General features: G+C 45.3%; 55 protein-coding genes and 1 pseudogene (1 of these 56 cut by a window edge). 38 read left to right on the forward strand and 18 right to left on the reverse strand.

Annotated elements, in window-relative coordinates:
• Positions 1-240 precede the first annotated feature (240 nt).
• The 3 genes from AC0YN6_RS05665 to AC0YN6_RS05675 are packed head-to-tail and all read right to left on the reverse strand — an operon-like array spanning position 241 to position 1999.
• Positions 241-885, reverse strand: a complete 645-nt coding sequence (locus tag AC0YN6_RS05665) for a metal-dependent hydrolase (protein ID WP_475745679.1) — start codon at positions 883-885, stop codon at positions 241-243.
• Positions 886-933: 48 nt separating this feature from the next.
• On the reverse strand, positions 934-1095 hold the full coding sequence (locus AC0YN6_RS05670; RefSeq protein WP_475745680.1) for a hypothetical protein: 162 nt from the start codon (positions 1093-1095) through the stop codon (positions 934-936).
• A gap of 43 nt (positions 1096-1138) precedes the next feature.
• Positions 1139-1999, reverse strand: a complete 861-nt coding sequence (locus AC0YN6_RS05675; RefSeq protein ID WP_475745681.1) for a helix-turn-helix domain-containing protein — start codon at positions 1997-1999, stop codon at positions 1139-1141.
• A gap of 214 nt (positions 2000-2213) precedes the next feature.
• Between AC0YN6_RS05675 and AC0YN6_RS05680 the strand changes: the two genes are divergently transcribed.
• From AC0YN6_RS05680 to AC0YN6_RS05705, 6 genes are all read left to right on the forward strand, one after another.
• Entirely contained in the window at positions 2214-4907 is a 2694-nt protein-coding gene (locus AC0YN6_RS05680; RefSeq protein WP_475745682.1) for a family 78 glycoside hydrolase catalytic domain, read from the forward strand.
• 63 nt (positions 4908-4970) lie between these two features.
• A complete protein-coding gene (locus AC0YN6_RS05685) occupies positions 4971-5339 on the forward strand; it encodes an ArsR/SmtB family transcription factor (protein WP_475746264.1) in 369 nt (122 codons plus the stop codon).
• A gap of 146 nt (positions 5340-5485) precedes the next feature.
• Positions 5486-6040: a glycerol-3-phosphate responsive antiterminator gene (locus AC0YN6_RS05690; protein WP_475746265.1), complete on the forward strand. Its 555-nt coding sequence runs from the start codon at positions 5486-5488 to the stop codon at positions 6038-6040.
• Between the two features lie 32 nt (positions 6041-6072).
• On the forward strand, positions 6073-7563 hold the full coding sequence (gene glpK, locus AC0YN6_RS05695; RefSeq protein ID WP_475745683.1) for a glycerol kinase GlpK: 1491 nt from the start codon (positions 6073-6075) through the stop codon (positions 7561-7563).
• A 183-nt stretch (positions 7564-7746) separates the two neighbouring features.
• Positions 7747-9429, forward strand: coding sequence for a glycerol-3-phosphate dehydrogenase/oxidase (locus AC0YN6_RS05700; protein ID WP_475746267.1), 1683 nt, complete (start codon positions 7747-7749; stop codon positions 9427-9429).
• Between the two features lie 221 nt (positions 9430-9650).
• The gene (locus AC0YN6_RS05705) at positions 9651-10775 is read left to right on the forward strand and encodes a cation diffusion facilitator family transporter (RefSeq protein ID WP_475745684.1); all 1125 of its coding nucleotides are present in this window, start codon (positions 9651-9653) and stop codon (positions 10773-10775) included.
• Between the two features lie 237 nt (positions 10776-11012).
• On the opposite strand, the gene AC0YN6_RS05710 is transcribed toward AC0YN6_RS05705, so the two are convergent.
• Genes AC0YN6_RS05710 through AC0YN6_RS05720 form a run of 3 tightly spaced genes read right to left on the reverse strand, consistent with a single transcriptional unit; the run spans position 11013 to position 13264 of the window.
• Positions 11013-11180 carry a hypothetical protein gene (locus tag AC0YN6_RS05710; protein ID WP_475745685.1) on the reverse strand — a complete coding sequence of 56 codons (168 nt, stop codon included), beginning with the start codon at positions 11178-11180 and terminating at the stop codon, positions 11013-11015.
• Positions 11181-11215: 35 nt separating this feature from the next.
• Positions 11216-12334 carry an ABC transporter permease gene (locus AC0YN6_RS05715; protein WP_475745686.1) on the reverse strand — a complete coding sequence of 373 codons (1119 nt, stop codon included), beginning with the start codon at positions 12332-12334 and terminating at the stop codon, positions 11216-11218.
• Positions 12335-13264, reverse strand: a complete 930-nt coding sequence (locus AC0YN6_RS05720) for an ABC transporter ATP-binding protein (protein WP_475745687.1) — start codon at positions 13262-13264, stop codon at positions 12335-12337. It abuts the gene before it with no gap.
• 410 nt (positions 13265-13674) lie between these two features.
• Here AC0YN6_RS05720 and AC0YN6_RS05725 point away from each other — a divergent pair, with 410 nt between their 5' ends.
• Positions 13675-14331, forward strand: coding sequence for an adenylate kinase (locus AC0YN6_RS05725; RefSeq protein ID WP_475745688.1), 657 nt, complete (start codon positions 13675-13677; stop codon positions 14329-14331).
• A 108-nt stretch (positions 14332-14439) separates the two neighbouring features.
• Here the strand turns inward: AC0YN6_RS05725 and AC0YN6_RS05730 are convergent, their stop codons facing one another.
• Entirely contained in the window at positions 14440-15360 is a 921-nt protein-coding gene (locus AC0YN6_RS05730; protein ID WP_475745689.1) for an AraC family transcriptional regulator, read from the reverse strand.
• Between the two features lie 268 nt (positions 15361-15628).
• On the opposite strand from AC0YN6_RS05730, the gene AC0YN6_RS05735 reads away from it, so the two are divergent.
• Both AC0YN6_RS05735 and AC0YN6_RS05740 read left to right on the forward strand, forming a co-directional pair.
• Positions 15629-16693 (forward strand): Gfo/Idh/MocA family protein, encoded by a 1065-nt coding sequence (locus AC0YN6_RS05735; protein ID WP_475745690.1) that lies wholly within the window; start codon positions 15629-15631, stop codon positions 16691-16693.
• A 322-nt stretch (positions 16694-17015) separates the two neighbouring features.
• On the forward strand, positions 17016-17783 hold the full coding sequence (locus AC0YN6_RS05740) for a DUF817 domain-containing protein (RefSeq protein WP_475746268.1): 768 nt from the start codon (positions 17016-17018) through the stop codon (positions 17781-17783).
• 95 nt (positions 17784-17878) lie between these two features.
• On the opposite strand, the gene AC0YN6_RS05745 is transcribed toward AC0YN6_RS05740, so the two are convergent.
• Both AC0YN6_RS05745 and AC0YN6_RS05750 read right to left on the reverse strand, forming a co-directional pair.
• A complete protein-coding gene (locus tag AC0YN6_RS05745) occupies positions 17879-18751 on the reverse strand; it encodes a VOC family protein (protein ID WP_475745691.1) in 873 nt (290 codons plus the stop codon).
• 265 nt (positions 18752-19016) lie between these two features.
• Entirely contained in the window at positions 19017-20201 is a 1185-nt protein-coding gene (locus tag AC0YN6_RS05750; protein WP_475745692.1) for an acyltransferase, read from the reverse strand.
• A gap of 155 nt (positions 20202-20356) precedes the next feature.
• Here AC0YN6_RS05750 and AC0YN6_RS05755 point away from each other — a divergent pair, with 155 nt between their 5' ends.
• Complete coding sequence (locus tag AC0YN6_RS05755; protein ID WP_475746269.1) at positions 20357-21388, forward strand: IS1595 family transposase; 1032 nt, start codon at positions 20357-20359, stop codon at positions 21386-21388.
• Between the two features lie 111 nt (positions 21389-21499).
• A complete protein-coding gene (locus AC0YN6_RS05760) occupies positions 21500-21913 on the forward strand; it encodes a hypothetical protein (RefSeq protein ID WP_475745693.1) in 414 nt (137 codons plus the stop codon).
• 196 nt (positions 21914-22109) lie between these two features.
• Here the strand turns inward: AC0YN6_RS05760 and AC0YN6_RS05765 are convergent, their stop codons facing one another.
• On the reverse strand, positions 22110-22727 hold the full coding sequence (locus tag AC0YN6_RS05765; RefSeq protein ID WP_475745694.1) for an acetate uptake transporter: 618 nt from the start codon (positions 22725-22727) through the stop codon (positions 22110-22112).
• 197 nt (positions 22728-22924) lie between these two features.
• Between AC0YN6_RS05765 and AC0YN6_RS05770 the strand changes: the two genes are divergently transcribed.
• Positions 22925-23071, forward strand: a complete 147-nt coding sequence (locus AC0YN6_RS05770; protein ID WP_475745695.1) for a hypothetical protein — start codon at positions 22925-22927, stop codon at positions 23069-23071.
• Between the two features lie 129 nt (positions 23072-23200).
• Positions 23201-24130: an EamA family transporter gene (locus tag AC0YN6_RS05775; protein WP_475745696.1), complete on the forward strand. Its 930-nt coding sequence runs from the start codon at positions 23201-23203 to the stop codon at positions 24128-24130.
• Between the two features lie 300 nt (positions 24131-24430).
• Here the strand turns inward: AC0YN6_RS05775 and AC0YN6_RS05780 are convergent, their stop codons facing one another.
• From AC0YN6_RS05780 to AC0YN6_RS05795, 4 genes are all read right to left on the reverse strand, one after another.
• A complete protein-coding gene (locus AC0YN6_RS05780; protein WP_475745697.1) occupies positions 24431-25153 on the reverse strand; it encodes a hypothetical protein in 723 nt (240 codons plus the stop codon).
• A gap of 456 nt (positions 25154-25609) precedes the next feature.
• The gene (locus AC0YN6_RS05785; protein ID WP_475746270.1) at positions 25610-25942 is read right to left on the reverse strand and encodes a DUF3221 domain-containing protein; all 333 of its coding nucleotides are present in this window, start codon (positions 25940-25942) and stop codon (positions 25610-25612) included.
• Positions 25943-26138: 196 nt separating this feature from the next.
• The gene (locus AC0YN6_RS05790; RefSeq protein ID WP_475745698.1) at positions 26139-26597 is read right to left on the reverse strand and encodes a RidA family protein; all 459 of its coding nucleotides are present in this window, start codon (positions 26595-26597) and stop codon (positions 26139-26141) included.
• A 111-nt stretch (positions 26598-26708) separates the two neighbouring features.
• Positions 26709-27578: a helix-turn-helix domain-containing protein gene (locus AC0YN6_RS05795; RefSeq protein WP_475745699.1), complete on the reverse strand. Its 870-nt coding sequence runs from the start codon at positions 27576-27578 to the stop codon at positions 26709-26711.
• 140 nt (positions 27579-27718) lie between these two features.
• On the opposite strand from AC0YN6_RS05795, the gene AC0YN6_RS05800 reads away from it, so the two are divergent.
• From AC0YN6_RS05800 to AC0YN6_RS05865, 14 genes are all read left to right on the forward strand, one after another.
• A complete protein-coding gene (locus tag AC0YN6_RS05800) occupies positions 27719-28549 on the forward strand; it encodes an amidohydrolase family protein (RefSeq protein WP_475745700.1) in 831 nt (276 codons plus the stop codon).
• Positions 28546-30042 carry a tagaturonate reductase gene (locus tag AC0YN6_RS05805; protein ID WP_475745701.1) on the forward strand — a complete coding sequence of 499 codons (1497 nt, stop codon included), beginning with the start codon at positions 28546-28548 and terminating at the stop codon, positions 30040-30042. Before AC0YN6_RS05800 ends, AC0YN6_RS05805 begins: the two co-directional genes overlap by 4 nt.
• The gene (locus AC0YN6_RS05810; RefSeq protein WP_475745702.1) at positions 30035-31534 is read left to right on the forward strand and encodes a UxaA family hydrolase; all 1500 of its coding nucleotides are present in this window, start codon (positions 30035-30037) and stop codon (positions 31532-31534) included. Before AC0YN6_RS05805 ends, AC0YN6_RS05810 begins: the two co-directional genes overlap by 8 nt.
• Before the next feature lie 72 nt (positions 31535-31606).
• Positions 31607-32551 carry an aldo/keto reductase gene (locus tag AC0YN6_RS05815; RefSeq protein WP_475745703.1) on the forward strand — a complete coding sequence of 315 codons (945 nt, stop codon included), beginning with the start codon at positions 31607-31609 and terminating at the stop codon, positions 32549-32551.
• 14 nt (positions 32552-32565) lie between these two features.
• Positions 32566-33579 carry a zinc-binding alcohol dehydrogenase family protein gene (locus AC0YN6_RS05820; RefSeq protein WP_475745704.1) on the forward strand — a complete coding sequence of 338 codons (1014 nt, stop codon included), beginning with the start codon at positions 32566-32568 and terminating at the stop codon, positions 33577-33579.
• Positions 33580-33880: 301 nt separating this feature from the next.
• On the forward strand, positions 33881-34834 hold the full coding sequence (locus tag AC0YN6_RS05825) for an ABC transporter permease (protein ID WP_475745705.1): 954 nt from the start codon (positions 33881-33883) through the stop codon (positions 34832-34834).
• A complete protein-coding gene (locus AC0YN6_RS05830; RefSeq protein ID WP_475745706.1) occupies positions 34824-35765 on the forward strand; it encodes an iron chelate uptake ABC transporter family permease subunit in 942 nt (313 codons plus the stop codon). The genes AC0YN6_RS05825 and AC0YN6_RS05830 overlap by 11 nt, the downstream gene beginning before the upstream one ends.
• Positions 35762-36520: an iron ABC transporter ATP-binding protein gene (locus AC0YN6_RS05835; RefSeq protein ID WP_475745707.1), complete on the forward strand. Its 759-nt coding sequence runs from the start codon at positions 35762-35764 to the stop codon at positions 36518-36520. The genes AC0YN6_RS05830 and AC0YN6_RS05835 overlap by 4 nt, the downstream gene beginning before the upstream one ends.
• Before the next feature lie 77 nt (positions 36521-36597).
• Positions 36598-37566, forward strand: coding sequence for a siderophore ABC transporter substrate-binding protein (locus tag AC0YN6_RS05840; protein ID WP_475746271.1), 969 nt, complete (start codon positions 36598-36600; stop codon positions 37564-37566).
• A gap of 153 nt (positions 37567-37719) precedes the next feature.
• Entirely contained in the window at positions 37720-38457 is a 738-nt protein-coding gene (locus AC0YN6_RS05845) for an ABC transporter ATP-binding protein (protein ID WP_475745708.1), read from the forward strand.
• Positions 38458-38459: 2 nt separating this feature from the next.
• Positions 38460-39221, forward strand: coding sequence for an ABC transporter permease (locus AC0YN6_RS05850; protein WP_475745709.1), 762 nt, complete (start codon positions 38460-38462; stop codon positions 39219-39221).
• Between the two features lie 7 nt (positions 39222-39228).
• Positions 39229-40071: an MBL fold metallo-hydrolase gene (locus AC0YN6_RS05855; RefSeq protein WP_475745710.1), complete on the forward strand. Its 843-nt coding sequence runs from the start codon at positions 39229-39231 to the stop codon at positions 40069-40071.
• Between the two features lie 129 nt (positions 40072-40200).
• Positions 40201-40674: a divergent PAP2 family protein gene (locus AC0YN6_RS05860; protein ID WP_475745711.1), complete on the forward strand. Its 474-nt coding sequence runs from the start codon at positions 40201-40203 to the stop codon at positions 40672-40674.
• A gap of 208 nt (positions 40675-40882) precedes the next feature.
• On the forward strand, positions 40883-41656 hold the full coding sequence (locus AC0YN6_RS05865) for an alpha/beta hydrolase (protein WP_475746272.1): 774 nt from the start codon (positions 40883-40885) through the stop codon (positions 41654-41656).
• A 15-nt stretch (positions 41657-41671) separates the two neighbouring features.
• Here AC0YN6_RS05865 and AC0YN6_RS05870 read toward each other — a convergent pair whose 3' ends face one another.
• The 4 genes from AC0YN6_RS05870 to nirB form a co-directional block, all read right to left on the reverse strand.
• Positions 41672-42625, reverse strand: a complete 954-nt coding sequence (locus AC0YN6_RS05870) for a TRM11 family SAM-dependent methyltransferase (protein WP_475746273.1) — start codon at positions 42623-42625, stop codon at positions 41672-41674.
• A 110-nt stretch (positions 42626-42735) separates the two neighbouring features.
• Positions 42736-43500, reverse strand: coding sequence for a uroporphyrinogen-III C-methyltransferase (gene cobA / locus AC0YN6_RS05875; RefSeq protein WP_475746274.1), 765 nt, complete (start codon positions 43498-43500; stop codon positions 42736-42738).
• An 87-nt stretch (positions 43501-43587) separates the two neighbouring features.
• Positions 43588-43902 (reverse strand): nitrite reductase small subunit NirD, encoded by a 315-nt coding sequence (nirD, locus tag AC0YN6_RS05880; protein WP_475745712.1) that lies wholly within the window; start codon positions 43900-43902, stop codon positions 43588-43590.
• Positions 43903-43960: 58 nt separating this feature from the next.
• A complete protein-coding gene (nirB, locus tag AC0YN6_RS05885; protein ID WP_475745713.1) occupies positions 43961-46402 on the reverse strand; it encodes a nitrite reductase large subunit NirB in 2442 nt (813 codons plus the stop codon).
• Positions 46403-46725: 323 nt separating this feature from the next.
• Between nirB and AC0YN6_RS05890 the strand changes: the two genes are divergently transcribed.
• The 11 genes and pseudogenes from AC0YN6_RS05890 to glgP form a co-directional block, all read left to right on the forward strand.
• Complete coding sequence (locus tag AC0YN6_RS05890) at positions 46726-47343, forward strand: ANTAR domain-containing response regulator (protein ID WP_475745714.1); 618 nt, start codon at positions 46726-46728, stop codon at positions 47341-47343.
• A gap of 181 nt (positions 47344-47524) precedes the next feature.
• Positions 47525-48343 carry a hypothetical protein gene (locus AC0YN6_RS05895; protein WP_475745715.1) on the forward strand — a complete coding sequence of 273 codons (819 nt, stop codon included), beginning with the start codon at positions 47525-47527 and terminating at the stop codon, positions 48341-48343.
• Positions 48340-48915, forward strand: coding sequence for a hypothetical protein (locus AC0YN6_RS05900; RefSeq protein WP_475745716.1), 576 nt, complete (start codon positions 48340-48342; stop codon positions 48913-48915). The genes AC0YN6_RS05895 and AC0YN6_RS05900 overlap by 4 nt, the downstream gene beginning before the upstream one ends.
• A gap of 17 nt (positions 48916-48932) precedes the next feature.
• Positions 48933-50675, forward strand: coding sequence for an ABC transporter ATP-binding protein (locus AC0YN6_RS05905; RefSeq protein ID WP_475745717.1), 1743 nt, complete (start codon positions 48933-48935; stop codon positions 50673-50675).
• A gap of 12 nt (positions 50676-50687) precedes the next feature.
• Positions 50688-52460: an ABC transporter ATP-binding protein gene (locus AC0YN6_RS05910; protein WP_475745718.1), complete on the forward strand. Its 1773-nt coding sequence runs from the start codon at positions 50688-50690 to the stop codon at positions 52458-52460.
• A 30-nt stretch (positions 52461-52490) separates the two neighbouring features.
• Positions 52491-52684, forward strand: a pseudogene (locus AC0YN6_RS05915) (helix-hairpin-helix domain-containing protein); the annotation flags it as partial.
• Positions 52685-52742: 58 nt separating this feature from the next.
• Positions 52743-53459, forward strand: a complete 717-nt coding sequence (locus AC0YN6_RS05920) for an alpha/beta fold hydrolase (protein ID WP_475745719.1) — start codon at positions 52743-52745, stop codon at positions 53457-53459.
• An 87-nt stretch (positions 53460-53546) separates the two neighbouring features.
• Positions 53547-54164 (forward strand): uridine kinase family protein, encoded by a 618-nt coding sequence (locus AC0YN6_RS05925; protein ID WP_475745720.1) that lies wholly within the window; start codon positions 53547-53549, stop codon positions 54162-54164.
• Positions 54165-54287: 123 nt separating this feature from the next.
• Positions 54288-55310: a DUF2332 domain-containing protein gene (locus AC0YN6_RS05930; RefSeq protein ID WP_475745721.1), complete on the forward strand. Its 1023-nt coding sequence runs from the start codon at positions 54288-54290 to the stop codon at positions 55308-55310.
• A 197-nt stretch (positions 55311-55507) separates the two neighbouring features.
• Positions 55508-55948, forward strand: coding sequence for a cell wall hydrolase (locus AC0YN6_RS05935; protein WP_475745722.1), 441 nt, complete (start codon positions 55508-55510; stop codon positions 55946-55948).
• Between the two features lie 434 nt (positions 55949-56382).
• On the forward strand, positions 56383-57671 hold the 5' portion of the coding sequence (gene glgP / locus AC0YN6_RS05940) for an alpha-glucan family phosphorylase (RefSeq protein WP_475745723.1). Its footprint extends 889 nt past the window's final position; the window shows 1289 of its 2178 coding nt (coding positions 1-1289); its start codon is at positions 56383-56385; its stop codon lies off the right edge, out of view.

The raw sequence follows: 57671 nt of genomic DNA on the forward strand, positions 1-57671 counted from the left end.
ACTAGTTAGTTTTGGTGCTGTAAGAACTTATGCGTGCTAACAGCGATCATGTGGGTGTAGGTATGAATGGGAAGGGTTGTCCAATCCTGACTTGTACCATCGACTCTAGTGTTTGGTATCGATTTCGAGGATTGGTATCAGAACGGATTTTGGGATGATCGCTCAATGAAAAAGCGGACGCCTTGGACTTGATATTCTAGTCCAGGGCAGCCGCTTTTATTTATATGAGCTCACAAGCCCCTATAACCGAATTTTAAACGATTTTTTCGTTAGCGGATAAAGCCATTTTACACCGCTTGGCGTAAGGGTGTCCGCGACGAGATGAGATAGATACCCGAGCATAGAAACGATTGCAATGCCTTCGATTTGAAGTTGATTTTCAAGTCCAAGGCCAATCGCTCCCCAAATAGGAACCGCCCATATTGTATGTGTCATGCCACGGTGCTTCAGCCAAGGCACCCAAGCGGAGAAAAGCCCGAAGCCGATGAGCCAGTTCATCTGATAATAATAGCCGGCGTACATGACGATACACCCAACTACGCTGGCAAGCACATTTCGAATGACGCCTTGCTTAGCAACAAGACCCAGTAGGAAGACAGCGGCAGCAACGCCAATGTACAGGGGTGAGGGCGAATGATCTGTGAAAAAATAGTAGGCTAAGATTCCGGCAAGCAGGAATCCCGACCAAAGCGTTAGCTCACGAATGAGCTTAGACAGCTTGCTGAGCTTGGTGCTGAGCATGCTGGGGCCGTCAAGATCGGCACTTAGTGCAGAGAATCCGGCTACTGCAATGTATATAGCAGCATGCTCCAAAGTAAAGGGATAATAAACAGAAGCGGCTGCGCCAACAGCGGCTCCGATTGCAAGATGGGTCTTTCCTGTCATATTTCCTCCTGTGACTGACAATGTGTATGCATGAAGTATGGCAGTCTATTATAATTGTTCGCGGTTAACCTGTTCATTTCGTACCATTTGCTCCAACTTTTCTACAAGGCGATCATGCGACGGGTCTTTTTTGCCAAACCCAAATAAGCGTTTCCGATTTTGTTGTTTGAGCAATTGGAGCAAATAGAGCTTTTCTTTCAAAGTAAACATGTGGGCACAGAACCTCCATTCTGCTTTGGACTATCATTAAATGTCACGCTTTCCGATAGACGCTTGGAGTCATACCGGTGCTTCTTTTGAACAATGCGTTAAAGGAATGAATATCTCTGTAGCCGACCATTTCGGCAATGGTACTGATTTTGAGCTGAGAGCTTCTTAGAAGCTCTTGGCTTTTTTGAATACGCAAATTTTGCAGGTAGCGGTGAAAGCTCTGCTTCGTATGCTGCTGGAAGAGCCGTTGCAAATGCCGCTCGCTCCAGCCGCTCATCTCGGCTAGCTTTGCAAGGGTCAGTTCTTGGTGGTATTGCTGATCAAGCTCATTTAATAGTTCGATAAACTCCGTTTGCTGTGGCGTCGGTGCCGGACTGCTGCTGACGATCGATCGTTGCAGTGCGATGATTAGCTGCAGCAGCAGCGTATGTAAATAATCGGAAGAGCCCGTTTGAGGCAGCACAAACTCCCTATGCATGGTCAGAAACAGCTTCTCGAATTGGTTATTCGTATCCATACAAGAGTAATAAGGAAAGTGTCCACTTTCCATATCATTAATAAATTGCACGCAGCGATAATCAGAAGCGAATGCACTAAGCTTATGCAGCAGCAACGGAGAAAAGACGCAGTTGAACACACTCAAGGGATTGCGGGCTTGGTTTGATGAAATCGGTCTGAACACATGAGAAATGCCGATGGGGATGAAGAAAACCTGTCCCTTGCGCACCTTGTGCACTTCATCTCCGATATGATGATAGCCGGTTCCTTCTGCGATATAGGCACATTCGAGAAAATCATGATCATGATACGGGCTCATGATGCTCTCGCTAGCGCGATTGATAAATAGCAGTTGGTTATTTCGAAAAAAATGCTCTCCCCGGAAGGTTTCTACCGGATGGTTCATCCTGAGCTCTCCCTGCCAATAGATTTTCATATTGTGAAAATGTCCGGATTACCGCATGATATTGTCTGCTTTACCTACCGTTTTTCAACCCTGCTTTTTTATAATTATAGTGGAAAGAAGTAAAGCAAGATAGGCGAACACTCAAAAAACGGCATTAATACAATCATAAACAAAGGAAAATAGTTAGCTATATCATTTTGAGGAGGATTACATCATGTTCAATATTAGCGAAGTACAATGTGAATATCAGCAAAATCCAATTGGAATCGGAGTGACAAGCCCTCGTTTAGGCTGGAAATTACAGTCCGATGAACGAGCGGTAAGTCAATCGTCTTACGAAATTGAGATTGCTGCGGATGAGAGCTTTGCGTCTATCATATGGCAATCGGGGCGTGTGCATAGCGAGCAGTCGACACATGTTGAGCTTGACTCGTTCGTTGCGGAATCTAGTAAACGTTACTATTACCGTGTTCGAGCATGGAATCAGAAGGGGGAGGAATCCGCTTGGTCGGTAGCAGCCTTCTGGGAAATGGGCGTGCTTAGTCCGAAGGAGTGGCTCGGTGATTGGATCGCTGCCCCGCTTGCGCTGCTGCCTATTGAGGCAGAGCCTTCCCTGTTATTAAGGAGAGGCTTCGAGCTTACAGGTAAGGTGAAAGAAGCGCGAATGTATGCGACTTCCTTGGGTATATATGAGCTTGAGCTTAATGGACAGCGGGTTGGCGACAGTTATTTTACACCTGGCTGGACGAGCTACAATCACACGCTGCAGACGCAAACCTATGATGTGACGCAACTGTTGAATCAAGGTGAAAATGCCATGGGAGCTTATCTTGGAAATGGCTGGTATAAGGGGAATTTGGCATGGACTGATCAGCGAGGTATATATGGCGATCGTTTAGCCTTATTGCTGCAATTACGTGTCGTTTATGAGGATGGACGTGAAGAGCTTATCATGACCGATGATAAGTGGAAGGCAGCGGTCAGTCAGATTCAACTTTCAGAGATCTATCATGGAGAAACCTACGATGCACGCCTCGAGCGGGAGGGCTGGAGTACAGCGGCTTATGAAGACAGCACGGAAGACTGGCATACGGTCGAAGTGCTTCAACATGGGAAAGAGATGCTGAAGCCGCAGGTGAATGAGACTGTCCGTAAGCAGGAACGATTGAAGCCAATTGCTCTTATAAAGACGCCGAAAGACGAGACGGTGCTTGATTTTGGCCAGAATATGGTCGGCTGGGTGCAGTTTGGAGTACAAGGCGAGGCAGGGGCTGAAGTAACGCTGCTGCACGCGGAGGTACTGGATCAGGAAGGTAATTTCTATACTGAAAATTTACGTGCTGCGAAGCAAGCGATTCGTTATGTGCTGAAGGGCGGCGAACGCGAAACCTATGAGCCTCGTTTTACGTTTCAAGGTTTCCGTTATGTGCAGCTGATTGGGTTTCCTGAGGACCTTTCGCTTGAAGATTTTACAGGTGTGGTGCTGCATTCGGATATGAAGGAAACGGGCAAGTTCGAGTGTTCTGAACCGCTTGTAAATCAGCTTCAGCAAAATATTAAATGGGGATTGAAGGGCAATTTCCTCGATGTGCCGACAGACTGTCCGCAGCGTGATGAACGTCTGGGCTGGACGGGCGATGCTCAAATGTTCATTCAAACGGCATCTTACTTATCGAATGTCGCTCCTTTTTTCACCAAGTGGCTGCGGGATGTAGAGGCTGATCAAGCGGAGGACGGCGGCGTTCCATACGTCGTGCCTCATGTGCTGGGAGAAAACGATAAGTCCTCGGCAGCATGGGGAGATGCGGCTGTTATTTGCCCCTGGACTCTATATATTTGTTATGGTGACAAGCGAATATTAGAGGAACAATATGACAGCATGCAGGCGTGGGTATCCTATATTCGGCGTCAGGGAGAAAATGAGTACTTATGGAATACAGGCTCACATTTCGGAGACTGGCTTGGACTTGATGCAAAGCCGGGTGATTATGTTGGAGCAACTGATCGTGAGTTCATTGCAACAGCCTTCTATGCGTATTCCGTATCGCTCGTTCAGAAGACGGCAGTTGTGCTGAATAAATCAGTGGATGCTGAGGAGTATTTGGAGCTGTACAACAAAATCGTAGCAGCGCTCCGAGAAGAGTATGTGACGGGCACAGGCAGGCTGGCTGTACCGACGCAAACGGCTCAAGTGCTTGCATTGATGTTCGGATTGCTCGACGAGACTGCTGAGAAGCGTGCCATTGCTAAGCTAGCCGAGCTGATCGAGCACAATAAATTTCACTTGTCGACAGGCTTTGTCGGCACCCCTTATTTGAACCATGTGCTTAGTACGTTTGGCCAGAACGAGGTGGCATACAAGCTGCTGCTCCAGCAGACGTATCCATCATGGCTGTATCCTGTGACCAAAGGCGCTACGACGATATGGGAGCATTGGGACGGCATCAAGGATGACGGAAGCTTCTGGAGCAAGGATATGAACTCATTCAACCATTATGCTTATGGGGCAATTGGAGATTGGATGTATCGGACAGTAGCCGGCATTCAAACCGTTGAAGAAGCTCCAGGGTATAAACGAATGATCATCGCACCGCAACCGGGCGAAGGACTAACCTGGGCGGAAGGAAAGCTTGAGACGTTATATGGCTCGGTTAGCTCAAAATGGTCCAAAACGGATGAGGGACTTTTCACGCTGGATGTAACCATTCCTCCGAACACTTCTGCGGAAATTCGGTTGGCAGGTGCAGCTGCTTGGTCGAGTGTGACTGAAAGCGGTACTGCATTAATCGAGTCCGCGGGGATCACGTCTGCAGTTGATACGGAAGCTGGAGTTATTGTTCAGGCTGGCTCGGGCAGTTATCGATTTGTTTGGTATGTAGGTTCTAGTACGGCGCATGCGGGCATTTGAGATTCACCCCATCAACTGAAACATGTTATAATGTGCATTAGGACGAATAGGGTTGGTGGGATGATGATGGATAATCAAGTAGTCGCAGCATGCGATGATTCGTGCGATGGCTCGGAAGTAAATATAGAGGATGTTAGAAGTAAAATGATCGCGGACACAACAGCTGTTCAACTGGCTGATTTGTTTAAGGCACTGGGTGATCCAACGCGAGTGAAAATGATCCATGCTTTAGTGCAATCAGAGCTTTGCGTTCATGATTTGACTGAGGTGCTCTCCATGGGCCAATCGGCGGTTTCTCATCAACTGCGGCTGTTGCGAAATATGCGCATCGTTAAACGTAGAAAAGTTGGGAAAACGGTGTTCTATTCACTTGATGACGATCATGTGGAGCAAATTTTTATGCTGACGCTTCAGCATTTGAAGCATGAATAATAGACCAAACAAGGCTACTCTGCAGGGTTAATATCGCGGAGCAGCCTTTTTCTTTACCGAAGTTAATTTTATTGATTCAGAAATATCGACTTGGTAAAATTGTTTATGCAAGAAGATTCGGCTGATCGGAGGTGGCATGTGTGTCATTGTTGCTAAACGGACAGAACGTATTGCCGGCTGTTCATAAGCTAAAGGATGTGGAAGCGGTACTTGCCTCCCCTTTTCCATATATGGTGCTGCTCGGAGGACATTTGGGACAATTAAAAAATATCGTTGATTTGGCCAGCCAGCACGGGAAAAAAGTACTGCTGCATGCGGATCTCATCGACGGCTTGAAAAACGATGAATATGCGGCGGAGTTTCTGTGCCAAACGATTCGTCCCGCAGGCATTATTTCTACACGTTCAAGCGTTATCGGTCGAACGAAGCAGAATGGACTGATTGCGATTCAACGGTTATTTCTTATTGATTCGGATGCTTTGGAGAGAAGTTATACAGTACTTGATAAAAACCGGCCAGATTTCATCGAGGTGTTACCGGGTGTTATCCCAGATATTATTAGTGAAGTTAAGCAGCGGAGCGGCATACCCATTATAGCAGGCGGGCTTATTCGAACAGAGGAGCATGTCAAGCAAGCACTCGAAGCGGGAGCATCGGCGATAACGACATCTCGAAAGGATCTGTGGAAATCCGGGAAATAGGGCTGCAGCTGATTAACGAAGGAGGAGTAACAATGGAGACCTACATATTATCGCTTGATCAGGGTACGACCAGCACGCGCGCGCTGCTCGTTGATCGGAGTGGAACGATTATAGATATGGTGAAAGAGGAGCTGCCGCTGCATTACCCGCATGCAGGATGGGTTGAAGCGGATGCTTTGTTTATATGGCAGTCAACGAAGCAGGTAATGACAGAACTTCTAGCCAAAACAGGTATTAAAGCAGAGCAAATTGCTGGGATAGGAATAACGAATCAACGGGAAACGACAGTTGTATGGGACAAAGCGACAGGTCAGCCGATTTATAACGCAATCATATGGCAATCCCGTCAAACGGCGGGCATTAGTGATGGGCTTAAGCAAGCCGGTTATGGGCAGGTGTTTCATGAAAAGACGGGTCTGCTTATTGATGCTTATTTTTCGGGCACGAAGGTGAATTGGCTCCTTGAGCATGTTGAAGGTGCTCGTGAACGCGCGGAGAAGGGAGAACTTCTCTTCGGCACAATTGATACTTGGCTGATTTGGAACTTGACAGGCGGCAAGGTGCATGTGACGGACGTCTCGAATGCGTCGAGAACACTTATGTTCAACATTCATGAACGGAGCTGGGATGATGAGCTTCTACACATATTGAACATTCCAAAAGCGATGCTGCCTGAAGTTCGGTCATCTTCTGAAGTATATGGACAGCTTGTCGATGAAATTCTAGGCTGCAGTATTCCTGTTGCTGGCGCGGCTGGCGATCAGCAAGCTGCCCTATTCGGGCAAAATGCCTATGAAGAAGGGGACACCAAAAACACCTATGGTACGGGCTGCTTTATGCTGATGAACACAGGGACAAAAGCGATTGTATCTGAGAAGGGTCTGCTTACGACGATTGCGTGGGAGATTGGCGGCAAGCTGGAGTATGCACTTGAAGGAAGTGTATTTGTTGCAGGTGCTGCTATTCAGTGGCTTCGAGATGGCTTAGAGCTCATCGATTCTGCTTCAGAGACAGAGGAGCTTGCGGGGCAGGTACAATCTTCGGATGGTGTTTATGTCGTTCCAGCCTTCGTTGGACTTGGTACCCCTTACTGGAATAGTGATGTTAGAGGCTCGATATTTGGGTTGACGCGGGGTACGACAAAAGCACATTTAGTCCGTGCAGTCTTAGAGTCATTAGCTTACCAAACGAAGGATGTTCTCTCTGTCATGGAGGAGGAATCGGGATTGCCGCTGCAATCATTGGCTGTTGACGGCGGTGCCGTTAGCAATAGTTTGATTATGCAATTTCAAAGTGATCTGCTCGGTGTTCCGGTGGAGCGTCCGCTTGTTAATGAATCAACCGCGCTTGGAGCCGCTTATTTGGCAGGGCTTGCAGTAGGTTTCTGGGAAAACCGCGAGCAGTTGGCTAAGCTGAGACAAGTGGATAAAGTATTTACACCATCGATGGAAGAGCAGCAGCGTGATGATTTATATAGCGGATGGCACCGTGCGGTGAAGGCGGCCATGGCATTCGCGAAGTAATTATGCTACACTGAAGGCAAGTTAATAACGGTTGGAGATTAGGAGAAACCACGAGGACCGCTTTCAAACCCTTTTTAGGGATTGGGAAGCGGTTTGAGTGGTTTTTTGTTTTTTAGATGCTTTTGTGTTTAGTGATCTGCAATAGGCAGAACAATAATAATAACGAATCAGGAGGAAATCATGATGACAAACAAAAATAGAGAAATTTTTTCTGCACAAAATAGAGAACAAGTATTGTCGGAGATGCAGGATACAAAGCTAGATGTACTAGTCATTGGCGGTGGAATTACCGGTGCTGGTATCGCGCTTGATGCTGCTTCGCGAGGGATGAAGGTCGCGCTAGTAGAAATGCAGGATTTTGCGGCAGGAACATCCAGCCGTTCGACTAAGCTGGTTCATGGCGGCTTGCGTTACTTGAAGCAGTTGGAAATAGGCGTTGTAGCTGAGGTGGGCAAGGAGCGGGCTTTCGTATACGAGAACGGGCCACATGTTACGACACCTGAATGGATGCTGCTTCCGCTTTATAAGGGTGGTACCTATGGAAAGTTCTCAACTTCGATTGGCCTGCGGGTCTACGACTTTCTGGCAGGAGTCAAAAGTAAAGAGCGCCGTATGATGCTAAATGTGGCCGACACGCTGGCGAAGGAGCCGCTTTTGAAGCGGAATGGCCTGAAGGGCGGCGGTTACTATGTGGAATACCGAACGGATGATGCGAGGCTTACGATTGAAGTGATGAAGAAAGCGGTCGAAATCGGTGCTTTGTCGGTCAACTATGCCAAGGTAGAGACACTTCGTTATGGCAAGGATGGTCAAGTAACTGGCGTATTGGTTAAGGATACGATTAGCGGTGATGAATATGAGATGAAAGCGAATAAAGTGATTAACGCTACGGGCCCTTGGGTCGATGATATTCGTGAAATGGACGGATCAAAGAAGGGCAAAACACTTCGTCTGACGAAGGGCGTCCATGTTGTATTCGATAAAAGCCGTTTCCCTTTGCGTCAAGCTGTCTACTTTGATACACCTGATGGTCGGATGGTGTTTGCGATTCCACGAGCCGGCAAAGCCTATTTCGGTACAACGGATACCAATTATAAGGGAGACACCGTTAATCCAGTTATGACACTGGAGGATCGCACCTATTTGCTGCAGGCGGTCAACTTCATGTTCCCAGATCTGAAGCTAGTTGAAGCGGATATCGAATCTAGCTGGGCAGGACTTCGTCCGCTAATTCAGCAAGAAGGAAAGTCGCCTTCTGAAATATCACGAAGAGATGAAATTTTTGTATCGGATTCCGGTCTAATTTCGATCGCAGGAGGTAAGCTGACTGGTTATCGCAAGATGGCTGAGACCGTGGTTGATAAAGTGGTCGAGCTGCTTTGGGGAGAAGGCAGCAGCAATAATTTCTGGAAAAGTGATACGAAGGCCATTACGATGTCAGGCGGAGACCTTGGCGGATCAAAAGGCTTTGAGCCGTTTGTTCAGAAGAAAACGACGGAAGGCGCTCAGTTTGGCTTTAGTAAGGAAGAGTCAGTCTTTCTAGCGCAGCGCTATGGATCGAACGTGGATCAACTATTCGCGTTAGCACAAAGCACAGGTGCTTGGGCCGAAGCCTTCAAGCTGCCGCTCGTACTAGCAGTACAGCTTCGCTACTCACTAGAAGAAGAAATGACGGTTAAGCCAACTGATTTCTTCATTCGTCGTACCGGCGATATGTTCTTCCGAATCGGATATGTGCAGCAATGGAAAGAGAACGTTATTGCTGCAATGGCAGAACGTCTTCATTGGAGCAAGGAGCAGCGTGCTGCGTACACAGTGGAGCTGGATGAGAAGCTTGTGGAGGCAGTCGAGCCGCTTCAGGGCTAAACTGCGATCGGAATGGAAACCAAATATAACATTGATCATAAGCTGAGGTGCAGAGATGCGCCTCTTTATTTTGTATTGCTGTTGCAGCAATTGTATTTATTACATATAATACATATGAGCATATGTTCATATGTTATTGAGAAATGAGATATACATTCATGAAATAGGTAGTGGAGTAGCAGACTAATAAGATCTGTTGGAATGAATTGGGGGAGAGCGGTATGAGCGGATCACATGACGAGAAACAACAGAAAAGCATGAAAACAGCCGTTAGCGGCGGGGGAAAAGAGCAGCATGAGCATGTTCACACTGGTGAACGATGCGATCATAAGCATGATGACAGCGAGCATGGGTATGAGCATGCTGCACAAAATCACAATCATAGCGGACATAAGCACTCACACGGCCATCACCATGGACACCATCACGGTCATGGTCATCACGGACACCATCACGGACATCACGGACATTCACATGCCCCAAATAATAAAGCGGGTCTGTTGATTGCACTTATGATTACTGCGGGGATTATGGTGCTGGAGTTTGTCGGCGGTTTAGTCACCAACTCATTAGCGCTATTATCCGATTCAGGGCATATGCTGAGCGATGCAGCGGCACTTGCTTTAAGCTTAGTAGCCATGTGGTTTGCTGTACGTCCGACATCATCGAAGCGAACTTATGGATTTCACCGTTTTGAAATATTAGCAGCCTTGTTTAATGGGGTTACGCTTTTTGTCATTGCGGGTTTTATTATTGCAGAGGCAATCAAACGATTTGGTGAGCCGCCAACTGTGGCGAGTGGATCGATGATGATTATAGCTAGCATTGGATTGCTGGCGAATCTGGCAAGCGCATGGTTTCTCATGCGGAAAGCCGACGTGAAGGACAATTTAAATGTACGAAGTGCATATCTTCATGTCATCGGTGATGCGATCGGTTCGGTAGGGGCGATCGTTGCCGGAATTTTAATGTCTTTATTCTCATGGTACATTGCAGATCCGATTATCAGCGTTATTGTTGCCGTACTTATTTTGCGCAGCGCATGGGGAATCATTACATCAACCGTCCATATTCTGATGGAGGGAACACCTGCTAATGTGGACGCCGAGCAGGTTAAGGAGTCGCTGCTTCGCATTCAAGGGGTCAAAGAGGTGCATGATCTTCATATTTGGACGATTACATCAGGTATTGATGCTTTAAGCTGTCACCTCATTGTTGAGGATGCAGTGGATTGCCAAGCGGTTCTTCAAGAAGCCATTCAACAAATGACAGACACATTCCAAATTGATCATTCGACGATTCAAATTGAGAAGTCACAGTTGAAGCATCCTGAGCTGAAGGTGTAGAGCGAAGCAAAAGTGTACATGTTTATGTTGACGTTTCTGCAGAAATAGATCTAAATAATAGACCTATGTCCAGCAAATCAGCCCTTTTGAAGAAAATAGATCTAGATAGTAGACTTAATGCTTCTCACTACCCATCACATGATCGGTAATGCGACGTTTCTGCAGAAATAGATCTAAATTATAGACCTATGTTCAGCAAACTTGTCCTTTTGAAGAAAATAGATCTAGATAGTAGACTTAACGCTTCCCGCCACCGACCAAATTGACCGGTAATGCGACGTTTCTGCAGAGCTTGTCTCCTTCCTTCGTTTCAAAGGAGCTACTTTCTTTCCAGTCTAACTGTGCTTGCTTGCCTGGAACTGTCTCAAAACGAACAGCAGGTTGCGAGTTGCTTTTATAAAGCATCTCAACCTGCTGTTTTTTTAGGTTAAAGATTACGATTAGGCTTCAACGGCTGATTTCATTTTGTACAATTGTGAGGCGATTAAGAAGGAGACGACACCCCATAGTGCCATGATCCCAATTCCTATCCAGAATGCGCTTGAATCGATGCCTGAATTGTAAATGAGACCATCCCGCATACCTTCTACGAAGTAAGTAAGAGGAAGGATTTGCGTAACGGGCTGCAGCCAAGCCGGCAATGCTTCGATCGGGATAAAGACACCGCTGAGAAACATCATGAGCATGCTGGCAATATTGGAAATCCCCATATAAGCCTCAATAGTTTTGCTGAATGATGAGAATAAATAGCCCATTGCATTAAATACCAACCCGCCTGCAAGGAAAGCTATAACCAAGCTGAAAACATTAATATGTAGATTTGCCCCAAATCCGAATACACCAATCAACGTTAAAATAAAAATTTGAAAAATACCGAGTATGAGCTTTACGAGCACTCCCGCTAAGCCATATAGGCCCATTTTGGCAGGAGTCATACTAAGCCGTTTCATGAGTCCCTTTCTACGCAGCTCGACAAGATTAACCATGCCGAACAATCCGCCCTGAGCAACGGATAACCCAATCATACCTGTGAGTAGGAAATCTGCAAAATTCAAATCCTCTGCACCGGATGAAATCGCGTTTTTGGTTAAGCTAAATGTTGGCGTTGCATTCGCAGCGGTCCAATTGGCCTGTTGAATAAATTGATCTAAAATGCCGGCAATCGCTTGAGTAGTAGCTCCTTGCTCATCCGCTTTGTTTACAACAAGCTGCATCGTAGTGTCACTATCCGACTCAGGTAAAATGATGAGGGCATCAATATCTTGTTTCTCGATAAGTGTGTTTCCAGCCTCCTTGGTGATCGGCTGCTCTTCTTTGAACTTAAATACTGGAATTTGACGAAGCTGCTCAAGCAGCATGCCTGAGGTCGCATTAGGATTCGCATCAACAACGGCAATGGTCGCCTTGAAGCTGCTGGATGAGCTGCCGCCGAAAATAACCATAAAAAACACCATTAAGATAATAGGGAAAAAGATGTTCCAAAACCAAACTTGTTTTTCACGAAACATCATTTTGATTTGAGCTGCGAACATTTTGGAAAATTGCTTGCCGCTATTCATTTAATCCCTCCATTCCTTGCCGGTGAAGGCAATGAATACGTCTTCCAGACTCATTTCACGAATAGAGATTTGCTCCACGCGAAAACCGCGATCTTTCGTAAATCCGAATAGCTCATATAATGTTTCTTCAGGATGTGTTGTCCATAGCTGTAGTGATGCACCATCACGATTCGTCCTGACGACTGCGGAATGGAGAGTCGCGACCTCCTCTGTCGCAATCGCAGCAGCATCACCGTCAAGAAAGGTAAGTCTGACCTCACGCTCCTTAGTGAGACGATCAATTAGAGCAGATGGCGTGTCTAATGTGACAATTTTCCCTTGATCGACAATGCAGACACGGTCGCTGAGCTTCTCAGCCTCCTCCATATAATGTGTCGTTAAAATGGTTGTTTTGCCGAGCTCCTTCAGCTTGAGGATGATGTCCCAAATATTCCGCCTCGCCTGTGGATCGAGCCCTGTCGTAGGCTCATCGAGGAAAATAATCGCAGGATCATTAATCATTGCAAGTCCGATAGCAAGCCGCTGTTTCTGGCCCCCAGATAGCTTCCTGACCTGCTTGCGGCGCTGATCAGTGAGATTAATCATTTCGAGCACCTCCTCCGATGATCTGGATTTCGGATAGAAGGTCGCGAACAAATCTAAATTTTCTTCCACCGTCAACAAATCGAACAATGCGCTGGATTGAGGCTGTACACCGATGGATATTTTGATTTGCTCACTATTTTTTGACCAATTCAAAGGACCGAACTCGATGTGGCCTGCATCTGGCGTTTGCAGTCCTTCAATCATTTCAAGCGTAGTCGTTTTGCCTGCACCGTTAGGACCGATGATGGTAAACACTTCCCCAGCATCTACAGAAAAGCTAATGCCAGCTACAGCGCTGACTGAACCATAGCTCTTTTTTAAATCACGTACCTCTAATACGGGCATTATTGACCCTCCTCAAAGTTTTGTGAAGCAAAACTTACTTCGTAAGCATAGGCTTAGTTTTGTGGAGCAATGGTTCCGCGTTTAATGATCTGTTACAATAATTTTAACCGTATCCATTTTATGAGAGTACGGTCTGAAGCATGCTTCGATCTCCGTCTCAAGAAGGAGAAACTGAATGATAAATGTTCTGAGATACTCGAGATAACATTAAATCTACAATCTGAAATAAGTGTCATAAAGCATACAGCGGAATTTACATCGTCGTGGAAAAAACGTAAACGGTTGAACATCCAAGAGGATGTTACTCATAACTATTGGGGAATGAATATCGCTTGTAATGAAGATATCATAGGCGGGTGGAGAAGGGCAGCAGCTTTCTTTTGCTATGGTTCATAAGAGGAGGTTTATGGATGAATATTATTATACTTGGTTTACCGGGAGCAGGGAAAGGAACTCAGGCCAAAATAATTACTGAAAGTCTACGTATTCCACACATTTCTACAGGAGATTTATTTAGAGCGGCATATAAACATAAGACTGAACTAGGTTTATTAGCAAACGACTACATGAGCAAAGGAGAACTAGTTCCTGATGAGGTCACGATAGAACTGGCATTACAAAGGTTGGGCAGTCCAGACTGTAGTAATGGTTTTCTACTAGATGGTTTCCCGCGGAACATCGTTCAGGCTAGTGCTTTAGAAAAACATCTGGATTCAGAAGCAAAAAAGATCGACCATGTCATTTATGTAGAAGTCGACGAAGATTTACTTTTGGAACGTCTGACTGGAAGACGAGTATGTCCCAATTGCGGGCAGACTTTCCACGTTGTAAGTAATCCGCCAAAGGTTAGCGGCCGATGTGACGTTTGTAACGAAGTCCTCATTCAACGAGGAGATGACCGAGAAGAAACAGTAAAAGAACGACTCAGAGTAAATGGTGAACTCACTAGCCAGCTCGTCAATTATTACGGGGAACGAGCACTTTTAAAAACCATTAACGGATCTAAAGATATCACAGAAATATCGCAAGATATATTATGTATTTTTAGAAAATGGTTACACAAATAATGCGGTTACTGTGAACGAGAGTTGAATAACACACCGTGTTGAGCAGGCTCTCTGGCAGCCTGCTCTTTTTATTTAATAAGGGGCAGAATTGCATAATCAATATATAACTTAAAACAATGCTTCTTCAAAATGGACGTCTTCTTTTTGTTCTCGGTATTGAGAGGGATTCATGCCTACCGTTTTCTTGAACAGCCGGCTGAAGTACAGTGAATCTTTATACCCGACTTCTGCTGCAATCTCTCCGATGGTTCGATTGCTGTTAAGCAGCAAGTATTTCGCGCGCTGAACGCGAAGCTGCAAAATGTAGGCGGACATGGTCAGGCCGGAATTTTTTTTGAACACATGGCACAAATATTCGTATTTACGGTCCAGCTGCTGCTCTATGATCTCCTTATTGATTTCCTTTTCAAAGTTCTCTTCCAAATAGCTGATGATATTGCGGTAGGTGATGAAGGACGGCGGATAGGAAACGTCCTTGTGTTGATGCTCAAGCAGATCGCTCGCAATCACTTCTAGAATATGGCCGAGCATGAGCGAAAGCCGCATCCTGAAATAACCTTGGGGACGGTTGAATTCATAAAGCAGATTCTCGAATTGGGAAAGCAATTTATACCGCCGCTCCGGTCGGAATCGTCGAGGAATTAGCATTTTATCGACAACCTGACTCTCATGAGTACGTAAATGGCTTTTGGACGTATGGACAAAAATAAGACTGTCGTTGGCTTCTGTCCATGGATGGAAATCACTCATCCCTGGATCACAAGCAAATTGAACCCAGATAAATGTGGATTCCTCGGCATTTTTACGCCAGCCGTAATGCTGTTCCCAAGGCCTGAGCAAGAAGGTCTCCCCTGATTTGAGTTCAAGCCGCTCCTGTCCTACCTGCAGATGAATAGGGCCCTCAATAACCATGATCAATTCATAATTGGGATTGGAATGAGTTTTCATATAAAAATCCTCATTGCCTTTAAGTATGCCTGCCCATTTGACGTCCAGCCGGGATAATCTCGAAAAGTTGAAGAAATTCACAGTTTCCTCCTTTTTTTCATGATCAGTAAACGGTAATCCAATCCATATGGCCACGTTTAGCCATGTGCTAACATTATAACATGAAAGCGATTTCTTATTGAGCTTAGTGCCGAGATACATACTCCATGGTTGATCAGAACGATGCGAAGCAGATGCTGCCGTATGTACAGCGGAAAACGGAGATCAACTGTCGGGGTACACTGAGTCGTTCACCGTAGGCTCCCGTTACATTCAATTGCATGCTATATATTCAGAATGGAGGAACACAATGAATACAATAATTGGAATAGGTGTATTGGGCTTTGCCCATGGACATGTCAATTCTTATTGCGAACAGTGGAAACAACCGGAGCACCGTGTACGTGTGATCGCTGGATGGGATCATGATCCCGCAAGAGTTGAAACGGCAGCTAAATCATACGGATTGGAGATCTGTCAGAGCGCGGAGGAACTCCTTTCCCGGGCGGATATTGGGGCGGTTGTGATCGCTTCTGAAACGTCCATGCACGCAGATCTGGTGGAACTGGCGGCTATACATGGTAAAGCTGTCGTACTTCAAAAGCCGATCGCGCTGACGATCGCCGAAGCGGATCGCATTGTGGAGGCTGTGCGGCAGCATAGCATTCCCTTTACGATCGCCTGGCAGATGCGGGTAGATCCGCAGAATCTGCAAATGAAGGCATGGCTGGATAGCGGAGAACTGGGTAAGGTGTTTATGGTTCGCCGTAGACATGGGCTGCCCATGGCTTTGAACCCGACATTCGCCGATTCCTGGCATGTTGACCCGGAGCATAACAGAGATATTTGGGCGGACGATTCCTCCCATCCAATCGATTTTTTCCACTTCCTGCTCGGCGTGCCAGAGACCGTAACCGCAGAGATTGCGTCGTTGTACAACCCGCGAATTCCGAACGATAACGGGATTGCCATATTCCGGTATCCGGGAGGGCCTATCGCCGAAGTTAGCTGCTCCTTCACCTGCACCGCTGCGGAGAACACGATGGAGATCATCTGCGAACGAGGGACGATCGTACAGAACTACGGAGATGTTCCCAGCTGCAACGTTCCACGGCCTGAAGGAGCAACGGGACTCAAGCGGTATGACGCGGAGTCTGGTGTATGGGTGGGAAGTGATATTGCAAGCCCGGCGAATCACGGGCACCGAATCAGCGGACTCGGCGGGCCGATCGCCCAATTCCTTCACGGTGAGCGGGGGCCGATGGCAACGGCAGAGGAAGGTCGAACATCGCTTCGCATGGTACTTGCAAGCTATGTATCAAAACGGGAAGGACGGCGCGTTGCCATCGATGATCCGTCTATCCGGTTTGTATAAGCATTTTTTTGTTAAGCTAATGGAAAAATTCAGTACAACAATCATCAAAGGCAGCCAATATTATTGGTTGCCTATTCCCTATTCACTGGAAGTTTAATGAAACGACATTTTAATATAAAATGCTCAATAACTGGAGGGGTTATTTGTTTAATATCGAAATGTGAACTATATTAAAAAAGAGAAGGATGCTGACCCTCTACAATTTTCTGATGTATACCGAGCGGGAATATTATTTTACATAAATAATTTGAAATAAATTGAATTATACTGACATAATAGTTCCTTAATAAGTTTATGGGAGGAGATGCGCTGATTGAAATCAATGATACAATTACTTCATTTTGGCTATCATCAGGCGATGAGCTGTATATTTCCTGTTGCAATCTTTGGAACTTTAGCACTCTCCAGCGTAATCGAGATACCTTTCATTTATCGTTATGATGCTATTCTACTTATATTGCTTGGAGTGCAATACTTCATGTACCGCAGCGGATTAGAGACACGTGATGAAATCAAAGTAATATGTATTTTTCACTTTATTGGTTTGCTGCTGGAGATCTATAAAGTATGGATGGGATCATGGTCATATCCTGAGCCTGGGTATACGAAGCTGCTCGGTGTCCCGCTCTATAGTGGATTTATGTATGCTAGTGTAGCAAGCTTTATGTGTCAGATATGGCGCAGACTGCGGATGGACATGACTGGCTGGCCGGGGCTTAAACCTGCGGTGCTGCTAGGAGGAGCCATTTATTTCAACTTTTTCACCCATCATTTTATTCCCGATTTTCGCTGGTGGCTAACGGCGCTTGTATTTATTGTTTTCTGGAAAACGTGGATTATATACCGGGTACGAGATATAACTTACCGAATGCCCTTAACGCTTGCTTTTATCATCGTAGGTTTTTTTATATGGTTGGCGGAAAATATAGCTACATTTTTTAATGCATGGAAATATCCTAACCAGCACGAAACCTGGCAGTTGGTTAGTTTCAGTAAGATCAGCTCGTGGTTCCTTCTGGTAATCATTAGCGTCATTATCGTGGCTCAACTTAAAAATGTGAAAGCTAGTCGAACAAGGAAAGAGGCATGAACTAACGAAGAATAATTAAGCTGCTATATTCAAAAGCAGCAGCTTAGGACTTTATTTAAAGTCCTAGGCTGCTTTTTGTATTATGAACGTTACAATTAATCGGATTTTACGGACGCATGAATGGTGATGCCTGAGGCGTCTTGAACAACAAGCGCATGTCCATGCGTGGTTACCTCAACACCCTCGATGCGAAGATGTTCCAGCCCAGTTTCACGGGAAGCGGAAGTTGGAAAAACAATCGTGAAGTAGGATAGACCTACGTTGTTAGCCGGCGGCAATGTGGCTCCTGCGCCTGCCCAAATGTTCATTCCGATATGGTGATGGTACCCGCCAGCCGAGACGAATACAGCTGCCATTTGTGCATAGTCGCCAACGACATCGAAACCCAGCTTGCCTTCATAGAATGCTCTCGACTTCCGCAGGTCCCCAACATGGAGATGGATATGTCCGATAACAGTGCCTTGGGGCAGGCCGCTCCATTCCAGATCATTGCTCTCGGCAAGCAGGCTTTCCCAATCGAGCGGGTCAGTCGCCATCACATAATTGCCATCCGAATCACGTTTCCAATCCTCTCGTGGACGGTCCCGATAAATTTCGATGCCATTATGGTCGGGATCTGAAATGTAGAGCGCTTCGCTAACAAGGTGATCAGCCTGCCCGATATGAATGCCGCTGTTGATCAAATTACGCAAGGAAAGTGATAGCGAACGACGATCCGGCAGCAATAGGGCAAAATGGTACAGCCCGGCATGAGATCGTTTTTTCGGAACGACAGCGTTCGGAACCTCCTCTAGAACTAACAACGTTTGCTTCCCATCAGCGGTGAATGAAGCTACTCTGTTATCCTCGTCATACTGCAATACCTTCAGTCCAACGATTTCCTCATAAAACTGGATCGAACGACTAAGCTGACTAACCTTAAGCTTCACTTCCCCGAGTGAAATATGTGGATCTAGAAATGCGGACATGATAAGCCCTCCTTTATATATGGTGGTGAGACTTGGTTGCTTCGAATATGCTGTACTTAACATGCAGCTGTCTATATCATGTGCGAAATTGGAAAATGTAATAATTAATATTAATTGTATAAATGGGTGTATTAAAGCTTAACTTGATGAAGTAGGTTTATAATAGCATACGTAATAATGAAAATAAAGTTACTTATTAAAAGTAATTATAAAGAAATAGAAGAGCCGTCCACGCTTTACAAAGCGATAGGACGGCTCTTGTTATTTAACCTTGAATGCTTGTTTGGTTTGGAGCAGCGGGCTGTTTCTTCTTCGTCGGAAGTGGACCGAACAGCACCCAATGCCACTTGATTGGTGCAGACAGAGCCATAATGGCCCATGGAATAAGAAGTGCGAGTACGAAGCCGCCTGCTACCCAAACATGGTATAGAATGGGGTCACCGCTGGCATTCGTCGTACGGTATAAATATAGGACGACGGGATGTACTAAGTAAATGCCAAATGAAGTGGCACCGATATGTATGAGCATGCGGACAACAAATTTGTTCAAATAAGTGTAAATCCAGAAGGAAACTTGGAGCAGCACAATAGCAGCGGTTACGCATCGAACTTCATCTACCAGCTCTAGCAAACTCGTATTAATAACAGAAATTCCTGTTAATCGTTTCTCATAATAGAAGTTAACCATAATCATGCTTGTGGATATGAATAGAGCCCACAGGACAAGTGTTGCTGCTATTTTTTGCGGAGTAGCATTTTTTCTCGTTAGATTGATCCAATCCGCAAGCTTCAAATAATAAATCCCGATAAACGCGCCTGCCGTAAAATAAAGCATATACGTAAATGCATAGCTGCCAGGGCTCTTAAGCTGATATTCCCGAACGATTTCGAAAATAAATAGCCACTGCACGAGTAATCCGATCCATACGATATGCTTGCTGAGTTTTCGAAACCGATTGACGGCGTACAGCATAAGCGGAGAAATTAAATAAAATTGAATAATAATAACGACAAAATAAAGATGGACATACGCTTTTCCGAAGATAAGCATTTTGAGAAATTTAGTCGTCGTAAAATAACCGATAAACGTCTGGATATCACTAAAACCGAATTGTGCAAGTCTTGTAAATCCATAATACAAGAATGAGAACAATATAAACGGAATCAAGACTTTATTCATTCGTTTTTTGTAAAATTGGCCGATGGCCTTTGCCGTAAATGGTTTGTCGTAGTAGTTGTAAAAAAGCACGAAGCCGCTTAAAAATATGAAGACGGGAACTGCGAATTTGGTGAATGTGTTTAGAAAGACGTAGAGAGGATATAGAGTAGCATTGTGATCGTAGTTGGCTACGATCGCTGATGTAGCGTGAATCATGATGACCGCTAAAATACCAAATGCTCTAAAAACGTCTAGCGCAGGTAAATATGGTCTTTTTATAGATTGTGCCATTCAAATCCCCTTATTTTTCTAGAATATTAGCGTATTTTTTTATGGCAGCGAAGATGCCTATATTTGTTATTATAAGGTGATTGCCACTTTCAGCCAATACTTTTATTTTGGCTATGTTAAATCTTGTTGTTGATAATTGATTAACTCCGAACGAAATTAAGAAACTCGCTGCCGCATTAAATGAAAGCGGTAAACAGGAACTTGTATATTTCTTACAGTCTCGAATGGAACCCCTGTCGGCTCCTATTCGTGCAATTGATGAAATCCAGGAACAAAAACATAAAGCTGGGCTTGTTTGTCCACATTGCGACAGCCATTTTGTTGTGAGATTTGGAAAATACATGATTAAGACGCGTACTGGAGTCGTCAAACGCCAACGTTACCGTTGCAAAGCCTGCCGTCAAACTTTCAACGACCTCACTAATACGCCTCTTCAACGCACCAGAAGACCTCATCTTTGGGTTCGGTTCATCGAATGCATGATTGAAGGTTTCTCGCTAAGGAAATGTGCCGAGCAATTGGGTGATGAGGTGCCGCATGTAACCTTGTTCTACTGGCGGCATAAGATTCTTTCCGCTCTAAAGCAAATCCCAACCGAATCGTTCCAAGGCATCGTAGAAATGGACGAGACCTATTTCTTGCACTCTGAAAAGGGTAAAAGGAACATCACTGGACGAAAGCCCCGTAAAAGTGGAGGCAAATCTAAATACCGTGGCATCAGCAATGAGCAAGTTTGTGTGTTGGTCGCTCGCGACCGTCAGAAGATGACTTTCTCTGGCGTTCTTGGACGTGGACGCATTCGGACTACAAAATTGGATGAAGCGATTGGCTGTCATTTATCATATTCGAACGTACTTTGTACGGATTCATGGCGGGCATTTAGTTCCTACGCCAATTCGAAAGGGTTAGATCATTACCGCTTTAAGTCCGACGGGAAACAGCGTGTGAAAGGTGTTTATCACATTCAGAACGTGAACAACTACCATAGCCGACTGAAACGCTGGATTGACCGCTTTAACGGTGTTGCAACTAAGTATTTGCAACATTATTTAGCTTGGTTTCGTTATTTAGACAGCAAGGAATATGAGAACACAACGTCGAATAAGAAAAATATGTTGGTCGCCTCGTGTCTGTTTACTGTAAATGAGACAAACAATAAACTTCGACTAACGGCTTCATCTTGCTGAACTATCGGGCAGTAGAGTGGAATAACCAAGACAGGGATTCTGTAAAATGTTGGAACTTTTGTGAATGCTGAACGTCTAATGATTAGCAGTTAATAAGAAAGGGGTAATTTCATGAGAAAATTTATATTCGTTGCGGTTTTAAGCATGTTTTTGCTGAGTGCATGTTCATCTCAACAAAAGTATACTTCCGTAAATGAAGCCGTGAAGTCCATCGAACATAACATTAGTCAAATAGAATCAACTGTCGAAACTCATCTTGATGGCATTCAACCTATTAGCTATAAACTGGTTAACAACGAATTCATAAGGGTTTATGATTTTGGCTCGAAAGAAAAACGAGACCTTGGAAATAAACATTTCGAAGAGAAAATACAGCTTCTCAGTTCCCACGCACCAATCGTTTATCAGTCAGGCAATTATTTAGTTCTTTATTACAGCAATGTTAACTCAACAAGTCGAACCCCTAAGCTGTCCGAAACGAAATACGGAGAAAAAATACAAAAAGCACTAAATATCATAGAATAGAGGATTGAACTAACTGGGAACGATAGTTAAATTAACCGCCTTTTCAAAGGGCGGTTTTCTTTTGGGGTTAAAAACAACATTAAAATTTAACATAGCCTTTATTTTAATAAGAGAATAGACATTACAGCCTGCCTAGTAAGGTTGGGGGATAAAAAAAGCCGCTTCATCACGAATCGTCGTGATGAGCGGCTGTTTGTTATTTCTTGAATATCCCGAATGGTTTACCAGTCGGTAGAAATACACGACCGAAGTGTACATTCAGAACGGCTGCCCCAGAACCATAGAAAGATAAAAGTGCGATAATAAGCTCAGAATAGGCAGCAAGCTTGTGAAAAAACTCGGGAGCAATTCCGAAAGCATTTAGAGCTAATCCGAGGAAAAGCAGATCGATAAATACGAAGATCGAGAACAAAACTTTGTTTGTTTCCATTGCACCAATGGTCATAAACATAGTGAAAATGAGGTAACCAAGAAAAGCGAAGCCCAATTGCTTCCCGTCAATGTTGGAAGCAAGCTCTGCTCCAAACACGCCTAGCTTGATTAACCAACATCCTGCAACTCCTAACCAGAAGAAGCCATATGCGCCAAAGGCAGTCATACCGAATGTGTTGTTATGCTTGCCATCTAGTATGGCAGCGAAGAGCTGGGCAAAAGCGCCGAGGAAGATAGCCCAAATAATGACGTAACTAAGGCCTTCAGTAATACCAAGTTTCTGAGAAGATGCAACTAGCGTAACAATAGCTAGTCCAAACAGTCCGATGGCGCTTGGATCTGCGGATACAATTTTGACATTTGAATGTGATTCATGCTGCATGATGCTGTATTTTCCCCCACTAATGTTATGTTTGTACTTGCCTAAGAAGATACAATACTGCTGATCTTAGAAGTATGCTGTGATATTATAACCAATTATTGCGTTTGCTACCATAGATAATAAATGGGATTTACGAACTTGAATTCATTTACACGCTGATTCTTCACATATATATAGACATGAAGGGGGATCAGAATATGTGGATGATCATTCTTTTGCTAGTTGGATGTCTCTCTGGATTTTTTCTATTCAAGAAGAACACAGAGCTGAGCTGGCTGCGTGGTGGAGAAGAAAGTTCAGTAAAGGCAGCTCATCCGATTAAATTTAAACGACTCTCGCGATAGTAGAATCTTTCTCGTTATGGGAATAGAAAGGTGAATATAGATTAAAAAAAGGAAGCGGTGTAGACAACCGCTTCTTTTTTGTTTATCGTTCATATAGGTTTGATTTAAGAAAGGGGCTATATTGCACTCATGTGGCTTACTTATTCGGTGTTCGCGGCCCTATGTTTTGGCCTCCGTGGCATTTTGTATCATTGGACGAGCCAGAAGCCGCTTAATCGTAATTTATTACTGTGCGGCGTGTTTACGATGGGAGCGATCGTAAATGGTATGTGCGCGCTTATTTTTTCCTCGAACTGGACATTGGCAGCACTTATCGGTATTCAGATGGGCTTGTTTTCCTTTGGTGCGAATGCAAGCATGTTCAAAGGATTTGCAGTAGGCAAAGCGTCGCTTGTTGCGATATTAACGGCGTTGCCTTCTGTTGTTGTTGTAGTGGTTGCTTTTGGTCTGTGGGGAGAGAAGCTGCACGCAATGCAGCTTGTTGCATTTGTCGTTATTATTGGCGGTGTACTTCTAGTTCGCCTATCGAATGACATCTCGCTGAGCAATTTGCAAGGCGCACAATGGGGACTGCTGGCGATGCTGCTGTTTGCAGCTAATGATTTGTCAGGTAAGTGGTCGACGATCATGGAGGCAGAGTTGTTTCCGACGATGTTTTTTATGTTTATAACTGGATCTGCATGTTTTGGTCTATGGTGGCTGCGAGATTTACAAGCCGAGCGAGCGAAGCAGGGGATAGCATTGATGCGTACATCGGCCCCAGAGGTACGTGTGTCGCAGAGTGCTGCTCTGGCGGAACAACCCTCGGCATGGAGCGGTAAACGAACGTTTCTAATTGGGTTAGCTGTCGGTACGACAAATGCTGTAGGTATGATGCTTATTATAACAGCGTTTGATCTCGGCAAAGCTGGGCTTGTATCTGCTGTGACGGCGCTCAATGTGTTGATTGTACTTCTCTATACACGCTTCGTCGTGAAGGAGAAGTTCACGAAGGTAGAGATAACCGGCATTTCACTTGCGTTCGCCGGTATATTGCTTATGAGATTGTTCGGATCATAGTTTAATAAACGAAGAAAAGCTATGCATGGGCTGAGGAATTGAGCCGGTGCATAGCTTCATCTATACCGTTATTACAGTTGTCATTATTAATCGGTTGGTTAGCTGGCGGGTGTCAGCAGAAAATAAAGTATTAGACTGGATGTCTTTATTCCACGCATATTTTCGAATTGTCATACCGTCAGACTCCATAAAATAAGTTTTAGACTGAGCCTAGAAATTGAAACAGCGACAGCCAAGGACGAGAAAATAAAGTCCTAGACTGTCGCTGTTTTATTGAACAAACGTGTCCCGTTAGATTAATCATTTTCTATTATTCTGTCCCCATAACATTTCACCGTAATAATCTTGCCATTCCGTTATACCAAAATAAGCATTTGCCAGCTTATGAAACATATGACTCGAATAAAAATGGCTCGTTAAATTTGGGGTTAATTTAATTGTTACAGCTAAATCTTGATTATCAATTACTTTCCATTCAAACGTATTTAAACGATTTGCATTTATCTGCACAATGCTTAGTATGTTATCCGTTAATACAATGTCATTTCCCTGATACGTTTCATTAAATAAGGCACATATTGCGCTAAACCTACTGTCTCGAATTAGTACTTGTCCATACGCTTTAGATTTATCATCCTCAAGAAGGAATGTAAAAACGTCACCTTCTTTCCACTTCTGTGGATTAGGTTTCACCCAAGCAGCCATAGCCTCGGTCGCGCCTAATATTGCCGTATCAGAAATATTATCAACTACAGCCAGTGCTTTTATTGTTTTTAGTACTCCCACCATACTTTCAGCTTTTGAGGCGTAAATAGCGCAGTTATCAGCTTCAGAATCAAAAGTTACTTTGGCGTCTGGTACATTTAACTTCAAATATCTTTGTATTTTTTTCTCGGCAATATAATTCTCTTCAACGCCTAATGGACTTGTTAGGTCTTGAAAAATGTAGTATTTATTTTGACTTGCATCTGGCAAATGGATAGTAACAAACCCGCAATTAATAGTAGTTTTCTGAACCCCCATGAATCTTCCCCGTTTCATTAAAGATAACTGCCAGTTAGCTTAACAAAGAAAGGGGCTACTGCCGCGTAGCAAACTGCTCCTTGTTTGTTCAATTAGTTTAGTACCTTAGTCTATAAATATGGTTTATATCTGTATCAATTACGAAATCAATCCGAATTCTTTTTTTGTTGTATCAGGTATTAGTTCAAATTCAAATAGTCTGCAAAAGATGGTTAAAAAATCATTTATGTTTGTGCATTGTCTTTTGGCAATATTGTACTTCTTTCTTAATTCTATGATTGAACATGTTTTGCCCGTAAGCAGTACATTCTCAAAGTAACCATCAATTTCGACTATCAAATCAATCACTGCTGGTTGCTAACCAGCCTATGTGCTCATAGTTTTTTTAACGACAGCCACTTCACCGGCTGCCGTTTATTCGTGCTTATTGAGCTATCGTACCCGTTAGCGGAGTTCCTATTTTTTGATCACGTCCGCCGACGCCTGAGCTGGATAGGATTGGTCTATCGCCCCGTTAGGGATATTTATGCTCACTTGGTCACCTACCGAGACAGCATTGAAACCTTTTTTGTCCACTGAAAGCCAGATTGCATTCGGCTGAGCGTCTTCCAATATTTCGTTAAGTGGTGCTTCAATATTATCAACCCTGTCACGCACCACCAGTACTCTACCGTTTTCTTTCGCAACAACAAAACCCTCTTTATGATTCCAACGCTCGTCTGATTCACTATTATTGTCGGGTGAACATCCTGTTGCCAGAACCAGCACAAATACGAGTAAAACAAACACTTTATTCAAAATGATCTCCCTCCAAGTTAAGTATTTACATAAATATGAACGAGTTGAGAGAAGAATTGGTTACAAACGAGAAGTGATGTAATAACAGGTTAAACTGCCAGTTAGCTTAATAAAATGAGCAGGCTCCCACAGGACCTGCTCATCGATGTATGCTATTCAACTATCGTTAAAGAGAGGGGAATTATGCCTATACCTTAACCTCAAAAATGGAATCAACGATAATGGGAAGATTGTCTCTCAATGAAACTGCCCCGAAGACTGAACGTGCATGAATACCCTTTTCACCAAAAACATCTAGCATTAAATCAGAACAGCCATTTAACACCTTATGATGTTCTTCAAAATTTGCATCTGCATTTACGAAACCCTGAATCTTAACAACTCTTTTGATTTTTTCCAAAGAACCTAAAGCTGAATTCAACACAGCCAGAATTTCAATCCCGGTCTGCCGAGCAAATTGATAACCTTCTTCGGTTGAATAATCTTTACCTAGCTTCCCACTAGGCTTACCAGTAGGTCCCTTTCCCGAGACAAACAATAATCCGTTCACTTCAACGAAGTTTGCGTATTTAGCCGCAGGCTCACTAGCATTTGGCAGAACAATTCCTAATGACTCCAATCTGTCGGTTACTGTTTGTTCAGACATGGTGTTCCTCCTAAAAATTATTAATTGGAAGAATTATACACCTTTACTCCGAAAGCAGTCAATTCATTCCTTCAACATAAGTAATGTAGAAATAGTATGAATGCCGCTTAATTAATCATTTCTTTTGTAATGCGAGGGGGTCATGCCTGTTAGTTTCTTGAACATGCGGTGAAAATGCGGAAGACTTTCGAAGCCGCATTGCTCGGCAATCTCGGCGATATTAACCTCGCTTTCCATTAACAGTTCTTTGGCGCGAATAATTCGTTTGGTCGTGACATATTCCGTGAGGTTCATGCTGGTCAGTTTCTTGAAGACACGGGAGAAATGGGCTGGGGTAACTGATGCGCGTTTTGCAAGCTGTGCCAGTCCGAGCGGATAGTCCGGATGCTCATCGATATAAGTTAAAATTGTGGTCATCCAGCTAGGCGCTGATGAGAATACAACTTGACCTTCTACTGAGGGAACGAGCCTGCGTCCGAGAAGCAGTAATATTTGCTGAAGGTGAAGAAGGACGGCTTGACGATAGCCTGGATGCTTGTCTAATTCCTCTATGCGTATACGATCAATTAAATCGATTATTTGTTGTTTCTCATAATCTGACAACGACGTCAGCTTATACACCTTCCTGCGCTTGGCTTGCTCGAAGCAGCGTAAATAGGAGAAGGAGTCACCAAGCGGGGGACTATGTACGAGTGAAGCATTAAAAAATAGAGCGGTCGAAGTCTTGGGATCATTCGAGTCCGGAAAGGAGCGATGAATCGTATTGCCGGGAATGAGGAAGATATCGCCAGGTACGGCATCATAAAACGTCTGATCGATAAAGAAAGTACCTTTGCCGCAATAAATATAAACGAGTTCATACCAATCGTGAATATGGTCAGGCAATTCGTTCTGCGCACTTTTGGTATCTCGATAGACGCATTCGAATGGAAATGGAGTATTGGCATCGAACCTTTTGCGATACGGATGCATAGATTTCATCTCGCTCTCATTTATGGATCAGACTGATTGTAGCAAATATCAAAAAAGAGTACAAATATGCATGTATTGATCATTTCAGTCGTCAATATTGTTTTTTATAATGAAGATGAAGCTACTCTATTGGAAAAGAGGCGGATGAGATGAGATTGGATGCGCATCAACATTATTGGAGTATGGAGCGAGGGGATTATGGCTGGATAACAGCAGAGCTTCCGGTACTTTACCGAGATTATTTGCCGCAGCATTTGGAGCCTCATTTAAATAAACATAAACTAGACGGTTCGATCGTTGTTCAGGCGGCGGCTACGCTTGCGGAAACGGACTATTTACTCGCATTAAGTGAATCGTCAGAGACGATATTAGGTGTCGTTGCGTGGCTTGATCTAGCAGATCCGGACTATCGCAATCATTATGAGCGCTTTGCGCAGCATCCGAAATTTGTAGGCTTTCGTATTATGATACAAGAGATGCCCGACGCAAATGCGATTCTTGCGCCTAACTTTGTGGAAGCGCTAACTTATTTTGCTGAGAAAGGTGTACCAATAGATTTGTTAGTCGTATCGCATCAACTCGCACCATTAGTAGAACTCCTTGATAAAGTACCCGGCTTGCATGCGGTTATCGATCATATCGCGAAGCCGCGCATAAAGGACCAAGCGATGGAGCCTTGGAAAAGCCAAATTCGTCAAATCGCTGCTCACCCTAACCTATATTGCAAGCTGTCAGGAATGGTGACTGAAGCGGATCATGAGAAGTGGCAGTTTGCGGATTTTAAACCATACATTGAGCATGTGGTTGAGGTATTTGGAAGCAAGCGGATCATGTTTGGCAGCGATTGGCCAGTTAGCTTGCTTGCAGCAAGTTACGATGAGGTTGTTGCTGTACTTGAGCAGGCTCTGCCTGACAATTGGACCGAATCGGAGCGAGAGCTTCTATATGGACAAAATGCGATGGAGTTCTATCGAATATGACTAGATTAAATGCTAGAGAGTTAAACGAGGAACAGACACGACTATATGAAGAAACGAAGCAGGCTAAAGTTACTGTATTGCAAATCGGCGAAGGCAACTTTTTGCGCGGCTTCTTCGACTGGATGATTCATCAATGCAAGAAACAAGGATTATATGAAGGAAGTATTGCAGTAACGCAGCCGCGTCCGGGCGGTAAGCCCAAGATCGAAGCACTTGCTGAACAGGATGGATTATATACGTTAGTCGTTCGCGGCTTGGAAAATGGAGCTAGTGTAGAGAGGACAGAAATTGTTTCGGTCTTCAGCAAAGTTTTTGATCCCTATTCGAATTGGGATGAATATCTCGCATTAGCTGAAAGCCCAGATCTGCAGGTCGTCGTATCCAATACGACGGAGGCGGGGCTTATCTACCGACCGGAGTCGTTGATCGAGGGACAGCCGATTCAGTCATTTCCCGGTAAGCTGACGCAGCTGCTTTATCGCAGGTTTATTCATTTTAACGGTGACCCGGAGCGCGGCTTAGTATGCTTGCCTTGCGAGCTGCTGGAACGTAATGGCGATGAGCTTCTTAGCTGTATTTTGCGCTATAGCGATGACTGGGGTTATTCCGAAGCGTTCAAACAGTGGGTCACTGGGCATAACCGATTTTTGAACTCGCTGGTGGACCGAATTGTGACAGGTTATCCAGACGAGGCGCAGGCTGAAGCTTGGTTTAGTGAATGGGGCTATTCCGACTCCATGCTAAGCACAGCAGAACCATATCAACTTTGGGCAATTGAGGCTGAACCGGAGCTTGATGATTTGCTGCCGCTGCGTAAGGCGGGTTTGAATGTACACTTTGTCGAGGATTTGAAGCCGTTCCAGCTTCGTAAGGTGCGTATCCTGAACGGAGCACACACGCTTATGACACCGCTTGGCCTGCTGCACGATATGGAGCAGGTACGTGAGACGATGGAGCATGAGATGCTCGGTTCTCTGGTGCGGGCTGCGGTAGAATCGGAAATTATACCTTCACTCACGATTGCGGAGGATGAGCTTCAGGCTTATGCGCAGGATGTGTACGAGCGGTTCCTAAATCCGTTTATTCGCCATAGACTTGCGGATATAGCGATGAACAGTCTTAGTAAATTTAAGGTAAGGCTGCTGCCTTCTTTACTTCATTATGCAGAAGGTGCTAAGGCGATGCCAAGCGGGCTAGTGCAAGGATTTGCCGGGCTATTGCGATATTACAAGATAAAGCAGACGGAAGCGGGCTTCGAGGGAAAAACGCTTAGCGGCGCTTCTTATACAGTACGGGATGATGCAGTGTTACTTGCGGTGATTGCATCGGTATGGTCGGAAGCAGAAGAGCAGCAATGGACGCTGGAGCAGACGACGTCAAGGCTGCTTAGTTTAGAGCAGATCTGGGGATGTAATTTGGCGGCTCAATGGCCGGAATTAGTGGCTGCAATTAGTGTTAACATGGCTGAAATGGAGCGAAATGCGAATGAATAGCTGGGTTAGATTGCATGAGAATGATCATGTCGTTATCGCGCTGCAGCCTTTTGCCAAGGGGGATGAGCTGACGCTTGAGACAGGTCTTGTGATCGAACTTCAAGGTGAGGTGCCGAAAGGACACAAGATACTGACGCGTGCTGTCCGTGAGGGAGAGCATGTGCTGAAGTTTGGTTATTCGATAGGGGTAGCGAAGGGAAATCTTGAGCCGGGCAGCTGGGTTCATACTCATAATATGGGGACTGGCTTGAAGGGCTTCATCGATTATTCCTATGAGCAGATTGCGCCTGAGCATGTGAAAGCAGCATCTCCGGGCGCTGGCCGTACTTTCCAAGGCTTCGTTCGTGAGAATGGCGACGTCGGCATTCGCAATGAAATATGGATTATTAACACGGTAGGCTGCATTAACAAAACCTGTGAGATTGTTGCGAGAAAAGCACATGCGCTCTACGAGGGACGTGTCGATGGCGTGTATCATTTTGCACATCCGTTTGGCTGCTCGCAGCTGGGCGACGACCTTGTTCACACACAGAAGCTGCTCGCCTCGCTTGTGAACCATCCGAATGCTGCAGGCGTTCTCGTCATTGGTCTTGGCTGCGAGAATAATCAGATCGATGCGTTCAAGCGGGCTATCGGCGAGCATAGTTCAGAGCGGGTGAAGTTTCTAAAGTCGCAGGATGCGGAGGATGAGATTGAGGACGCGCTGGAGCTGGCAGAGAAGCTTGTCCGCTATGCCGAGCGCTTCAAGCGGGTTCCGGTATCCGTGTCGAAGCTGAAGCTTGGTTTGAAATGCGGAGGTTCGGACGGTTTGTCGGGTATAACGGCAAATCCGCTCGTGGGTGCGGTATCCGATCGCTTAATTGAGGCGGGCGGTACTGCAATATTAACCGAGGTGCCAGAGATGTTCGGCGCAGAGACGATTCTGATGAACCGCGCAGCGAACGAGCACGTATTTCACAAAATCGTTCATTTAATTAACGATTTCAAGCAGTATTTTATTAAGCATGATCAAGAGATTTACGAGAATCCTTCACCGGGCAATAAGGCTGGAGGCATAAGTACGCTAGAGGAGAAATCACTCGGCTGCACGCAGAAAGGCGGACATGCGATTGTACAAGATGTTGTGCCGTACGGGGAGCGTATTACGAGCAGCGGTCTCAATTTGCTAGAGGCGCCTGGCAATGATCTTGTGTCCGTAACCGCATTATGTGCGGGCGGGGCGCATATCGTATTGTTTACCACAGGAAGGGGAACGCCATTCGGCGGTCCAGTTCCAACCGTGAAGATCGCGACGAATAGTGAGCTTGCCGGACGTAAGAAAAACTGGATCGACTTCAATGCAGGACAGCTGCTTGAAGACAAAAGTATGGAGCAGCTGACCGATGAGCTGTGGGAGCAGCTGATCAGCCTAGCATCTGGGGAGCTGCAAACACATAACGAACGCAATGGGTTCAAGGAAATCGCGATTTTTAAAGACGGGGTTATTTTGTAGCAGCTGTGATGACTGATGATGGCCGATGGCCGATAAAAAACGGTCGGAACCACATAATAGGAGTGGATATAGATGAAATATCGTAAACTCGGGAAGACGGGAATGGAAGTGTCGGCCCTCAGCTTTGGCGCTTCCTCGTTAGGTTCTGTATTTAGAGAGACGGATGATACGGAAAGCGTGCGTACGGTGCATGCGGCGGTAGATATGGGAATCAATCTAATTGACGCCTCTCCTTATTATGGCTTAACAAAGGCGGAAACCGTACTCGGGAAAGCGATCACAGAAATTGCTAGAGATCGGTTTATTCTGTCGACGAAGGCCGGTCGCTATGGGGCAGATCAGTTCGACTTCTCTGAGCAGCGCATTATTAGCAGTGTGGAAGAGAGCTTGAATAGGCTGCAGACGGACTATATCGATATATTGTTTTTGCATGATATCGAATTTGTACCCTTTGAGCAGGTTGCAGAAGGTGCATTCCTTGCACTTGATAAGCTCAAGCAGCAAGGGAAGATTCGTTTCTCCGGCGTCTCGGGACTTCCGCTTGCCGTGTTTGAGAAATCGATTGCCTATACCGAGCTGGATGCAGTACTTTCTTATTGCCATTACTCATTAAATGACACATCTTTGCTAGAGCTATTGCCGCTGCTAGAGCAGAAGCAAGTCGGCCTCATTAGCGCATCCCCCCTGTCGATGGGCTTGCTCGGCAACCGATCGATCGCTGATTGGCATCCCGCTGGCGAGCATATACGCGCCGTATGCCGGAGAGCAGCCGAGCACTGCACAGCTAAAGGAGAAGATATCGCCAAGCTGGCGATACAATTCGCTACGGCGAACGAGCGAATTCCGACTACGTTGGTCAGTACGGCCAATCCGGATAACATTCGCAAAAATATTGAATGGACAGACGAGCCGATAAATGAAGAGCTGCTGCGAGAGGTTCTTGCGATATTGGAGCCGGTTCATAACCTTAGTTGGAGAAGCGGGAGAGATGAATACAATGCGAGTATCGACGTATAAGGGAGTGCTGCAAAGTGCAAGCAATTGTATGTGAACAAATCGATCGGCTGAGTCTAGTAGAGCAAGTGGAGCCTGTCTTGCAGCCGGGGACAGCCGTCGTTCGTATTCGGAGAATTGGTATTTGCGGTACTGATCTGCATGCTTATAAGGGCAATCAGCCTTTCTTTTCTTATCCGCGTGTACTCGGGCATGAGCTGGCAGGAATTGTAGAACAGATTGATGAGCCGGAGAGCTCAATCAAGGTGGGAGATCAGGTTAGTGTCATCCCTTATTTGCACTGCGGGGAATGTATTGCTTGCCGTTATGGCAAAACGAACTGCTGTACAGACATGAAGGTGCTTGGCGTTCATGTCGACGGAGGTATGCGTGAGAGGGTGGTCGTACCCGCAACGCATTTGCTCGTCACGAACGAGCTGACACTCGATCAGTCAGCGGTACTGGAGCCGCTGAGCATCGGAGCGCATGCCGTCCGCCGCGCGGAGCTTCGGGCAGGAGAAACGGTGCTAGTTATTGGCTCAGGACCAATTGGGCTGGGTGTGATGGCTTTCGCTAAGCATTGCGGCGCGCGCGTCATCGCAATGGATATTCAAGAGGAGCGGCTGACGTTTTGCAAGCAATGGGCGAAGGTAGATGAGACGGTGAATGCTCTGCAAGGAGCGGAGGAACGGATTGCCGAGTTAACGAATGGAGAGTATCCGACTGTCGTATTCGATGCAACGGGCAACGTCCGATCAATGAGCGATGCATTTCGTCTCGTTGCACATGGCGGTAAGCTGGTATATGTTGGTCTCGTTAAGGCGGATATTTCCTTCAACGACCCCGAGTTTCACAAGCGAGAAATGACGTTAATGGGCAGCCGAAATGCGACAAAAGAGGATTTTGCTGCGGTTCAAGAAGCAGTTCGAAGCGGAGGAATCGACGTCGCAAGCTTTATTACGCATCGTGTACCGTTTACAGAGATGATCCACCATTTCGACAACTGGCTGAAGCCCGAATCGAAGGTCATTAAAGCGATGGTGGAATTATAGCCAAGGCATTTCTACTATTATAGAAAGTCCGGTCAATAGGCGTGGAGCCTGGGGCGGACTTTTTTTGCGTGTTGAACAATCCCCGTTCACGAACCCGACACACCTTTACGTCAGATAGAAAAGTCCATCCTCAAAAACAGAAAAGTCCATTCCGATCATTTGATAATCGTGTAATATAGGGAATGTTGCTGATAATGGTTATCAATGAGTGAGAATAAACATCAGCAATGTATTTTTTTTGATTATTAATGAGAATGATTATCTGTATCTGATAATATTCGTGATGATTCGAGGATTGAGTATGAAGCTATGTTATCTTTTCGTCGTTCTTATTGTGTTATCTATAACTTCTCTATTTATAGGGGTTAAGGACATCTCACCGCTGGATTTGCTCAGTCTAACGGATGAACAGCTGCAAGTACTGACTATTAGCCGTATTCCTAGGCTTATCAGTATTATTATTGCTGGTGTCGGTATGAGTGTTACTGGACTGATCATGCAGCAGCTTAGCCGCAACAAATTCGTATCGCCTACAACTGGAGGAACGGACGATTCTGCTAGGTTAGGTATTCTCGTCGCTTTGATGGTATTCCCGTCAGCTAGCACGATTGAAAAGATGCTGATCGCTTTTGTATTTGCATTAGCAGGCACATTCCTGTTTATGAAAATTCTCGATCGCCTTAAGTTTAAAGATACTATATTTATTCCGCTGGTAGGATTGATGTTCGGTAACGTCATCGGTTCGATCACGACTTTTTTCGCATATAAGAATGACCTAATCCAAAACATTTCTTCGTGGCTGCAAGGAAGCTTCTCGCTTGTTATGAGCGGACGTTACGAGCTGCTCTACATAAGCCTGCCGCTTCTGGTGGTGGCGTATCTATACGCGAATAAGTTCACCATTGCCGGACTTGGCGAAGAGTTTTCCACCAATTTGGGGATGAATCATAAGTTTGTTGTTAACATTGGACTTGGGATTGTCGCGCTCGTATCGGTTATCGTCATCTTGACGGTAGGAACGCTGCCGTTTCTAGGCCTCATAATTCCGAATATCGTGACGCTGTATATGGGGGATAATTTGAAGAAAAACCTTGCGCATACGGCGGTGGTTGGCGCAATATTCGTGTTGGTGTGCGATGTGCTAGGTCGACTTATTATTTATCCGTATGAAATTCCAATCGGCTTAACGATCGGCGTCGTCGGAAGCATTATTTTTCTTTACTTGTTGATGAGGAGAAAGGCATATGAAGCTTAAACTTAGTTTGCTTGCGGTGCTGGGCGTCGCATTAATTGCCGTGTTTTTGTTCATCGATCTTGGAAGCAATTGGGATTATGCATTGCCAAGAAGATTGAAGAAAGTGCTGGCGATTGTCGTTACCGGGGGCGCTATTGCTTACTCCACAATGATTTTTCAGACCATTACGAACAATCGTATTTTGACACCGAGCATTATCGGGCTTGATTCACTTTATATGCTGATTCAAACCTTTGTCGTATTTGCTTTCGGATCTATGAGCCTTCCGAGCACGAACAAGCATCTCAATTTTTTCATTACGATAGGTGCAATGATTTTGTTCGCTTTGCTGCTATATAAATTTCTGTTCAAAAGGGAAGGAAGAAATCTTTATTTCCTTCTATTAGTTGGACTAGTTATGGGTACATTGTTCGGCAGCATGTCAACGTTCATGCAAGTTCTTATTGATCCGAATGAGTTTCTGATCATCCAAGGAAAAATGTTCGCAAGCTTTAATAATGTAAATACGGATTTGCTGATTATTTCCATCATCATTGTTGCTCTCGTATCTATATATGGCATGCGGCTTGGCAAGTATTTGGATGTGTTGTCGCTGGGCAAGGAGCATGCAGTCAATCTAGGTATTCCATATGATTATGTTGTCAAACGAATATTGGTTATCGTCGCCATTCTGATCGCCGTTTCAACCGCATTAGTTGGACCGATTACCTTCCTTGGACTGCTCGTCGTCAATGTAGCTTATCAGTTCATGAAGACCTATCGGCACAGCTACCTTATTCCGGGGGCTATACTGATTAGCATCATTGCACTGGTTGGAGGACAACTGATCGTAGAGCATGTGCTTACGTTTGAAACTACGATTAGCGTCATTATTAACTTCATCGGCGGAGCGTACTTTTTATATTTGCTGCTAAGGGAGAAGAAAGCATGATAGAGGTTAAAAATGTTTCCAAAGCATATGGCGGCAAGTCGGTTATTGAGGATGTGTCCGTCAGTATTTCAAAGGGCAAGGTTACTTCGTTTATCGGACCTAATGGAGCAGGCAAGAGTACGCTTCTCTCCATGATTAGCCGTTTACTTGCTAAGGACAGCGGTCAGGTGCTTATCGAGGGGAAGGAAGTTAGCAGCTGGAAAAGTGCAGATCTTGCCAAAAAGATATCGATTCTCAAACAATCCAATCATATTAATCTTCGTTTAACGGTACGTGAACTCGTGAGCTTCGGCAGGTTCCCGTATTCGCAAGGCAAGCTTACAAAGGAAGATTGGAAGCAAGTAGATGAAGCGATTGCTTACATGGATCTAGTTGAACTGCAAGGCAAGTATCTCGATGAATTGAGCGGCGGACAAAATCAGCGGGCGTTTATTGCGATGGTTATCGCTCAGAACACGGAATACATATTGCTGGACGAACCGCTTAACAATTTGGATATGAAACATTCCGTTCAAATTATGAAGGTGCTGCGGCGACTTGTAGAGGAGCTTGGCAAAACCGTCATTCTCGTAATTCATGATATTAATTTCGCTTCTTGTTACTCTGATTACATCGTGGCGTTGAAGGATGGAAAGGTCGTCAAGGAAGGCTCAACCGAGTCGATCATCGACAGCGCCGTGCTTAATGACATTTATGATATGGATATTCCGATTGAGCTGATCAATGGCAATCGCATTGGCGTTTATTTTAAGTAATGATGCAAGACTAACTTATGATTATTCAAGCTTTTGAATATATAAAAATTGATTTAGGGGTGATTGATATGAAAAAAATGAAAAAATCTATACCTGTATTGGCTATTTTAGTAATTCTAAGTTTGGTGCTTGCTGCATGCGGCGGTAGTAACAACGGTAATAAAGGTGCGAACAGTGCAACTAACACACCTGCAACAGATGCTCCAGCAACAGAAATTACAGTTAAGCATCAGCTTGGTGAAACGGTCGTTCCGGTTAATCCTGCCAAGGTTGTTGTATTTGATTACGGTTCACTAGACACATTGGATAAACTAGGCGTAGAGGTAACATCATTGCCACAGGCTGGCGTTCCTGCTTACCTTGAAAAATATAAAGATGCAAAATACGTGAACGCGGGCAGCTTGAAAGAGCCTGACTTTGAGAAAATCAATGAGACTGATCCTGATTTGATCATTATCTCTGGTCGTCAATCGGATGCATATGAGGAGCTTAGCAAAATCGCTCCAACGATTTTTATGGGTGTAGACAACAAAAACTTCATGGAGTCGTTCACGACTAATGTGAAGACACTTGCTCAAATTTTTGGTAAAGAAGCTGAAGCAGAAACGGAACTTGCAACGATCAATGACTCGATCAAAGCTTTGAATGAAAAAGCAACGGCATCTGCTAAAAACGGTCTTATCATTTTGGCAAACGAAGGCGCAATCAGCGCTTATGGCAAACAATCGCGCTTCGGAATTCTCCATGATGTGTTTGGTATCCCTGCTGTCGATGAGAACATTAAAGTATCAACACACGGCGACCCTGTGACTTTCGAGTACGTAGCAGAAAAAGATGCTGATTATCTATTTGTTGTTGACCGTAATGCGGTGACAGAAGGTTCAGGCGATGCACATGCTTCTGTTGAGAATGCTTTGGTTAAAAACACGAAAGCTTACAAAGAAGGAAATATCGTTTATCTAAATCCTGATTTCTGGTACCTTTCCGGCGGCGGTCTTATTTCTGTAGCAGAAATGGTTAAAGAAATCGATGCAGCGGTAAAATAATAACAGCAAACATAGTTTGATAATGAATGCTGATAGGCGAATTTTCATTCAATTTTGAATGAGAATTCGCTTTTTTTATCGTTTTCTTCATATGCCTTTGTCGAAGACAGCTTAACAGCTATAATGTAATGGGAGTAGAAAGGAGGGGCGTTTGTGGAGCATATTTTAGAGCTGCAGCAGGTCGGGAAAAATCGTTATGGCGGAGAGAGCGGCCATTTATTCTCGAATGTAACTGCAACAATTGCAGACCCGATTATTATTTCCATTCTAGGTGTATCCGGTCAAGGCAAGAGTACATTGCTTCGTCTGCTTGCAGGGTTAGATAAGGCAGATGAGGGAGATATCCAATTACATAATGTTTCACAGAGAGATATAGATCCAAGGTTATGGAGAATGAAAGTATGCTACGTTGCACAGCAGTCGGTCATGCTGCACGGGAGCATCGAGCAAAATTTGAAGACGGTCAGCTTGCTGCACAAAATTCCATATGATGAGAAGCTCGTGCGACATTTGCTGCCAAGGCTGGGACTTGATCATCTTGATGTCAGTAAAAGCGCTGAGCAGCTGTCAGGAGGAGAGAAGCAGCGAGTATCGCTGCTTCGTTCATTGCTACTTCATCCTACTATCTTACTGCTCGATGAAATTACGGCGTCGCTCGATCGAGGCAGTAAAGAAATGGTTGAGCAGGTGCTGCGTGAGTGGCATCATCAAGAAGGTACGACCATGCTTTGGGTCACTCATGACTTGGAGCAATCGCAGCAAATGAGCAAATCGGTCTGGTTCATGGGCGAGGGAACGCTGCTTGAGAACAGCGACACAGCTGCTTTTTTTGAAAATCCGACAACCGAGCTCGCGCAAAACTATATAAAAGCACCGACAAATAAGGAGTAGCCATGTCCATCATAGCACTTAGCTTTACATTGTTATTCGTGATGATTACGATGCTCGTCTCCGTGTGGCAGAAGCTTGGACTGGAACGAGATATTGCAATTGGCACGATTCGTTCTGCGCTGCAGCTGCTGCTGGTCGGATACGTGCTGCAATTTATTTTTAATACAAGCAATCCATTGCTTATCGTCTTGATTCTCATGTTGATGATTACGGTAGCGTCTTATCATGCGGGTAAAAGGGGGGCGGGGCTGCGGGGCATCATTTGGAAAATCGCGATCGCCATTACATCGACTGAGCTGCTTATGATGGGGCTGCTGCTTGGCTTCCGAATTATTGAAGCTACACCGCAATATATCATTCCGATAAGCGGTATGACGATCGGCAACGCGATGGTCGTCGCGGGCTTGCTGCTGAACCAAATGAGAAGAGAGGTCGAATCCTCGAAAGGCGAAATTGAGACGCTGCTCTCACTAGGAGCGACAGCAAGGCAAGCCATTCAAGACGTTATGAAGCGGTCGGTTAAATCGAGTATGATTCCAACGATAGATGGGATGAAGACGGTAGGTCTCGTTCAGCTTCCCGGCATGATGACGGGCATGATTATCGCTGGAGCTAATCCGATCGAAGCTGTGCGGTATCAAATCTTAATTGTGTTTGCATTCGCAAGCTCGGCAGCCGTTACGAGTATTATTTTGAGCTTATTAAGCTATAAGTTATGGTTTACGAAAGATTTGCGCATTCAAAATATGGAGCAAAAAGGATGATGGCATCGTGAACGTATACAATAGCGGAGCGGCATTGGTGAAGCAAATCGTCGACACAGAGCTCCCTGAACATGGACTGGCGCTCTGGGCACTCGGCCAAGAGGGTTTTCTAGTCAAATGGAAGAAGAAAACGCTGCTGTTTGATCCATACTTAACGAATTGGGTGTATGAGCTCGCTGGTCCGCCATGGTCACGAGCATTCGAATCACCGCTTTCTCCGATGGATTGCCATAATGTCGATTATGTCGTGTGCTCTCACCACCATGAGGACCATATGGACAAGCAGACGTTGCAAGCCATCGGGAAATCAAAGAAAACACGTTTTGTTGTGCCGAAAGCTCATCTGCCTCTTATGAAGGAATGGGGTTTCCGAGATGAGCAATTGATCGGGATTTCTCACGGACAGTCAATTGAACTTGGCAGCGGCATCCGAATCGATGCTTTCGCCGCCAAGCATGAGCAATTTGAACAGGATGATTCAGGCGAGCACAAATTTCTAGGATTCGTTGCGAATTTTGAAGGTATTCACCTTTATCATGCGGGTGATACGATCGGTTTTCCTGAATTGATCACCTGGCTGCAGAGCAGGCGGATCGATATTGCATTATTGCCGATCAATGGAAGAGATTTTGTTCGCAATGAGCAGGGAATTGTCGGTAACTGCAATTATCGGGAAGCGGTAGAGATTGCGGTGCAAATTAATGCTGATCTTTTAATTCCGATGCACTATGGCTTATTTCCTCATAATGATGAGAACCCAGCCTATTTCGTTGACTACCTATACCGCAATTATCCAGCCCAAAAGTTTCATATGTTTGCTCCTGGCGAGCGGTTTATTTATATGAAATAATTTTTCTCGCAATCAGCCTAGCGGGTCTTCATTTCCAGTTACCAACTATTTCATCACTGTCCGGAGCTACATGTTTTTACGCGTAACAGGACAAAATGAATGGAGGATAAGGACTGGAGGTTGACTGAAATGTCCAACAGAGGACTTGTGACGGCATTGACTGCTGTTGGAGCAGCACAATTGCTTAAGCTGCCCCTTCATTATACGAAAACTGGCGTGTGGGATGTTCGGAAAGTCGTTGGTTCAGGAGGCATGCCGAGCTCACATTCAAGCGGAGTATCTGCACTTGCTGCATATACAGCGACGAAATATGGCGTCAAGACGCCGGAATTTGCAATAGCCACGATGCTCGGCATTATCGTAATGTATGATGCCATGAATATTCGCAGACATGCAGGCGAAATTGCTATGCAGGTAAATGATTTGGACGAGGATGTCGAGAAGCTGGCGGGCGAGCATCCAGGTATTTATCATAAGCGCAGACGTGTACGGCTTAAGGAAAGCCTAGGTCATCAACCCCGTGAGGTTGCAGCAGGTGCTTTGCTTGGAACTATTATCGGTTTCGTTGGCGCAGTTTCGGCCGTATCGATTCTCAAGAAATGATTCATTCCGCAATTGGGAATTTTACAGACAGACAGGTTTAAGCGCAGTTTGGCTTAAGCCTTTTTTATTATTTTTCTATACAACAGGAACTATTCTTGAAATAAGGGATTACTAATGACTGGTTAGAATTGTTAGTTATATAATGAAGAAGGACTTCTATTCATATGAGCTTGAGGGGGATCAATAAGTGACGGAGAAATTATTGTGGATGCACGGAGCGCCCTATGCGCTGGGGAATGCAGATGAGGATTGTCCAGCAATTACACCTTATCTTGTGGAAGGCGATGATCGACCTGTGGTTATCGTATGCCCTGGAGGCGGATATGGGGGGAGAGCTTTCCATGAAGGCGAACCAATCGCACAGTGGCTGAACAGCTTGGGTATTTCGGCGTTCGTACTGCGTTACCGGGTAGCACCCTATCAATATCCGTGTGCGCTGCTGGATGTGCAAAGGGCCATTCGTACGGTTCGTTTTAAAGCAGAACACTTTCGGATCAATCCCAAAAAGATAGGTGTTCTTGGATTCTCGGCAGGCGGACATTTAGTATCTAATGCGGGGACAAGTTATGATCTTGGAAACAAAGCTGCGGAGGATGTTATTGAACAGGTGTCTTGTCGACCTGACTTGCTCGTACTATGTTATCCCGTTATTACGCTCAAAGATTCTTTCACACATGTCGGCTCAAGAGAGAACTTACTGGGTAAGGAGGCTAAGCCTGAAAAGATTGAGCAGTTAAGCAGTGAAATGAATGTAACCAAGGACACGCCTCCGACCTTCTTATGGCATACATCGGATGATGCCGCCGTTCCCGTCGAGAATAGCCTAATGTTCGCCTCAGCTCTGAGCAAGCACCAAGTACCTTTTGATCTTCACGTATTTACAAAAGGACATCATGGGCTTGGCTTAGCTGAAGACGAAGAGCATACGAGGGAATGGACGGCTGCTTGTGCATCGTGGTTAGCGTTTAATGAGTTCTCATAAATCGTACATGTATTGTTAAACGCAAACGATGATTTGCCTTATGAAGCTGCCCTTTCTAGTGGTGCAGCGATCTGAAATGGTAAAGCCGGCATTTGTAATGAGCTCATCCATAGGATCAGCCGTTACGATAACGGCCTTGCTTGCGATACGACGAGTATGCTGGAGCAATGAAAACTGAGCCTCTGGCGTCGTACTAGAGAAGTGATTATAAGGCATATCTACAATGGCAACATCGTAATGGTCAGAGATATCGGCAATATCACCGCATACGGCATCCGTTACATACTCGAAATGCGCTAGATTTTCACGCGTGCCTTGAATGATAAAATGATTGATATCTCTGCCAACGATATCCATTCCCATCGATAGTGCTTCTACGAGTACCGTTCCTATGCCGCAGCATGGATCGATCGCTTTTACACCGCTTGGACTTGGGATAGCGATATTGGCTATTGCTCGCGCAATTCGCGTGCTGAGTGCAATGGAATAGCTGCGCGGTTTTTGCATGTGAGTAAGCCACACTGCTTTACTTTTTATATAGTTGCCGAAATACCAGCGTCCACCCCAGGTTAAAATGCCGAATACGCGATCGGGCTTACGTACATCAGCCTCGCCTTCAATATATACGCCAATCTCGCGTTCAATTGCACGCTGACCGTCGAAATCGATTTTATTCTCCGGCTTCAGGTCATTCATTTTCAAAAAAATCACCTTAAATGTAGCATCACCCAATTGGATTTGCTGTACCTGCTGCAAAATATCTTCAAGGTGCTCACCTTGATACAAAACCTCGATTCGTTCTCTCATAAACGGACTGCGATCGGGGTGAACATCTACGTTACTAAATAGCACATCTGCCTCCGATTGCTTGCCGAATAAAGAGCGCATTTCTAAGCGGCATATGTCTGCTTCTTCAATGCGATAGCCATAGGTATATACGAAAAGTGGTGCTTTGTTTATGTTTTCCAGTTTAGTCGCATCCTTTGTATAATTGACTTGAAGCTTCTATTATACTCCAAATGGATGGACAACTGTGATTTCGGTATTCGGAAGAATGCCGTACATCCGATGAGATCAAGTCATCCAATTAATGTAATAGCCTGCTGCTCGGCAAGCAGCAGACGCTCGCGCACACGGACAACGTCACCAATAATGATAAGAGCCGGATTGGCGAGCTTCATTGTTATGGCGAGTGTATGGATATCCGACAGTGTCCCTACGATGGTGCGCTGGCATGTAGTCGTTCCCCGCTCAATTAATGCAACTGGAGTTGATGCGCTCTTGCCGTGCTTCAAAAGCTCATCTCGAATGAAAGGAAGTTCGCTGACGCCCATATAGATCGCCAGAGTGTCGACGCTATGAGCAAGTAAATCCCAGCGTATTGGCGGTTTGTCACCATGACAGCGACTGCCCGTTACACAGGCGAAGGAAGCAGCATATTCACGATGGGTAAGCGGGATACTTGCAGCGGCGGCTGCGCCGATTGCAGAGGTTACCCCAGGCACAATCTCGAAGGGAATTCCACTTGAGGCAAGTACTTGCGCTTCCTCCGCACCTCTGCCGAAGACGAGCGGATCACCGCCTTTTAGGCGGACGACCATTTTTCCTTCCCTTGCATAGTTGACGAGGGCTTCATTAATTAGATGCTGCGGCATGGCATGCGATCCAGGAGCTTTACCGACGTAGATGAGCTCAGCGATGGAGCGGGCATAACTAAGCAATTGCTTGCTTATGAGCCGATCGTACAGAATCACGTCTGCCTGTTGAATCCGGCGCATGGCTTTAACCGTAATAAGCTCGGGGTCACCCGGTCCAGCACCTACAATATACACTTTGCCGGTCATTGATTTTCTCATAGGATGCTCTTGCTCCTTTCGCCAAATTAATTAAGCCAACCTCTGACTGATGAATTTACGCCATGCTCATTTCCTTTAGACGGTTACATAAATAGATCCGCTCTCATGATCAATTTCGGTCTTGAAGGTGTTGATGCAGCCTTCGTCAGGCTCATGGACATTCCCGCTGCGCAAATCGATTTTCCAATCATGGAGCGGACAGTGTACGGCTGTTCCGCACACCATCCCTTCTGAAAGCAGCCCCCCCTTATGCGGGCATTTATTTTCTACAGCAAGCACGCTGCCGTCAGTTAACCGAAATACAGCTATTTCGATTTCTTTTACTTTAATTCGCCGTGATCCGAGTACATCGATATCGGATAGGTTAGCTACTAACAGTTTTGTTGTCATAGATGTGTTTTCCTCCTTCAGGGTGTGATGCAGCAAGAATGCTACGTAAGCATAAGTTCTATAGCTCTACTGGCTGAGCGGCAGACAGCTGTTCGAAGTTTTTACGCAATTCACCCGTTTCAACAATTTCTTTCCATGGATCGGTCGTTAAGCTGAGCGTTTGCTCAATGCGTAATTTAAGAGCAAGGCGCTCTTCCGGTTTGTCGAGTGCGTTCTTAACATAATCGAGTCCGACGCGCTCGATCCATTGAGCCGTCCGTTCATTCCACTGCGCCTGTTCGCGGTATAGTTGTAAAAAGGCGGAGGACCATTCCATAACCTCATCTTCTGTTTTGACGATGCAGAGCAGGTCTGTAGCACGAACCTTCACACCGCCGTTGCCGCCGATATGAAGCTCCCAGCCTCCATCGATGGCGACTACGCCAAAATCTTTAATTGTAGCTTCCGCACAATTCCGCGGGCAGCCGGATACAGCTAGCTTCACCTTGGATGGCGTGTTGAGACGCTCGAACTTTTTCTCAAGCTTGATGCCCATGCCGATCGCGTCCTGCGTACCGAAACGACAGAAGGTTGAGCCTACACATGTTTTTACCGTTCTAAGCGTCTTACCGTAGGCATGCCCAGATGGCATATCGAGATCTTCCCAAATATTTGGTAGATCCTCTTTTTTGACGCCGAGCAAATCAAGCCGCTGTCCTCCTGTAAATTTAACCATTGGAACGTCGTACTTCTCGGCGACTTCTGCGATTTTCTTTAAATCGGAAGGGGTGGTTACGCCGCCGTAAATACGCGGAACGACGGAGAATGTGCCATCCTTCTGAATATTTGCATGATAGCGCTCATTTGTGATCCGTGATTCTTTCTCATCGACATATTCCTCCGGATTGATCATGCCGAGGTAGTAGTTAAGCGCAGGGCGGCATTTCGAGCAGCCCTCGGAATTATGCCAGCCGAGTACATTCATGACCTCGCTTGTAGTGCTTAGATTCATTCGCTTTATTTCTGACACGATCTCATCCCTGTTCAACATGGTGCAGCCGCAAATGCCTTCTTTAACGGGCTCTCCTACCGCATCACCAGCGTAAATTTGAAGCAGCCCTTCGACTAGCGGCTTACAGCCGCCACAGGATGCGGAAGCCTTCGTGCAGGATTTGATTGCGCCAACCGTGTTGCAGCCCTTGTTCGTAATTACATCTGCAATGGTTCCTTTCGACACCCCGTTACATCCGCATATGATTTCGTCATCGGCCATCGCTTCAAGTCTGCTACCGCTGGAGGATTGCCCGAGCAAATCGGATGAAATGCCGAGCAATATTTCCTTCTCGCGTCCCGCGATCGATTCTCCTTTCTTAATGGAAGCGAATAATTCAGCACCGTCTGTTGTATCACCAAATAACACCGCGCCAATTAGCTTGCCGTCTTGAATTACAATCTTCTTATATGTGCCTGCGATATCGTCTTGGATCTTGAGTGCGCGAGTGCCTGGCGCATCCACGAAGCGACCAGCTGAGAACACGTCAACGCCAGATACTTTAAGCTTGGTAGAAGTAACCGAGCCTGCATAACCTGCTGTTTCAACGCCTGCTAAATGCTTGGCGAGCACAGCGCCTTGCTCATAAAGCGGAGCAACCAAGCCGTAAGCAATGCCGCGATGCTCTGCGCATTCGCCGACAGCGTAAATACCAGGTATACTCGTTTGCATGAAATCATCCACAACGATTCCGCGATTTACTTCGATACCGGTTGCTTTGGCGAGCTCTATGTTAGGTTTAATGCCGACAGCCATTACAACCAAATCACCATCTACCTCGGTGCCGTCAGCGAAGGTCAGCCCTGCAGCGCGACGTTTGCCTTTAATGGAGGTTGTGCTCTTATGCAATAAAAACTGCATGCCTTGTGATTCCAACTCACGCTGCAGCATTCTCGATGCGGCTTCATCTAATTGCCGTTCCATTAAATAGTTGTGGATATGAACGACGTTTACTTCCATCCCGAGATGCAAGAGACCTCTAGCCGCTTCTAGACCGAGCAATCCGCCGCCGATTACGACAGCTTTTTTATATTTTTTGGAGGCATCGATCATGACCTCGCAATCATGAATATCACGGAAAGCAATTACACCTTCTTTGTCTGCGCCAGGAAGTGGCAGCATAAATGGATTAGAGCCGGTCGCGATAATGATCGTATCGTAATCCACCTCAACGCCTAATTGGGAGGTAATCTTTTTGCGTTCCGTATCAATTTTCGTTACCTTATGGCCAGTGTGCAGCGTGATGTTATTATCTTTATACCAGTCCCAATCGTTGATCACGATTTCTTGCATGTCAGCTCCGCCAGCTAAGACGGAGGATAACATAATCCGATTATAGTTGGGATGCGGCTCAGCGCCGAAGATCGTTATGTCATAGCTTTCAGGAGAAAGTTTTAATAAATGCTCAATCGCTCGAACCCCCGCCATGCCGTTACCTATCAGTACTAATTTCTTCTTAGCTGCAGTCATTTTGTTTCTCTCCTCTCGATCTCTGTCTGAGCGAAAATAATAAAAGCCCGCCTCGTCCCTAGGGAAAACGTACGTCTCCCAGGAAAAACGAAAGCAGGCTTCTTTGCCGCTTCAAACGAATACACCGTTGTATTCGTGAATGATATAGGAATGATAACGTAAATATACAATGAGGCAAGAGTTGATGTCAATATATATGACACAAAAAGAGGCGGATGACTTGGTTGGTGACAAAAATACCCTTTTCGTGTTATATATAATAACAATGATATAGATTTGAACTCATTTTTATAAAAAAGTCGAATAGGAGGGGGTGCTTCTACATGCGTTCTTTGTTAGTAGTCGACCATCGTGCAGCAAACGAGGCAGCAAAGCCGGACCCTCAATCAGATCAGTTTACCAAGAAACAAACGCCAAAATATTTACTTGAGATGTATGGGTACCAAGTTCTTCGAGCGGGAGACGAGAAGAATGCAGCGTTGCAAATGAGCAGCACAGACGCAGTCATTCTTCATCTGCCTCTCAATGAAGTAAAGCAATGGGGATTGAAGCTGATGAAGCAAAAGTCCGTCCCGATGTTATGGTGGTGCAGTCCGGCTTCCGCATCTTTATCCGCTGCATATTGCGAGGATGACGTGCCTGTGGATGGCATTCTAACACCTTCGATGAGCGAACAAGAGCTGCACTGGGCTCTTCATTTCGGCGCTAAGCAATGCATTGAGAGACTGCAATGGATGAACGAGCGCAAGCAGCTGGAGGGACGGCTTGAGGAGCGCAAGTGGATCGATATGGCTAAGGGGATTTTGTGCAAAATCAAAAATATTAGCGAAGCGGAAGCCTACGACGTGTTGCGGAAACAGGCGATGAATGAACGCAAACGGATGGTTGATGTGGCCATATCAATCGTAAAAGTATACCAAATACTTCAGGATCAAAAATAAGGGGGGGATTTGAGAGTATCTGAATCCGTTCTGCAAGGACGCGGCTATATTGCTTCTAATTAGGGGATGTCCCTGATGGTCATAGACCATCAGGGACATCTTCTATTTTTTTTGCCTAGAAAAACCAATTATTATCTCCATCACAAATAAGTGGTAAAATAAATAGATGAGGAAAGGGGTGATGGTACTGAAAATTAAAATGGCATGGTCTGTTGTGTTGCTTCTCATTTTTGGAAGCTGGGCCGGCAACATTTGGTATTTTCAGAGTGTACAGCTTAAGGAGGCGCTGTTTATCAAGCATGACAGCACCATAAATGGAAGCACTGGTGATATTCTTAATTTTGTATTTTTTGAAAATAAGCATGCGACGAACAAGGTGACAGGTATTCAAATAGAAGAATTGCCAATGCTTCGATTTCAAATTTATCAAAATAATACGTTAACTCATCAAGTTAGGATGGAGGCTTCTGCAGAATTCAAGCCGGATGAGACCAATGAGTACGACAAATTGCCATTTACAATAAGTGAAATTACTGTGTTTTATAATGACGGGACATCTAACAGAGTACCGATTGGCGCGATCGATGTCGTATGGAATAAACGAGTCAGCATACTGGACTTTGTTACGAGCATGTCTTCTTCAGCGGGAACCGGAGGGTATACCGTTAGTGTGGCAGAGGCGGCTATTTTAGAGAAAATTGAATATACGTTCAACGACAAGGTGAAGCCATGGTTCAAGCTAGATCTGTCAGGGGAATCGGTCGAGTCACTCGATTTACCTAAGAAGCTGTCTCAAGGCGACACATTGGCATTTGCTTATAAATGGTCTTTTCCAGATAATGAACCCGAAGCATTGAACATGTATAAATCCAAAATTATTATGCACTTCTTAATGGAAGATGGACGGCGTATCATTGAGGATATCCCAATTAATCACAACCTTTATATAAATGACCGGCAGCTGAAAGGTTTAGTCCGTTCTGGAGGTGACATTCATTGAATATCGCTTTGAGGCGCGTACTTAGAAGACTTGGCTGGGGCCTTGTTATTGCAATGATAGATTTAAGGATTGGGTTCTTTGATTTGCTGCCTGACATTATCGGTTACATGATGATTGCGTCAGCACTTCAACACCTTGGCTCCATGCACTCGGTATTTAAAAAAGCGAAGTACATTGCCATAGTTATGAGTGTTCTTACTATTCCAGTTCTGTTTATCCAAACGAATGTAACTATAACTAACTTCTCGTCCATACCGCTTACCGCCCATCTCTATTCACAAGCGCTCTTTGCACTTCATATTTTGATGGCGTATTGGATATTTAATGGCCTTATCGCAATGCTGCAGCAGGAGAGGAATATTCAGTTACTCGATTCTGCTATTAACCGCAGAAATATATATGTGGTGTTTAACCTTTCGATGGTTATATTTTACCCGTTTTTATTAAATGTTGAAGAGAGCTGGAGCTTGATATTAATCGTATTTGGCATATTTTTATTTATTATGGAGCTGCTATTTATTCGAATACCCTTTCGATACTCAAATGTTAGAGAGAAGCGGACGTTCGATTAGCAGAAAAGGAGGATTTCATGTCATTTGTAAAAAGATTGCGATGGTTTTTTCAGGATAGATGGGGAAGCTACGTGCTTGCTATCGGGATTATGGCGTTAGTCAGCCTGCTCTCTACAATACCGCCTAATCTTATCGGGAAGACGGTTGACCTCATTAGTGACGGACAGTTGACTTCAGCAGGGCTTACGAAGACGGTGCTGACGCTGATTGGACTCGCATTATTTCTCTATGTCATGGTCTACATATGGATTACAACGCTGTTTGGTAATTCGGCGCTTATTGAGAAGGTGCTAAGAGGAAGGCTGCTCGCGAATTTGACGAGGATGACGCCTGCTTTCTTCCAGCGCAACAGCACGGGACAACTTATGGCGTTAGCAACAAATGATGTTTTGGCTATCGGACAGACAGCTGGCTATGGGGTTATGACGCTCGTCAATACGCTTGTAGGCGCTTCGGTAGTTATTATTATGATGATCTCATTGGTGAGCTATAAATTAATGATTGCCGCTCTAATTCCGCTCCCCTTGCTGGCGGTCGTTATTAGCAAGCTCGGCAATAAAGTGAGAACTCGCTTTCTAGATGCGCAGGCTTCCTTTGGAAAAATGAATGAGCACGCGCTGGAGTCGATCTCCGGCATTCGTGTGATAAGGTCCTATGTACAGGAAAAGGATGATACCCTTGCATTTGATCAGGTGACCTCTGAGGTGATGCTCAAAAACAAACGAGTATCGATTCTAAATGCAATGTTTCAGCCCATAATTTCATTAATTGTCGGCGTGAGTTATTCAATTGGAATTGGTTACGGCTCTTATCTGGTGTTCCAACATGAGATTTCGCTCGGGCAGCTCATTTCATTTAATATCTATTTGGGCATGCTCATTTGGCCGATGATCTCTTTTGGCGAGTTCATTAACGTTTTGCAGCGCGGCAGCGCCTCAGCTGATCGATTGGACACATCGCTGACGCAGAAACCGGATATTCAGGATGCGGATAAACCCGTCAGTGTAAAAGTGCCTACGCGAATTGAAATGAAGCAGCTTACATTCACTTACCCAACAGCTAGTCAAGCTAGTCTGAATAACGTATCGATTCAACTTGAGCGCGGTCAAACGCTAGGCATCGTAGGCAAAACAGGGAGCGGGAAGAGTACGCTGCTTAAGCAGCTGCTTCGTCAGTATCCGCTTGAGCAGAATCGCCTGCTAATAGCAGGGATTCCAGTAGAGCAAATTGCAATAGACCAGATGAGACGGTGGATTGCCTATGTGCCGCAAGAGCATCTGCTTCTCTCCAAAACGATCCGAGAAAACATTGCGCTGGGCAAGCCTGATGCTACAGCAGAAGAAATTGCGCGAGCTGTACAGATGGCTTCTTTTACAGAAGATATTGCTCAAATGCCTGAGGGTCTAGAAACGGTCGTCGGTGAGAATGGTGTCATGCTTTCGGGCGGACAGAAGCAGCGATTAGCGATAGCTCGGGCACTGCTCGTCGATTCCGAAATATTGCTGCTGGATGATTCACTTTCGGCTGTTGATGCTCGGACTGAAAGTCGAATTCTTCACCATATTCGCTTGGAGCGCGAAGGGAAAACGACCTTTATTACGACACATCGCCTGTCTGCGGTTAGTCATGCGGATTGGATTATCGTGCTGAATGAGGGACGAATTATTGAAGAAGGCACCCACGAGGAGCTTATGCTGTTTGGGGGCTGGTACAAGGAACAGTGGGAGCGTCAGCAAATGGAAGCTAGCTTGGAAGAATAAGGAGGATTTAGAATGCCAAAACAATCAACGGCGAGAAGACTATTCGCATATGCTCTCGTCTATAAGTTTAGAATTATCGGCGCCCTGCTTATTCTTTGCTGTGCGGTAGGCGCTGAGCTCGGCGGACCATTTATTATAAAAACCATTATCGATAAGCATTTAGCGGTCGGCGGGAATGACATTATGCCTGTTCTAGGCATGCTGGCTCTTTACATGGGGCTGCTGCTCATCGCAAGTATCGGTAATTTCTCGCAATCGTACATTTTGCAGACGACAGCACTCCGTATTATCAAAAACATGCGTATGGATTTGATGCGCCATATTCAGCGAATTCCGCTTCGCTACTTCGATAATACGCCGATTGGACAAATCGTATCGAGAATAGCGAACGACACGGAGGCTGTGCGGGATTTGTTCATGAGCTTCATGGCGACCTTTGTCGTCAGCTTCGTACAGCTTATTGGTATTTTTACAGCGCTGTTCATACTAGATGTAAGGCTCGCGTTGTTCTGCTTGCTCTTGCCGCCGCTCTTCGCGGTCATTATGGTCATTCACTTAAAATATTCGAAAAAGTACATCACGATAATGCGCGCGCGTCTTAGTGATATGAATGCCATGATCAATGAATCGATCGTTGTTATGCCAATCATTCAAGCTTTTCGCCGCGAGAAGGTGACGCTTGAAGAGTTTGAGGTATTGAATGAGGATCGATATATTAACCAAATCAAACAGTTTAGAGTATTTTCCTTGTCCTCAAGAAACATTGTGGGTACCATTGGCAGCCTAGTAACCGCGATGGTCATTTGGTATTTCGGTAAAGCCTCGCTTGAGACGGTTATTCTTTACGGTGTGTTCTATGCGTTCATAGATTACTTGGGACGTATCTTTATGCCGATTATCGGTATTTTCGATCAATTGACGAATGCGCAGCGAGCGTTCGTTTCCGCAGAGAAGGTATTTGCGATACTGGACATGGAAGGTATGGAGGTCGAAGAGGTTCATCAGGTGAAGAAGCCTGAGGGCGTAGTGAAGTTCGATAACATCACCTTCGCCTATAAAGAGGGCGAAAATGTTCTAAAGCAAATCTCATTTGAAGCGCGTAAAGGTGAGACCGTCGCTTTAGTGGGTCATACCGGATCGGGCAAAAGCTCGATCATGAACCTGCTGCTTGGCTTTTATGAGCCGGATAAAGGGATGATCACAATTGATGGACGAAATATTTCGACGTTTTCAAAGCAAGAGCTGCGCAAACATATGGGCATTGTGCTGCAAGATCCTTACTTGTTTGCTGGCGACATTAAATTTAACGTCAGCCTTTATAATAAGGACATAACGATTGATAGAGTGAAAAGTGTACTGAAGGATGTAGGAGCGGCGGAATTTATCGAGCAGTTGCCTGGCGGCTATGATGAGCAAGTGGTTGAGCGCGGCAGCACGCTGTCCTCCGGTCAGCGCCAGCTGATCTCCTTCGCAAGAGCACTAGCTTTCGATCCATCTATTCTTATATTGGATGAGGCGACAGCGAGTATAGACAGCGAGACGGAAGGGTTAATCCAGCGAGCGCTGAAAGTGGTCAGTGAAGGCCGGACAACGCTCGTTATCGCACATCGGTTGTCTACGATTCGTGATGCTGATCAAATTCTCGTCCTGCATCGCGGTGAAATCGTTGAGCGTGGTAATCATGATGCCTTGATGGAGCTCCGCGGCAGATATTACAAAATGTATCAGCTGCAGAAGGGGGAGAAAGCCTCATCTGAGCCAGCAAGTGTGACAAGAGAGGCTTAAGAAAAGGAGAAATAAAAAATGGCAGCTTCAAAACCTGAAAACGGATTTCTTTCTCTGCTTGCGGCGCCGGCAAGACGAGCATTGGAACACAATGGAATAACTTCTTTGGAAGAGCTCTCAAAATATAGTGAAAAAGAGATCTTGAAAATTCACGGATGGGGCCCAAATCTTTACCTACACTTAGAACGGCTTTGGAGCAAACGGGATTATCATTCAAAAGCTAAATGACGAACATCTTTGAATGAAATAATAAGTGCAAAATAATTAAAAAGGAGGAGCTGAATGTACATATCCAAGTATGTGAAAAATGGTGAGTTTGCACTACATTACATTGACTCAGCAGATAGCTCTGAGCTTTCAAGGACGCCATTAGTTGTTTGCCCAGGGTTATCAGAAACGGCTGATGAATATATTGATTTACTTGAAGTTATGCAGCCCAGAAGAAGTGTTATCCTTTCGTTCCGGGGACGAGGAGAAAGTGAAACACCCAGCTCTGGATATAACCTCGACGAGCATATCTCTGATATTGAAGCGGTTGTGAAAGATGCTGGACTCGATCAATTTCATTTATTCAGTTACTCACGCGGCGTTTCTTATGCCTTAGGGTATGCATTAAAGCATAAGTCAAAAGTTAAATCGATTATGGTAGGGGACTATCCACCAGAGCACAGGGCAATGGATAAAGAATGGCCGGAAGATTACATAAATAACTATCTCGTTCCATTTAAACGAAAAGAGCAAATTAGACCGATAGCTGTTAGAGGGATACAAAGGGAATCGCAGCAAATCGATATTAAAGGGAATTTTGATATGCCTGTTTTAGTTGCACGAGGTCTACTTGAAGGTTCATTAGTTGCTGACTCAGATATCGAACGTTATAAGAGTATGTGTTCAAAATTAATTATTAAGGAATATGCAGCTTCAGGCCATGCTATTCAGGGGCAAGACAGAGAAAAATTTTATAATGATATTTTAGAGTTTATAAACAACATGGATTAAATCGCTTCCTTAGTTGAATAGACAAGGTACAATCTGTTAGGAATTTGGGTAATAGAAATTGGTTGAAGGTTAAGGGGTGCCATCAACATGGAAAAGAACAATTTATCACATAAATCACAGGAAGCAGTTCAGTCCATTATTACTGCTATTAAAGAGCGTCTGGTTGGACGAAGCAGACCTTTGGTTGTGTCTTTGGATGGCGGGAGTGGTGCAGGCAAATCAACGTTGGCTATTGAGGTGGCTTCGCACTTGGATGCAGAAGTCATCCAGTATGATGACTTCTTTGATGCGACTATCACGAGCGATGAATGGGACTCTTACACATCAGAACAAAAGTGTCGTCGTTGTTTCAACTGGAAGCTTATGCGTAATGAAGTATTGTTGCCGATGATTAGAGGTGAAAAAGCACAATATCACCCTTTTTCCTTTTCAACTAGGAATGGTTTGGCATTGCACTTAGTTACGAAGGAGCCTTCAAAAGTAATTATTTTAGAGGGAATTTATAGCACACTCCCTGAACTATCCGATGTTGTCGATCTTACAGTTCTCGTGGATGTATCCCCCGAACTTCGCCGCGAAAGGCATAATATGAGAGAGGGTTCAGACGATTTGGAATGGCATCTTCGATGGGACCCAGCTGAGGATTACTATTTCACATTCCTTCGTCCATCAACATCATTCGATTTAATAGTAGTTAACGATTAGGACACTGAATAACTAAAAATTTTTGTGATAAATATCCTCTATAAATTAGATAAAAATATTGAAATTTTCTTTATCGAAGGCTCATGTTACCATACCACTAACTGGAAAAAGGTGGTGTGTGATTTGGAAACGAGCGTACTCTCGGAGCGATTTAGAATATTTGCTGAAAGAGAATGTAAGGATTCCAGCAGTCTGTATGAACATCTTGCAGGAAACATTGCTAATGACCCGAAACTGCTTAAACTAGCGGCTTATTCGAGATCAGGACAGCCTGTTCCCAACCTCTTACTGGGCGCGGTTCACTATTTGCTATTAGGGGGAATTGAACACGAGTTAGCTGAGTATTATCCCAGCATAGTAGGTGAATCACGGGACTCATCGACAGCAATTAATTGTTTCATTGATTTTTGTAATCAGTACGAAAATGAGATTATTCAGATTCTAGAAAGCAAGCTTGTACAAACAAACGAAGTGAGACGTTGTGCATATTTGTATCCTAGCTTTTGCTACATTCATAAAATAACGCAAAAACCGTTAGCTCTCATAGAAATAGGAACAAGTGCGGGCTTTCAGCTCCTTTGGGATAAATACCGCTACTCTTATAAAACCGATAAAAAGTACGGATATGAACATTCGGCTCTAGAGATAACGGCTGAAATTAGTGGCGATAATATTCCATTTCTTCTGGAGCATAGCCCACCAGTAACATCAAGGATCGGTCTAGATTTACATGTGAATGATCTGAATGATCCTGAAGATTATCTTTGGCTGAAAGCGTTGATCTGGCCAGAGCATAAGGAACGTATTTCCTACTTTGAAAATGCCGCCTTATGTTTAAAGAAGCATCCTTTAGAGTTAATTGAGGGAGATGGCGTTTCTTTACTTCCGAATATTGTATCGAAGATTAGTAAGGACTCAACAATATGTGTTTTTCATACCCATGTAGCCAATCAGATACCTCACGAGTCTAAGATCAAGTTGTGTGAGCATATTCATAACCTCGGTGAAGAAAGAAACGTGTTCCACCTTTATAATAATATGTGGGATCAAGATCTCCATCTCGACTACTATATAGATGGCAATGGACATAAGGAAACGTTGGCAGAAACAGATGGACACGGTAGGTGGTTTCAGTGGAAGTTATGATTCACTTGACTAACGGGAAATGGTAGTTGAAGGGCAAAAGGAGCAGTTTGCCACTGCAGCTGCTTCTTTTCTTTATTAAGCTAACTGGCAGAAGTCTGTGGTGAAACGGCTATTTATTATTGCTCTCTCTTTTGCCAGAGTAACACATCCGCTTCACCTACAATATGATGAGTCTAGAAATCTAAAGAGGTGAGCCAATGGCAGTCGTAAAAGCAAGGCAACAGGATATTGATATGTTGGCAAGGTTGCTCCGAGCTGAAGCTGAGACCGAAGGCGAAATGGGCATGCTCCTTGTTGGCAATGTTGGAATTAACCGAATAAGAGGGAATTGCTCCGATTTTAAAGATATACGGACAATACCCCAAATGATCAACCAGCCGCATGCGTTCGAAGCGTTGCAACATGGTATGTACTATCAAAGCGCAAGAGACAGGGAACGCCGTCTGGCGCAACGGGCTGTGAATGGGGAGAGGAATTGGCCAGGCAAATACTCCCTATGGTATTTCCGTCCAGGAACGTTCGAAAATCCCGGACCATGTCCGTCAACTTGGTATAATCAGCCGTTCGTAGGACGATGGAAGAAGCACTGTTTTTATGAACCGACCGCGCAAGAATGTGAAAATATTTATAATACGTAATTTTATTAACGAAAAGAGCTCTTTAAGATCTCTTAACCTGACTTGTCAAACGGGACACTATAGCTTAACAATCACCAGAACGAGGCTGCCGGCATGAAACGGCAGCCTTGTTGAGCTAACTGGCAATTTAACGGGGCAAATACTGCTGAAGATTATGCACAGCTGGAAAAAGAAAATGAAAAACTAACTTGTTCATTATTTCACCTCCCTAAATCCCAATCGACCTCGGAAAAATAACGAGTTCCATTGGGATTCTTAACGAGAATCGCAAGGAAGCAGAAAAACTCTAGGGTAACGCCCGAACAACATAGTTTCCGGCTCTTCCGTTATCATGCTTGCAATAGGCACGTGTACCGTAAAACGGCATATAGTATATAGGCATCAAGTCAGGCGCTTACAAGGCGAAGCGCAATTTTTCGCGAAAATGAGGTGGGATGATGTCAAACAGCGGTGTAGTGTATTTCTCGGCAGAGTTCGGACTTGACGAATCTTTACCGATTTACTCGGGTGGCCTTGGCATATTGGCAGGCGACCATATCAAGGCGGCAGCAGACATGAATGTTCCGCTTACGGGCGTAGGCATATTTTATGGTAAGGGTTATTTCCAGCAGCACATCAACGAGGGCGGCTCGCAGCAGCATCTGTATACCGATATCGACCCAGAGGCGAGCTCCTACAAGGTTCGTCTCGTGCGGGATGCCAAAGGGCAGCCTCTCGTCGTCGACGTGATGGTGGGCGGCAGGCAGGTGTATGCGAAAGCGTGGTCCGTGCAGGTGGGCTCGGTCACGCTGTACCTGCTCAATACAGACGTTGAATCGAATAGCGACGAGGACCGCCGCTTGACCGACACACTCTATCCGAGTGATCAAGACGTCCGCATAAGTCAGGAGATGATCCTCGGCATCGGCGGTGCGAAACTGCTTGCAACGCTGGGCATCCGGCCGGACGTCTGGCATATGAACGAAGGGCACCCAGCGTTCCTGACGCTAGAGCGCATCCGCATGCTGTCCGCCGAAGGAGTGCTGTTCGAGACCGCACTCGAAGCGGTCAAGGCGAGCACCGTATTCACGACGCACACACCGGTTCCAGCCGGGCATGACGTCTTCTCCATCGACATGATAGACCGTTATCTCGGCGATTATTACTGGCAGCTTGGGACGGACAGGGAGCGGGTGCTGTCGCTCGGCCGAGTGGGCGACTCGTTCAACATGACACGGCTTGCCGTCAGCACGTCGTCGAAGGTGAACGGGGTGAGCAAGCTGCACGGCGAGGTGAGCAAGGACTTGTTCCACCAGTGGATGCCGCATATTCCGAGACAGGACATTCCAGTCGATTCGGTCACCAACGGCATCCATATCGGGACATGGCTGTCCACCGGCATGAAGGAGCTGTTCGACCGGCACCTCACGTCCGACTGGGCCGTCCGCACTGCGGAACCGGACGTATGGTCTGCTGTTCGGGATATTCCACCCATAGAGCTGTGGGAGGAGCATCAGCGGGCGAAATCGGAGATGGTCCGGGAGTTGGGCCTGCCGCTTGCCTCGTCCGGTGGAGGACCGTTGATTGTTGGCTTCGCCAGGCGGTTTGCGACGTATAAGCGGTCACTTCTCATCTTCCGCGACCTAGAGAGGCTCGCGCACATTCTGGGTGATCCGCAGCGCCCCGTGTGCCTAGTTTTCGCAGGAAAGGCGCATCCCGCGGACGGACCGGGGCAGGAATTGAT

Source organism: Paenibacillus sp. J22P15 (assembly GCF_056269345.1).

Excerpts from the sequence above, each read along its gene's own strand:
- AC0YN6_RS05865 (WP_475746272.1), top strand. The coding sequence starts at position 40,883 with ATGCACGGAGCGCCCTATGCGCTGGGGAATGCAGATGAGGATTGTCCA.
- cobA (WP_475746274.1), bottom strand. The coding sequence starts at position 43,500 with ATGACCGGCAAAGTGTATATTGTAGGTGCTGGACCGGGTGACCCCGAG.
- glpK (WP_475745683.1), top strand. The coding sequence starts at position 6,073 with ATGGAGACCTACATATTATCGCTTGATCAGGGTACGACCAGCACGCGC.
- AC0YN6_RS05675 (WP_475745681.1), bottom strand. The coding sequence starts at position 1,999 with ATGAACCATCCGGTAGAAACCTTCCGGGGAGAGCATTTTTTTCGAAAT.
- AC0YN6_RS05665 (WP_475745679.1), bottom strand. The coding sequence starts at position 885 with ATGACAGGAAAGACCCATCTTGCAATCGGAGCCGCTGTTGGCGCAGCC.
- AC0YN6_RS05910 (WP_475745718.1), top strand. The coding sequence starts at position 50,688 with ATGCCAAAACAATCAACGGCGAGAAGACTATTCGCATATGCTCTCGTC.
- AC0YN6_RS05815 (WP_475745703.1), top strand. The coding sequence starts at position 31,607 with ATGAAATATCGTAAACTCGGGAAGACGGGAATGGAAGTGTCGGCCCTC.
- AC0YN6_RS05920 (WP_475745719.1), top strand. The coding sequence starts at position 52,743 with ATGTACATATCCAAGTATGTGAAAAATGGTGAGTTTGCACTACATTAC.
- AC0YN6_RS05770 (WP_475745695.1), top strand. The coding sequence starts at position 22,925 with ATGTGGATGATCATTCTTTTGCTAGTTGGATGTCTCTCTGGATTTTTT.
- AC0YN6_RS05810 (WP_475745702.1), top strand. The coding sequence starts at position 30,035 with ATGAATAGCTGGGTTAGATTGCATGAGAATGATCATGTCGTTATCGCG.
- AC0YN6_RS05735 (WP_475745690.1), top strand. The coding sequence starts at position 15,629 with ATGAATACAATAATTGGAATAGGTGTATTGGGCTTTGCCCATGGACAT.
- AC0YN6_RS05935 (WP_475745722.1), top strand. The coding sequence starts at position 55,508 with ATGGCAGTCGTAAAAGCAAGGCAACAGGATATTGATATGTTGGCAAGG.
- AC0YN6_RS05850 (WP_475745709.1), top strand. The coding sequence starts at position 38,460 with ATGTCCATCATAGCACTTAGCTTTACATTGTTATTCGTGATGATTACG.
- AC0YN6_RS05830 (WP_475745706.1), top strand. The coding sequence starts at position 34,824 with ATGAAGCTTAAACTTAGTTTGCTTGCGGTGCTGGGCGTCGCATTAATT.
- AC0YN6_RS05670 (WP_475745680.1), bottom strand. The coding sequence starts at position 1,095 with ATGTTTACTTTGAAAGAAAAGCTCTATTTGCTCCAATTGCTCAAACAA.
- AC0YN6_RS05745 (WP_475745691.1), bottom strand. The coding sequence starts at position 18,751 with ATGTCCGCATTTCTAGATCCACATATTTCACTCGGGGAAGTGAAGCTT.
- AC0YN6_RS05805 (WP_475745701.1), top strand. The coding sequence starts at position 28,546 with ATGACTAGATTAAATGCTAGAGAGTTAAACGAGGAACAGACACGACTA.
- AC0YN6_RS05765 (WP_475745694.1), bottom strand. The coding sequence starts at position 22,727 with ATGCAGCATGAATCACATTCAAATGTCAAAATTGTATCCGCAGATCCA.
- AC0YN6_RS05860 (WP_475745711.1), top strand. The coding sequence starts at position 40,201 with ATGTCCAACAGAGGACTTGTGACGGCATTGACTGCTGTTGGAGCAGCA.
- AC0YN6_RS05840 (WP_475746271.1), top strand. The coding sequence starts at position 36,598 with ATGAAAAAATCTATACCTGTATTGGCTATTTTAGTAATTCTAAGTTTG.
- AC0YN6_RS05680 (WP_475745682.1), top strand. The coding sequence starts at position 2,214 with ATGTTCAATATTAGCGAAGTACAATGTGAATATCAGCAAAATCCAATT.
- AC0YN6_RS05780 (WP_475745697.1), bottom strand. The coding sequence starts at position 25,153 with ATGGGGGTTCAGAAAACTACTATTAATTGCGGGTTTGTTACTATCCAT.
- AC0YN6_RS05700 (WP_475746267.1), top strand. The coding sequence starts at position 7,747 with ATGACAAACAAAAATAGAGAAATTTTTTCTGCACAAAATAGAGAACAA.
- AC0YN6_RS05740 (WP_475746268.1), top strand. The coding sequence starts at position 17,016 with ATGATACAATTACTTCATTTTGGCTATCATCAGGCGATGAGCTGTATA.
- nirB (WP_475745713.1), bottom strand. The coding sequence starts at position 46,402 with ATGACTGCAGCTAAGAAGAAATTAGTACTGATAGGTAACGGCATGGCG.
- AC0YN6_RS05800 (WP_475745700.1), top strand. The coding sequence starts at position 27,719 with ATGAGATTGGATGCGCATCAACATTATTGGAGTATGGAGCGAGGGGAT.
- AC0YN6_RS05825 (WP_475745705.1), top strand. The coding sequence starts at position 33,881 with ATGAAGCTATGTTATCTTTTCGTCGTTCTTATTGTGTTATCTATAACT.
- AC0YN6_RS05685 (WP_475746264.1), top strand. The coding sequence starts at position 4,971 with ATGATGGATAATCAAGTAGTCGCAGCATGCGATGATTCGTGCGATGGC.
- AC0YN6_RS05750 (WP_475745692.1), bottom strand. The coding sequence starts at position 20,201 with ATGGCACAATCTATAAAAAGACCATATTTACCTGCGCTAGACGTTTTT.
- AC0YN6_RS05720 (WP_475745687.1), bottom strand. The coding sequence starts at position 13,264 with ATGCCCGTATTAGAGGTACGTGATTTAAAAAAGAGCTATGGTTCAGTC.
- AC0YN6_RS05775 (WP_475745696.1), top strand. The coding sequence starts at position 23,201 with ATGTGGCTTACTTATTCGGTGTTCGCGGCCCTATGTTTTGGCCTCCGT.
- AC0YN6_RS05705 (WP_475745684.1), top strand. The coding sequence starts at position 9,651 with ATGAGCGGATCACATGACGAGAAACAACAGAAAAGCATGAAAACAGCC.
- AC0YN6_RS05895 (WP_475745715.1), top strand. The coding sequence starts at position 47,525 with ATGGTACTGAAAATTAAAATGGCATGGTCTGTTGTGTTGCTTCTCATT.
- AC0YN6_RS05760 (WP_475745693.1), top strand. The coding sequence starts at position 21,500 with ATGAGAAAATTTATATTCGTTGCGGTTTTAAGCATGTTTTTGCTGAGT.
- AC0YN6_RS05795 (WP_475745699.1), bottom strand. The coding sequence starts at position 27,578 with ATGAAATCTATGCATCCGTATCGCAAAAGGTTCGATGCCAATACTCCA.
- AC0YN6_RS05790 (WP_475745698.1), bottom strand. The coding sequence starts at position 26,597 with ATGTCTGAACAAACAGTAACCGACAGATTGGAGTCATTAGGAATTGTT.
- AC0YN6_RS05715 (WP_475745686.1), bottom strand. The coding sequence starts at position 12,334 with ATGAATAGCGGCAAGCAATTTTCCAAAATGTTCGCAGCTCAAATCAAA.
- AC0YN6_RS05905 (WP_475745717.1), top strand. The coding sequence starts at position 48,933 with ATGTCATTTGTAAAAAGATTGCGATGGTTTTTTCAGGATAGATGGGGA.
- AC0YN6_RS05835 (WP_475745707.1), top strand. The coding sequence starts at position 35,762 with ATGATAGAGGTTAAAAATGTTTCCAAAGCATATGGCGGCAAGTCGGTT.
- AC0YN6_RS05725 (WP_475745688.1), top strand. The coding sequence starts at position 13,675 with ATGAATATTATTATACTTGGTTTACCGGGAGCAGGGAAAGGAACTCAG.
- nirD (WP_475745712.1), bottom strand. The coding sequence starts at position 43,902 with ATGACAACAAAACTGTTAGTAGCTAACCTATCCGATATCGATGTACTC.
- AC0YN6_RS05710 (WP_475745685.1), bottom strand. The coding sequence starts at position 11,180 with ATGCTTTATAAAAGCAACTCGCAACCTGCTGTTCGTTTTGAGACAGTT.
- AC0YN6_RS05890 (WP_475745714.1), top strand. The coding sequence starts at position 46,726 with ATGCGTTCTTTGTTAGTAGTCGACCATCGTGCAGCAAACGAGGCAGCA.
- AC0YN6_RS05925 (WP_475745720.1), top strand. The coding sequence starts at position 53,547 with ATGGAAAAGAACAATTTATCACATAAATCACAGGAAGCAGTTCAGTCC.